The 57,671-nt window shown below is 74.0% G+C and carries 44 protein-coding genes and 3 pseudogenes; 26 read left to right on the forward strand and 21 right to left on the reverse strand.

All coding sequences use genetic code 11. The annotated features are described in order from the left end of the window. Positions 1–56: 56 nt before the first annotated feature. The 6 genes from IF43_RS0121990 to IF43_RS0122015 all read right to left on the reverse strand — a co-directional run bounded on the left by IF43_RS0121990 (position 57) and on the right by IF43_RS0122015 (position 7,874). A complete protein-coding gene (locus IF43_RS0121990) occupies positions 57–2,027 on the reverse strand; it encodes a DUF5107 domain-containing protein (protein WP_030203343.1) in 1,971 nt (656 codons plus the stop codon). 162 nt (positions 2,028–2,189) lie between these two features. Beyond that, a complete protein-coding gene (locus IF43_RS0121995; RefSeq protein WP_030203345.1) occupies positions 2,190–2,753 on the reverse strand; it encodes a GNAT family N-acetyltransferase in 564 nt (187 codons plus the stop codon). Positions 2,754–2,780: 27 nt separating this feature from the next. Continuing rightward, on the reverse strand, positions 2,781–4,937 hold the full coding sequence (locus IF43_RS0122000) for a prolyl oligopeptidase family serine peptidase (RefSeq protein ID WP_030203348.1): 2,157 nt from the start codon (positions 4,935–4,937) through the stop codon (positions 2,781–2,783). 71 nt (positions 4,938–5,008) lie between these two features. Beyond that, positions 5,009–6,400 (reverse strand): M20/M25/M40 family metallo-hydrolase, encoded by a 1,392-nt coding sequence (locus IF43_RS0122005; protein WP_078910353.1) that lies wholly within the window; start codon positions 6,398–6,400, stop codon positions 5,009–5,011. Position 6,401: 1 nt separating this feature from the next. After that, positions 6,402–7,235: a M55 family metallopeptidase gene (locus IF43_RS0122010; RefSeq protein WP_030203355.1), complete on the reverse strand. Its 834-nt coding sequence runs from the start codon at positions 7,233–7,235 to the stop codon at positions 6,402–6,404. A 195-nt stretch (positions 7,236–7,430) separates the two neighbouring features. Further along, positions 7,431–7,874 carry an SRPBCC family protein gene (locus IF43_RS0122015; RefSeq protein WP_030203358.1) on the reverse strand — a complete coding sequence of 148 codons (444 nt, stop codon included), beginning with the start codon at positions 7,872–7,874 and terminating at the stop codon, positions 7,431–7,433. Positions 7,875–8,120: 246 nt separating this feature from the next. Between IF43_RS0122015 and IF43_RS0122020 the strand changes: the two genes are divergently transcribed. The 4 genes from IF43_RS0122020 (at position 8,121) to IF43_RS40950 (ending at position 13,722) form a co-directional block, all read left to right on the forward strand. Further along, the gene (locus IF43_RS0122020; protein ID WP_078910354.1) at positions 8,121–9,260 is read left to right on the forward strand and encodes an Rv2578c family radical SAM protein; all 1,140 of its coding nucleotides are present in this window, start codon (positions 8,121–8,123) and stop codon (positions 9,258–9,260) included. Between the two features lie 118 nt (positions 9,261–9,378). Continuing rightward, positions 9,379–11,034 (forward strand): alpha/beta hydrolase, encoded by a 1,656-nt coding sequence (locus IF43_RS0122025; RefSeq protein WP_030203363.1) that lies wholly within the window; start codon positions 9,379–9,381, stop codon positions 11,032–11,034. Positions 11,035–11,174: 140 nt separating this feature from the next. Beyond that, positions 11,175–11,600 (forward strand): RidA family protein, encoded by a 426-nt coding sequence (locus IF43_RS0122030; RefSeq protein ID WP_030203367.1) that lies wholly within the window; start codon positions 11,175–11,177, stop codon positions 11,598–11,600. Positions 11,601–11,730: 130 nt separating this feature from the next. After that, entirely contained in the window at positions 11,731–13,722 is a 1,992-nt protein-coding gene (locus tag IF43_RS40950; protein WP_051795816.1) for a hypothetical protein, read from the forward strand. Between the two features lie 78 nt (positions 13,723–13,800). Here the strand turns inward: IF43_RS40950 and IF43_RS0122040 are convergent, their stop codons facing one another. Continuing rightward, entirely contained in the window at positions 13,801–14,367 is a 567-nt protein-coding gene (locus tag IF43_RS0122040) for a HEAT repeat domain-containing protein (RefSeq protein WP_030203374.1), read from the reverse strand. Between the two features lie 553 nt (positions 14,368–14,920). Between IF43_RS0122040 and IF43_RS0122045 the strand changes: the two genes are divergently transcribed. The 9 genes from IF43_RS0122045 (at position 14,921) to pssA (ending at position 25,694) form a co-directional block, all read left to right on the forward strand. Then, entirely contained in the window at positions 14,921–16,732 is a 1,812-nt protein-coding gene (locus tag IF43_RS0122045) for a 3-hydroxyacyl-CoA dehydrogenase family protein (protein WP_051795818.1), read from the forward strand. 121 nt (positions 16,733–16,853) lie between these two features. Next, positions 16,854–17,669 carry a TetR family transcriptional regulator gene (locus IF43_RS0122050; RefSeq protein WP_030203381.1) on the forward strand — a complete coding sequence of 272 codons (816 nt, stop codon included), beginning with the start codon at positions 16,854–16,856 and terminating at the stop codon, positions 17,667–17,669. A gap of 402 nt (positions 17,670–18,071) precedes the next feature. Then, positions 18,072–19,190, forward strand: coding sequence for a crotonyl-CoA carboxylase/reductase (gene ccrA, locus IF43_RS0122055; protein ID WP_030203383.1), 1,119 nt, complete (start codon positions 18,072–18,074; stop codon positions 19,188–19,190). A 53-nt stretch (positions 19,191–19,243) separates the two neighbouring features. Further along, positions 19,244–21,304, forward strand: a complete 2,061-nt coding sequence (locus IF43_RS0122060) for a protein meaA (RefSeq protein ID WP_030203385.1) — start codon at positions 19,244–19,246, stop codon at positions 21,302–21,304. Further along, a complete protein-coding gene (locus IF43_RS0122065; RefSeq protein WP_030203388.1) occupies positions 21,301–22,275 on the forward strand; it encodes a CoA ester lyase in 975 nt (324 codons plus the stop codon). Before IF43_RS0122060 ends, IF43_RS0122065 begins: the two co-directional genes overlap by 4 nt. 5 nt (positions 22,276–22,280) lie before the next feature. Beyond that, on the forward strand, positions 22,281–22,793 hold the full coding sequence (locus tag IF43_RS0122070; protein WP_030203391.1) for a MaoC family dehydratase: 513 nt from the start codon (positions 22,281–22,283) through the stop codon (positions 22,791–22,793). Positions 22,794–22,795: 2 nt separating this feature from the next. After that, a complete protein-coding gene (locus IF43_RS0122075) occupies positions 22,796–24,001 on the forward strand; it encodes an acyl-CoA dehydrogenase family protein (RefSeq protein ID WP_030203393.1) in 1,206 nt (401 codons plus the stop codon). A gap of 174 nt (positions 24,002–24,175) precedes the next feature. Beyond that, a complete protein-coding gene (locus IF43_RS0122080) occupies positions 24,176–24,835 on the forward strand; it encodes a phosphatidylserine decarboxylase (protein WP_030203395.1) in 660 nt (219 codons plus the stop codon). Then, a complete protein-coding gene (pssA, locus tag IF43_RS0122085; RefSeq protein WP_030203398.1) occupies positions 24,828–25,694 on the forward strand; it encodes a CDP-diacylglycerol--serine O-phosphatidyltransferase in 867 nt (288 codons plus the stop codon). The genes IF43_RS0122080 and pssA overlap by 8 nt, the downstream gene beginning before the upstream one ends. A gap of 93 nt (positions 25,695–25,787) precedes the next feature. Here the strand turns inward: pssA and IF43_RS41765 are convergent, their stop codons facing one another. Together IF43_RS41765 and IF43_RS43555 are read right to left on the reverse strand one after the other, a co-directional pair. Continuing rightward, on the reverse strand, positions 25,788–25,943 hold the full coding sequence (locus IF43_RS41765) for a hypothetical protein (protein WP_158939451.1): 156 nt from the start codon (positions 25,941–25,943) through the stop codon (positions 25,788–25,790). A gap of 174 nt (positions 25,944–26,117) precedes the next feature. Then, on the reverse strand, positions 26,118–27,722 hold the full coding sequence (locus tag IF43_RS43555) for a hypothetical protein (protein WP_158939453.1): 1,605 nt from the start codon (positions 27,720–27,722) through the stop codon (positions 26,118–26,120). 128 nt (positions 27,723–27,850) lie between these two features. On the opposite strand from IF43_RS43555, the gene IF43_RS0122100 reads away from it, so the two are divergent. Continuing rightward, positions 27,851–28,072, forward strand: coding sequence for a hypothetical protein (locus IF43_RS0122100; protein WP_158939455.1), 222 nt, complete (start codon positions 27,851–27,853; stop codon positions 28,070–28,072). Between the two features lie 76 nt (positions 28,073–28,148). Here IF43_RS0122100 and IF43_RS0122105 read toward each other — a convergent pair whose 3' ends face one another. Beyond that, complete coding sequence (locus tag IF43_RS0122105) at positions 28,149–29,297, reverse strand: glycerate kinase (RefSeq protein ID WP_030203404.1); 1,149 nt, start codon at positions 29,295–29,297, stop codon at positions 28,149–28,151. 411 nt (positions 29,298–29,708) lie between these two features. Here IF43_RS0122105 and IF43_RS0122110 point away from each other — a divergent pair, with 411 nt between their 5' ends. Beyond that, the gene (locus IF43_RS0122110) at positions 29,709–30,719 is read left to right on the forward strand and encodes an ADP-ribosylglycohydrolase family protein (RefSeq protein ID WP_234332439.1); all 1,011 of its coding nucleotides are present in this window, start codon (positions 29,709–29,711) and stop codon (positions 30,717–30,719) included. 54 nt (positions 30,720–30,773) lie between these two features. After that, entirely contained in the window at positions 30,774–31,274 is a 501-nt protein-coding gene (locus IF43_RS0122115; protein ID WP_030203408.1) for an NUDIX hydrolase, read from the forward strand. 105 nt (positions 31,275–31,379) lie between these two features. Here the strand turns inward: IF43_RS0122115 and IF43_RS0122120 are convergent, their stop codons facing one another. From IF43_RS0122120 to IF43_RS0122130, 3 genes are all read right to left on the reverse strand, one after another. Beyond that, positions 31,380–31,946, reverse strand: a complete 567-nt coding sequence (locus IF43_RS0122120; protein WP_030203411.1) for a methylated-DNA--[protein]-cysteine S-methyltransferase — start codon at positions 31,944–31,946, stop codon at positions 31,380–31,382. A 66-nt stretch (positions 31,947–32,012) separates the two neighbouring features. After that, on the reverse strand, positions 32,013–33,581 hold the full coding sequence (locus IF43_RS0122125) for an AlkA N-terminal domain-containing protein (RefSeq protein WP_030203414.1): 1,569 nt from the start codon (positions 33,579–33,581) through the stop codon (positions 32,013–32,015). Positions 33,582–33,704: 123 nt separating this feature from the next. Further along, positions 33,705–35,093, reverse strand: a complete 1,389-nt coding sequence (locus IF43_RS0122130) for an MFS transporter (protein ID WP_037889540.1) — start codon at positions 35,091–35,093, stop codon at positions 33,705–33,707. 277 nt (positions 35,094–35,370) lie between these two features. On the opposite strand from IF43_RS0122130, the gene IF43_RS0122135 reads away from it, so the two are divergent. Beyond that, positions 35,371–36,309, forward strand: coding sequence for a LysR family transcriptional regulator (locus IF43_RS0122135; protein WP_030203419.1), 939 nt, complete (start codon positions 35,371–35,373; stop codon positions 36,307–36,309). Between the two features lie 134 nt (positions 36,310–36,443). Here IF43_RS0122135 and IF43_RS0122140 read toward each other — a convergent pair whose 3' ends face one another. Then, complete coding sequence (locus IF43_RS0122140) at positions 36,444–39,188, reverse strand: SpoIIE family protein phosphatase/ATP-binding protein (protein WP_051795846.1); 2,745 nt, start codon at positions 39,186–39,188, stop codon at positions 36,444–36,446. A gap of 92 nt (positions 39,189–39,280) precedes the next feature. Beyond that, a complete protein-coding gene (locus IF43_RS0122145; protein WP_234332444.1) occupies positions 39,281–41,323 on the reverse strand; it encodes a SpoIIE family protein phosphatase in 2,043 nt (680 codons plus the stop codon). A 442-nt stretch (positions 41,324–41,765) separates the two neighbouring features. On the opposite strand from IF43_RS0122145, the gene IF43_RS0122150 reads away from it, so the two are divergent. Then, complete coding sequence (locus tag IF43_RS0122150) at positions 41,766–44,435, forward strand: SpoIIE family protein phosphatase/ATP-binding protein (RefSeq protein WP_234332430.1); 2,670 nt, start codon at positions 41,766–41,768, stop codon at positions 44,433–44,435. An 88-nt stretch (positions 44,436–44,523) separates the two neighbouring features. Here IF43_RS0122150 and IF43_RS0122155 read toward each other — a convergent pair whose 3' ends face one another. Continuing rightward, positions 44,524–44,985 (reverse strand): Lrp/AsnC family transcriptional regulator, encoded by a 462-nt coding sequence (locus IF43_RS0122155; RefSeq protein WP_030203431.1) that lies wholly within the window; start codon positions 44,983–44,985, stop codon positions 44,524–44,526. Positions 44,986–45,146: 161 nt separating this feature from the next. Here IF43_RS0122155 and IF43_RS0122160 point away from each other — a divergent pair, with 161 nt between their 5' ends. Together IF43_RS0122160 and IF43_RS0122165 are read left to right on the forward strand one after the other, a co-directional pair. Beyond that, a complete protein-coding gene (locus IF43_RS0122160; RefSeq protein WP_234332431.1) occupies positions 45,147–46,256 on the forward strand; it encodes a DMT family transporter in 1,110 nt (369 codons plus the stop codon). 85 nt (positions 46,257–46,341) lie between these two features. Beyond that, the gene (locus tag IF43_RS0122165) at positions 46,342–47,523 is read left to right on the forward strand and encodes an aromatic amino acid transaminase (RefSeq protein ID WP_030203436.1); all 1,182 of its coding nucleotides are present in this window, start codon (positions 46,342–46,344) and stop codon (positions 47,521–47,523) included. 28 nt (positions 47,524–47,551) lie between these two features. Here IF43_RS0122165 and IF43_RS0122170 read toward each other — a convergent pair whose 3' ends face one another. Further along, positions 47,552–47,953 carry a DUF1992 domain-containing protein gene (locus IF43_RS0122170; protein WP_030203438.1) on the reverse strand — a complete coding sequence of 134 codons (402 nt, stop codon included), beginning with the start codon at positions 47,951–47,953 and terminating at the stop codon, positions 47,552–47,554. 95 nt (positions 47,954–48,048) lie between these two features. Between IF43_RS0122170 and IF43_RS0122175 the strand changes: the two genes are divergently transcribed. The 6 genes and pseudogenes from IF43_RS0122175 (at position 48,049) to IF43_RS0122200 (ending at position 54,676) form a co-directional block, all read left to right on the forward strand. Next, positions 48,049–48,582 (forward strand): GNAT family N-acetyltransferase, encoded by a 534-nt coding sequence (locus tag IF43_RS0122175; protein WP_030203439.1) that lies wholly within the window; start codon positions 48,049–48,051, stop codon positions 48,580–48,582. A gap of 274 nt (positions 48,583–48,856) precedes the next feature. Next, positions 48,857–50,605 (forward strand): diaminopimelate decarboxylase, encoded by a 1,749-nt coding sequence (locus IF43_RS0122180; protein ID WP_037889499.1) that lies wholly within the window; start codon positions 48,857–48,859, stop codon positions 50,603–50,605. A 5-nt stretch (positions 50,606–50,610) separates the two neighbouring features. Next, a pseudogene (locus IF43_RS36755) lies at positions 50,611–51,929 on the forward strand (pyridoxal-phosphate dependent enzyme). After that, positions 51,929–53,194: an aminotransferase class V-fold PLP-dependent enzyme gene (locus tag IF43_RS0122190; RefSeq protein ID WP_078910358.1), complete on the forward strand. Its 1,266-nt coding sequence runs from the start codon at positions 51,929–51,931 to the stop codon at positions 53,192–53,194. The pseudogene IF43_RS36755 and the gene IF43_RS0122190 overlap by 1 nt, the downstream one beginning before the upstream one ends. Before the next feature lie 8 nt (positions 53,195–53,202). Beyond that, positions 53,203–53,958, forward strand: coding sequence for a trans-aconitate 2-methyltransferase (locus tag IF43_RS0122195; RefSeq protein ID WP_030203443.1), 756 nt, complete (start codon positions 53,203–53,205; stop codon positions 53,956–53,958). A 175-nt stretch (positions 53,959–54,133) separates the two neighbouring features. Next, entirely contained in the window at positions 54,134–54,676 is a 543-nt protein-coding gene (locus IF43_RS0122200; protein ID WP_051795820.1) for a GNAT family N-acetyltransferase, read from the forward strand. Between the two features lie 46 nt (positions 54,677–54,722). Here IF43_RS0122200 and IF43_RS0122205 read toward each other — a convergent pair whose 3' ends face one another. The 4 genes and pseudogenes from IF43_RS0122205 to IF43_RS36760 all read right to left on the reverse strand — a co-directional run bounded on the left by IF43_RS0122205 (position 54,723) and on the right by IF43_RS36760 (position 57,291). Continuing rightward, positions 54,723–55,943, reverse strand: coding sequence for a hypothetical protein (locus IF43_RS0122205; protein ID WP_234332447.1), 1,221 nt, complete (start codon positions 55,941–55,943; stop codon positions 54,723–54,725). 109 nt (positions 55,944–56,052) lie between these two features. After that, positions 56,053–56,196, reverse strand: a pseudogene (locus IF43_RS42930) (hypothetical protein); the annotation flags it as partial. Further along, positions 56,181–56,594 (reverse strand): annotated as a pseudogene (locus tag IF43_RS43740) (putative T7SS-secreted protein); the annotation flags it as partial. The pseudogenes IF43_RS42930 and IF43_RS43740, both read right to left, overlap by 16 nt. 154 nt (positions 56,595–56,748) lie before the next feature. Beyond that, a complete protein-coding gene (locus IF43_RS36760; protein WP_158939457.1) occupies positions 56,749–57,291 on the reverse strand; it encodes a hypothetical protein in 543 nt (180 codons plus the stop codon). Positions 57,292–57,671: the final 380 nt, after the last annotated feature.

Genomic DNA, 57,671 nt, shown 5'->3' on the forward strand with positions numbered 1-57,671 from the left:
GCGCCGGGTGCGGGGGTACGACGGGCGCCCCCGTCGCCTCACGCCCCCCTGCCGCCTCACGGCCGCATGCGGAAGTCGTACTCCGGTGGCACCGGGTCGGCGGACAGCAGGGCCCACTGGTCGGAGAGGCACTCGTCGCCCTCCCGCAGGTCGGCCACCTCGAACCCCTCGTCGAACACGGCGCGGGCCGCGTCGATCCGGCCCTCCGCCAGCAGCAGCCGCGATTCCAGCAGCCGGAACCGGCCGCGCGCCCGGACCTCTGCCGGCAGTCGCGACCACACGGCCCGGGCCGGAACCGGGCGGCCCGCCGCGAGCTGGGCCGCGAGGGCCTCGCGGCCCAGGGCGGCCAGGGCGGCGACCCACGCCGGGCCGCCCCGGCTCTCCTCGCACAGGTCCGCGAAGGCCTCCTCGTACCGCTCCGCCGCCCTCTCCGCCTGCCCGGCCAGCTCGTCCGCGACCGCGAGGCAGCGCAGCAACGGCCAGCGCGAGGGCGCCAGTTCGAGCCCGCGCTCCCAGCTGCGCACCGCCTGAGCCACGTCGCCCGCGTGCCACTGCGCCACGCCCAGGTGGTACTCGGTCAGGGGGTCGGCCGGAGCGGTCTCCAGCATGTCCCGCCAGTGCGGGGCCACCAGGCTGGGTCCCGGCGGCACCACTCGGCGCGGTACCGGGAAGACCCCGGTACGCAGCAACTCCAGCCAGGGCGACTGCTGGTCGTCCAGCCCCGCCTCCTCGAAGGGGGTGCCGGGCAGCTTCAGCCCGGCGCGCAGCACCTCCAGCGCGCCCCAGCCGGACCCCACCACGAGACGCTCCTCCGGCTCCCGGTCGGCGTACGGGCGCCAGGCCGCGTACGCGGCGTCGACGTCGGCCCGCGGCAAGGCGGCCGCGAGCCGTCCGGCCACCTCCGCGCGGGCCGCCCCCCAGTCCGCGCCGTGCACCGCCGCCGGGTCGGCCGCCAGCGGCCCGTACGCCTCCAGCCAGCTGAACTCCCCGCCCGCCTCCAGCCGGACGTGTTCGAGCTGGGTACGCGCGAGGCCGGCCTGGATCTCGGCGTAGCCGGGGGTCCCCGGCTCGGTGAGCCACTCCTGCCAGCGCCGGCCGCCGCTCCCGGAGCCCCAGACGAACAGCTTGCGGCCGCGCAGCGCCCCGGTGGAGGTCTGCACGAGCCCGTGCCCGGCACCGTCGAGCGAGGCGATCCACGGCCGGTCCCCGCGCGGCAGCTCGTAGAAGTAGTCGGCGGGGTACGCGCCGCGCAGCGGGTACGTCCGGTCGGCGCCCTCCCACTCGGGCACCGGGACCCGGCGCAGGGTGCGCTCGTAGCCGAAGTGCCAGGCCTCGTCGGCGGGGGCGAGGACACGGGTCCCGGCGTCCTCGGGGACGGCGATGTTGGACCACCAGTAGACGGGGGCGGGCCGCTCGTGCGGGTTGCGGATCCGTACGCCGACGTAGAGGAAGGCGGAATCCTCCGGCAGCCACAGGTCCACCTGGAAGGGCAGGTCGCGCAGCCGCTCCCACTCCCACAGCCGCAGCATCACCCCGCCGTCCGGCGCGGGCACGAGGGCGGTGTGCAGCGTGGCGCAGGACAGGGTGGTGTGGCCGGTGGCGCCGATGTTCCACTCGATGCCACCGGAGAACCAGGCGCCGTTGAGGGCGAAGGCGGCGGGCTGGAACACCGGGTTCCGGTACAGCAGTTCGCGCTCGGAACCGTCCGCGGCCTTGGCGACCAGCGAGTGGACCCGGCCGCCGAGCTCCGGCAGCACGGTTGCGCGCAGCCGCCCGTTCTCGAGGACCACCGCCTCGAACTCCCGCTCCGACCGCCGCCGTTCGTACCCGTCCCGGATCCGCACCGGGAGCACCCCGCGCAGCGGCTCGTACCCGATCTGGCGCGCCATGTCGCGCGGCAGACCGGACCGCGCGCGCTCGTCGAGCACGTGCACCTCGTCGAGGCCGCGCAGGGCGGGCAGCGGGTTCTCCGGGCCGAGCGGGGCGGCGGGCAGGACGAGTACGGCACGTCGGACGGTCGTGGCCAAGGCAACCTCACCTTCGTGGGTGCGGGCCGCCGTGCGCTCCGGCGCGCCCCACGGTCATGGAACACGCCCTGACGGGTCCTCACCAGGGTCTCAGCGCCCCACGATTGGGCAAAACCGTCGCCGGTGTGAGCCGGTGGTCCGGACGCCCCTCCCCCGCCTCCCTCAAGCGCGTCGCGTCGCGCGCATCTCCTGCGTGAGCGCCCACCGCTCGTGGTCGCGCCAGGCGCCGTCGATGCGCAGGAAGTCCGGTGAGAAGCCCTCCCGCCGGAAGCCGCGGCCGCGCACGAGGGCGAGGGAGGCGGCGTTGTCGGGCTGGATGTTGGCCTCGAGGCGGTGCAGGCCGAGCGGCCCGAACGCATGGTCGACGACCAGCTCCATGGCCTCGGCGAAGAGCCCCCGGCCGGCCGCGTGCGCGAAGGCGCCGTAGCCGAGCGCCCCGCTCTGGAACCCGCCCCGCACGATGTTGTTGATGTTGATGAAGCCGGCGACGGGCCCGAGGGCCGAGCCGTCCGCCGCCGCCTCGCACACCAGGAACCCGGCCCGCGTGTCGTCGGCGATCATCCGCTTCGCGTACTCCTCGTACGCCTCGGCCGTATCCGGCGGGAACAGCCACGGACGGTGCAGCTCACGGCTCTCGCGGACCCGCGCGGTGAACTCGGCGCCGTCCTCCAGCCGGTAGCGGCGCAGCACCGCCCGCGTGCCCCGGGCGATCAAGAGATCGGACATGGGGCCAGGCTAACCGGCCCGCAGCGGTCACTTCCGCAACCGCAGCACCGGGATGTCGTCCCGCTCGAACCCGAACACCTGCGCGTACAGGGACAGTTCCGCCTCCAGCGCCCGGACCATGGTCTCGGCCCGCCGGAACCCGTGCCCCTCGCCCTCGAAGGCCAGGTACGCGTGCGGCGGCACCTGCCGCTCCTCGCGGCCCTCCGGGCCCTCCAGGCCCTCGACCCTCGCCAGGAACCTCTCGGCCTGCGACGGCGGGCAGACGGCGTCGTCAAGACCCTGGAGCAGCAGGAACGGGACCGAGATCCGGTACGCCCGTCCCAGCGGCGAGCGCTGGCGGCAGCGCGCCGCCAGGGTCTGCGGCGGCCCGGCGAGGCCGGTCAGGTACTGGGACTCCAGGTCGTGGGTCTCCTCCCCGATGCCGACCAGGTCCAGCACCGGGTACTTGATCGTCCCGCAGGCGTAGACGTCGGTGCCTGCCAGGGAGGCGGCCGTGGTCCAGCCCCCGGCGCTCCCGCCGCGGACCGCGAGCCGGTCCGGGTCGGCCGTGCCCTCGGCGGCCAGGGCCCGCGCCACCGCGGCGCAGTCCTCCACGTCGACGACGCCCCACTGCTCGCGCAGCCGCTCGCGGTAGGCCCGCCCGTACCCGGTGGAGCCGCCGTAGTTGACCTCGGCCACGCCGATGCCCCGGGAGGTGAAGTACGCGATGTGCAGGTCCAGCACCGGTTCCACGTGGGCCGTGGGGCCGCCGTGCGCCCACACCACGTACGGCGGCAGCTCGTCGGCCGGCGCGGCGCGCACCGGGTTGTGCGGCGGATAGACGTGGGCGTGGATCTCGCGGTTGTCCGGGCCGTAGAACGTTCGGCTCTGCGGCTCGGGGTAATAGGCCGGGTCGACGGGGTCGGTGGCAGCGGCACCGATCACCCGGGCCCGCCCGGTGACGGTGTCGAGCTCGACCACCTCGTACCCGCTGCGCGGGCTGGCGGCCACCCCGACGACCCGGGAGCCGTGCACGGCGAGGGTCGGGGCCCAGTTGGTCCAGGGCCCGGCCGCGTCGACGAGGTCGCCGGTCTCCGGGTCGAGGACGCCCAGCACCGAGGAGCCCTGCCCGTGCAGGACGGCGACCAGTCCGCCGGCCAGCGGCGCCAGCCAGCGCAGCCCGGTCTTCCACAGCGGCCCGCCGAACTCCTCCTCCCGGGGGCACAGGTTGACCGCCTTGCCGCCGCTGCCCGCCGGGACGCCGGGCCCGGTGCCGGTGGCGGGCTCGAGCCGGTACGGGTTCCACCAGCCGCCCCGGTCGCTGACCGCGAGCAGGCTGCCGTCGGCCGCCCACTCGACCTGCGCCACCGACTCCTCGGGCCCTCCCAGCACGGTGTGCGGCCGGCCGAACTCCCCCTCGGGGGTGATGTCGGCGACCTTGAGCTCGGTGCCGTCCCAGGGCATCCGCGGGTGGTCCCACACCAGCCAGGCCGCCCGTCTTCCGTCCGGCGACAGCCGCGGGCCGGTGGTGAACCGGTGCCGGTCGTCGGTCAGCTCGCGGATCGCCGAGCGGTCCTCGGCCGCCGATCCGTCCAGCGGTACGGCCGCCAGCACGCGCCGCACGTCGGTGGGGCCGGGCCCGGTGAACTCCTCCAGTACGCACCACACCTCGCCGCGCTCCGGGCACAGGACCGGATCGGCCCAGCGCAGCCCGCCGCCGACCGGGGAGAGCGGGGTCAGCGGGCGGGGCCCGGCACCCCGGGGGCTGCCGGGGCTGCCGGAGGTGCCGGGAGTGCCGGAGGTGCCCGCCGCCGAGGCGCCGGGGGCGTCGGGGGCGTCGGGGGCGTCGGGGGCGCCAGGGGCATCGGGCTCGTACGCGTACAGTCGCTGGTCGGCGAACTCGGTGAAGACGAGCAGCGGTCCGCCGGCCGGGCGGGGGACGGCGGCCCACGGCGTGCCGCCGTACTCGACGACCCGGCTGCGGACGTTCCACGGCTGCGGGAGCACCGACTCCTCCCGCGCCGCGCCGAAGGCGTCTGCGCGCCGCCGCACCAGGGTGCGGCGGCCGCCCTCGGACGGCCGCGGAGCGGTCCACCAGACCTCCTCGCCGACCGTTCCGACGTACTCGGGGCGGCCGTCGAGGGAGGCGGCGAGGGCGGCGTCGATCGGCGAGGGCCAGCTGCCGTACGGCCCGGTGGGCACCATGTCTGTCGTCTCTCTTCCGGTCTGCGCCGACGGGCGTGGGGGGCGGACGGCGGGGCGCGGCGGTGGCGGCGCTACAGCGCGCGCAGCGCGTGGTCGAGGACCCGGACGCCGAAGTGCAGGGCGTCCACGGGCACGCGTTCGTCCACGCCGTGGAAGAGCGACCAGTAGTCGAAGCCGGGCGGCAGACGCAGCGGGGAGAACCCGTAGCCGGTGATGCCCAGTCGGGAGAACTGCTTGGCGTCGGTGCCGCCCGCCATGCAGAAGGGCACGACGTGCCCGTCCGGGTCGAAGTGCTCGACGGCCGCGCGCAGGACGGCGTACGTCGACGAGTCGACCGGGGCTTCGAGGGCCACCTCGCGGTGGTGGAAGTCCCAGTCCACGTCGGGTCCGGTGAGCCGGTCGAGGGTGGCGCGGAACTCGTCCTCGCCGCCGGGCACCATGCGCCCGTCGACGTACGCGGTCGCGTGGCCCGGGATGACGTTCAGCTTGTACCCGGCCTCCAGCATGGTCGGGTTGGCGCTGTTGCGCACGGTCGCGCCGACCAGCAGGGCGGCCTCCGGCGGCAGCTTGCCGATGAGCCGGTCGACGTCCTCGGCGCCGAAGCCGGGGGCGTTCGGGTCGGCGTCGATGCCGTACACGGCGGCGAGCTCGGCCAGGGCGGCGCGGACGGTGGCGGTGAGGCGCACCGGCCACTGGTGCTCGCCGATCCGGGAGACGGCTCCGGCCAGGCGGCTGACGGCGTTGGCCCGGTTGGGCTTGGAGCCGTGGCCGGCGGTGCCGTGGGCGGTCAGCTTGAGCCAGCCGGTGCCGCGTTCGCCGGCGGCGATCGGATAGAGGGCCGTGCCGGGTCCGGCGTGCACGGTGAAGGCGCCGGACTCGCTCAGGCCCTCCGTACATCCCTCGAAGAGGCCGGGGTGGTGGTCGGCGAGGAAGCCGGAGCCGTCGACGGCGCTGTCCTCCTCGTCCGCGGTGTACGCGATCACGATGTCGCGCCGGGGCCGGATCCCGGCCCGCGACCAGGCCCGTACGACCGCCAGCACCATCGCGTCCATGTTCTTCATGTCGACGGCGCCGCGGCCCCACACCACCCCGTCGCGGACCTCGCCGGAGAACGGGTGCACGCGCCAGTCCGCGGCCTCGGCGGGCACCACGTCGAGGTGGCCGTGGACCAGCAGCGCGGGGGCGCTCGGGTCGGTGCCCTCGATGCGCGCCACGACGTTGGTGCGGCCCGGGGTGCGCTCCAGCAGGACGGGCTCCAGGCCGGTGTCGGCGAGGCGTTCGGCCACGTACTCGGCGGCCGGGCGCTCGCGGCAGTCGCCGCCGCCCCGGTTGGTGGTGTCGAGGCGGATCAGGTCGGAGGTGTACTCGACCACTTCGTCCAGCGCCCGGCCGTCCACCGGGGAGGCGGGGTCGGGGCCGGCGGCGGGCGCGGAGCGGGCGGCGGACCGTTGTGCAGCGTTCATGTCACCCATATTGCTCCTCCACGGCGGCCGAGACGATCGTCGTGACCGCCTTGAACGTGCGGATCGCCTCGAACATCGTGGCGCTCGCATAGCGCACGCGCCGCTCGCCGGCGGACTCGACGCCCGGCACCACGGTCGCGGCGGCCGACAGGTGCGCCGCGTCGAACTCGACCTCGACGGCGAACGGGCCGCGGGCGACGGGCTCGTGGCGCACGGCGAGGGCCGCGGCCTCCTTGGCCGCGGCCCGGATGTCGGCAGCGGTCCGGGCCGGCGGCCGGCACACGGCGGCGTACCGGGAGACGTGGTCCTTGACGGCGACGGTACGGGCGCCGGGCGCGTAGCCGAGGGCGTCGGCGCAGGTGAGGTCGTCGCCCGTGACGAGGACGACCGGGACGCCGTACTCGGCGACGACGTGCGCGTTCAGGTGGCCCTCGCTGGCCGGGGTGCCGTTCAGCCAGACTCCGGTGATGGAGTTGGCGAGGTAGGTGTGGGCGAGGACGCCCTCGGCGCCCGCGCCGGTGTGGTAGCCGACGAAGGCGATGCCGTCGACGTCGCCGTGCTGGACGCCCTCCACCATGGAGAGCGACTTGTGGCGCCCGGTGAGCATCTCGACCCGCTCGTCGAGCCGTTCCAGGAGCAGGTTGCGCATGGTCCAGTGCGCCTCGTTGACCAGCACCTCGTCCGCGCCGCCGTCGAAGAAGCCCAGGGCGGCCGCGTTCACGTCGGAGGTGAACAGGGCCCGGCAGCGCTCCCACTGGGGGGTGCCGGGCAGTACGTCGGCGGGCCAGGTGACCCCCGTGGCGCCTTCCATGTCGGCGGAGATGAGGATCTTCATCGGGCCCCCGGGTGCGGTCGGTACGGCTGCCGGTACGCGCCGCCGACGCGCGGCGGCCTACCGCTCGCGCACGGCGGAGGTCCAGCCTATCCAGGGGATATGCCGCCGCACAGGGCACGGCGCGCGGCGGCCCGCACCGGAGTGCGGACCGCCCTCACCCGATCCGGTGACCGGCCGCCGCGTCAACGTGGCGGCTCAGGACTCCACTTCGGTGGCGAGGCGGTCGAGGACGGAGTCGTAGATGCGGGACAGGCCCTTGGGGGCGAAGGTGCGCTCGAAGAAGCCGCCGATGCCGCCGGCGCCGTTCCAGGTGGTGGTCACCACGGCGCGGGACTTGCCCTCGCCGGCCGGGGTGACGGTCCAGGTGGTGACCATCGAGGAGTTGCGGTCCTTCTCGACCAGCTGGCCGTCGGTCGGCTCGGTCACCTCCAGCAGGCAGTCGCGCACGCGCTTGCTGGTGGCCTGGAGCTTCCAGTGGACCAGGGTGCCCTCGCCGTCGCCGCCCTCGCGCACCTCGTACTCGCTGAAGTGCTCGGGGAGCAGCTTGGCGCGGGTGCCGGTGTAGTCGGCCAGCGCGTCGAAGACGGTCTCCGCGTCGGCCCCGATGATCCGCTCCGTGGTCGCCTCGACCTGCGCCATACCTGTTCCTCCAGCAACTGTTGTGAACGTTCCAATCGGCCGGCCAAGCCAACCACCTCCAGGGGGGCCGGCCAAATCGGCCCCGACCCGCCTCCGGCCGGCGGTCGCCCGGGCGCCGCCGGTGGAGCCGGGCGGGTGCCGGGGAGTAGCAGGCCGCGGGCCCCGACCCGACCCGGCGGGGGCCACCCCGCACGATCATGGGAACAGATGTTCTATTCTCGGCCGCGAGCTACCGAGGGAGGCGTCATGCGCTGGGACCATCTCGCGGACGGGAACGACGAGGTCGGCGGGCCCGCGGGCACGGGCGGTACGAGCACGGGCGGTACGGCCACGGGCGGGGCCGGGGCGGGCGGGACCGGCACGGGCGGGACCGGCACGGGCCCCGGCCGCCCCGGAGCGCTGTTCGGGATCCCCGACGTGGTCACGCGGACGTTCGACACGCCCGAGTTCCGCGGCATCACGTTCCACGAGGTCCGGGCCCGCAGCATCCTCAACCGCGTCCCCGGCGCCTCCCGCATGCCGTTCGAGTGGACCGTCAACCCGTACCGGGGCTGCAGCCACGCGTGCGTGTACTGCTTCGCCCGCAAGACGCACGGCTACCTCGACCTCGACACCGGCATCGGCTTCGACTCGCAGATCGTCGTCAAGACCAACGCGCCCGAGCTGCTGCGCCGTGAGCTCGGCTCGGCGCGCTGGACCGGCGCCCACGTGGCCATGGGCACGAACGTCGACTGCTACCAGAGGGCCGAGGGCCGCTACCGGCTGATGCCCGGCATCATCGAGGCCCTGCGCGACCGCGCGAACCCCTTCTCGATCCTCACCAAGGGCACCCTGATCCTGCGCGACCTGCCCCTCCTGCGCGAGGCCGCCGCCGTCACCGACGTCGGCGTCTCGGTCTCCGTCGGGTTCACCGACCGGGCCCTGTGGCGGACCGTGGAGCCCGGCACCCCGTCGCCGCAGAGCCGGCTGGACGCCGTACGGACCCTGACGGACCACGGCATCGGGGTCGGTGTGCTGATGGCGCCGGTGATCCCGTTCCTCGGCGACTCCCCCGAGCAGCTGCGCCGCACCGTGCGGGCGATCGCCGGATCGGGGGCGGAGTCGGTGACACCGCTCGTACTCCATCTGCGGCCGGGGGCCCGCGAGTGGTTCATGTCCTGGCTGGCCGCCCACCATCCGGAGCTGGTCCGCCGGTACGAACAGCTGTACGCGGCCGGGGCCTACGCGCCCACCTGGTACCAGCGCCGCATCACCCGCCAAGTCCACGAGCTGGCAGCCGAATTCGGGATCGGGCCGGCCCGGCGGGGCGCCGCGCGCCGGATCGTGCCCGCCGCGCCGCCGTCGGCCGCCCCCGAGCCCGCGGCGACCCAGCTGACGCTCCTGTGATCTCCATACGCATGTCCTGGGGCCTCATCACATCGGGCCAATAGTCCGCACAATCACGCCTTCCCATCGGATTTTCCGGGACGATTCCGCCCAGAGTCACTGGCTGGGAGGCCCTTGGATGAAGAAGCGCGCAGCAGTCCTGTTGGCGGTCGCCACCGCCCTGACGGCAACGGCGACGGTGGCCGTCCCGGCCACGTCCGCCGCGACGGCCCCGTCGGTCGCCCGTACGGCGGGTGCGGCGGACACGGACACGGCGGGTACGGCGGGCACGGGCACCGGCCGCGGGGCCCGGGCGACCGCGCTGACGTGGAAGGGCTGCGCCACCGCACGCTATCCCGGACTCCAGTGCGCCTCCCTCGCCGTCCCGCTCGACCACGCGCACCCCGAGGGCCGCACGATCACCCTCGCCCTGACCCGGGTCCCGCACACCGCCCGCACCTCGCAGGGCCCGCTGCTCGTCAACCCGGGCGGCCCGGGCGGCAGCGGCCGCGGCCTGGCCGGTTTCGTGGCCGCGGCGCTGCCGAAGGAGGTGGCGGCGCAGTACGACGTGATCGGATTCGACCCGCGCGGCGTGGGCAAGAGCGAGCCCGCCCTCAACTGCGGCCGGGGCCACTTCGATCCCGTCCGTCCCGACCCGGTGCCGCTGACCGAGGCCGTCGAGCGGGCCAACCTCGACCGGGTCGCGGCCTTCGCGCGCGAGTGCCAGGCCGCGTACGCGGACGTGCTCCCGTACATCGGAACCCTGAGCGCGGCCGAGGACATGGACCTGGTGCGCCGGGCGCTGGGCGCGGAGCGGATCTCGTACTTCGGCTACTCGTACGGCACGTACCTGGGCGCGGTGTACGCCAAGCTGCACCCGGACCGGGTCCGGCGGCTGGTGCTCGACTCGGTCGTGAACCCGGGCGGGGTCTGGTACGAGGACAACATCGACCAGGACGTCGCGTTCGACGCCCGGCACAAGGCGTTCCTGGCGTGGGTGGCCAAGTACGACGACCGGTACGGGCTGGGCTCCGACCCGGGGGCGGTGGAGACGGCCTGGTACCGGATGCGCCGGGAGGTGCGGGACGCGCCGGCCGGCGGCAAGGTGGGCCCGGCGGAGCTGGAGGACACGTTCCTGCCCGGCGGGTACTTCAACGGCTACTGGCCGGCGCTGGCCGAGGCCTTCGCCGCGTACGTCCGGGACCGGGACGAGAAGCCGCTGGTGACGGCGTACGAGAAGTTCGGCGCGGTGGACCCGGCGGCGGGCAACAGCTACAGCGTCTACAGCGCGGTGCAGTGCCGGGACTCGGCCTGGCCGCGGGACTGGAACCGGTGGCGCGGGGACATGTGGCGCACCCACGCCAAGGCGCCGTTCATGACGTGGAACAACGCCTGGTACAACGCGCCGTGCGCGTTCTGGGGCACGCCCTCGCTGGAACTGCCCGACGTCACGAACACCGCCCTTCCCCCGGCCCTGCTCTTCCAGGCCACGGAGGACGCGGCGACGCCGTACGCGGGGGCGGTGGAGATGCGGGCCCGGCTGGCGGGCGCCGCCCTGGTGGTCGAGGAGGGCGGTGGCAACCACGGCATCTCGCTGAGCGGCAACGCGTGCCTCGACGCCCACCTGGTGGCGTACCTGAAGGACGGCACGCTCCCGCGGACCGCGCGCCGCTCCCGGTTCGCCCCGGACGCGGCCTGCGCCGCCCAGCCGGAGCCGAAGCCGGCCGCCACCCGCGCCCTCCCCCCGTCCTCCGGCGGCGCGGCCCTGCACGGTCTCCTGGGCTTCCGGGGCTGACCCGCCCGGGGCCGGCACCCCCGTCCCCCCGATGCCCCGATCCCCGATGCCCCGATCCCCGATGCCCCGGGCCGGCACCCCGCCCCGGGGCATCCGGATTCCTCCCCCCGGACGATCGCCGGTGTGATGGGATGACGATCATGAGCACCCCTCACACGGCACCGCACATCACCCGCGTCCCCGCCCCGGACGGCATGGCGGCCAGCCCGGCCTACAGCCACGTCGTCTGGGGCACGGGCCGGTTCGTGGCGGTCTCCGGGCAGTGCGCGTTCGACGAGCAGGGCGCGGTCGTCGGCGCCGGCGACGCGCTCGCCCAGGCCCGCCAGGTCTTCGCGAACCTCCGCCGCTGCCTGGCCGCCGCCGGCGCCGACTTCTCCGACGTCGTCAAACTCACCTACTACGTCACGGACGTCGCCCACCTCGCCGCCGCCCGCACCGCCCGCGCCGAGGCCCTCCCGCCCGAGGCCCTCCCCGCCTCCTCCGCCGTCCAGGTAACAGCCCTGGTCCACCCCGACCTCCTCCTGGAGATCGAGGCCTTCGCGATCGTCGGGGACGCGAAAGCCTGACGGAAGACCAGGCGGGACCCTCAGGAAGGACCCCTCGGCCCCGTGTGCGATTCTGCGTCGCACACACCGCCCGCGCCGCACGCAGCCCGTGCGCGCGGGCGGTTCCCATGACCGATCCGGGGGGATCCTCGTGCCGCACCCCGCGCGCGCCCGCGCGCTCAGCACACCACCGGCCGCACTCGTGCTGGCCCTGTCCGTCCTGCTGGCCCTGCTGCTGCCGACGGGGCGGGCGTGGTCGGCCGCGGTCCCCGACGACTGCCTGCCCGTCACCCTCGGCGTGCACGAGGGAACCTTCACCGAGGCGGACCGCCAGGACTGTCTGGTCCTGCCCCTCCCGACGGGTGCCCGGCTGGCCGTTCTCCTGCCCTTCCGCCAACCCGCACCCGGCGCGGAGGTCGTGGTCGTCAACGCGGCCGGCGGCGAACTCTGCGACGCGTACACGCTCTCCAACGGAATCTGCCGGCTGGCGGGCAGCGCCCCCTTCCGCGCGCTCGTCAGGCCCAGGACCCAGGACGCCACAGGGGCCTACCGCCTCGCCGTCCACCGCGCGGACGAAGGGGACTGCCCCGTGCTCCCCGCCGGTGACTTCACCTCCCGGAGTCCGGCGGCCCGCTTCGCCACCGGAGCCGGCATCTTCAGCCACTGCTTCAGCATCCCGGCCGACGACCACACCCGTACGGAACACATCCAGCTGCGGGGGCTGTCCGGCAACGAGAACGCCGAGTTCGACGTCCTGGGCCCGGACGACCGCGTGACGTGCACGGCGGGCGGCAACCTGCCCTCGGGGACCGGCTGCTACCTGAAGCCGGGGGCCCGCCACACCGTCCTCGTCCGCGGAAGCGACGCCGCGGCGTCGTACAGCCTCACCCGCCGCGACGTGACGGCCACCGCCAAGGGCTGCACGTCGACGCCGGCCACCTCGGTGGGCGGCCCGTCCCGGGGCGGGACGCTCGCGCAGCCGGGGCTCTACAAGTGCCGCCAGGTCAGCACGACGGACGCGCGGGACGTCGTGCACCTCAACGTCCGCGACCCGCTCGGTACGGCCGGCATGTTCGTGGTCGGCGCGGACGGCACGTACCTGTCGTGCCCTCGGACGGCCGCCTGCGCGGTGACGGGCTCCACCCGCTACCAGGTACTGGTCTTCGTGCCGTACTGGCTGGCCGGGGCGAAGACCTACCGCTTCGACGCCCAGCGCCTGGCCACGGCGGCGGGACCGGCGCCCGAATGCCGCGAGGTGAACGTCGCCTACGGCTACGGGCCCCTCTCCGGCACGCTGGACGAGCAGCACACGAGCGTGTGCCGGGCCATGCCCACGCGGAGCGCCGACGGCTTCGACCTGGACGTCAGCGAAGACGCCCAGGGCATCCGGACGGCGGCTCCCTCCCTCTACGGCCAGGACCTGAAGGACCGCTGCGTGCACGCGGGCGACGGCCCGTTCCACTGCTACGCCGGAAACGGGTTCCCGGACGAGCCGGGGACGAGCTTCCTCGTGCTCGGCCTGCCGGACGGGGCCTCGTCGTCCGCGTTCCGGGCGGAGCTCACGTGCCGCCCGCTCGCGCCCTGCGGCCCGGACGAGTTCGGCATCACCGACATCCTGTCCGACCGCGGCGTGACCGGCACCAAGGCCGTCGTCACCGTCAAGGGCTCCGCCCTGCACGAGGACGACACGGTCCGCCTCTCCCGCAACGGCAGGGAGATCCGCTCCACCACGGTCTCCGTCTCCGCCGACCGGAAGACGCTCACGGCGGTGCTGGACCTCCGCGGCCTCGGCACCGGGGTGTGGGGCAGGAGCTACGAGCACCGCGGCACGGAATACCTGATGGGCGTGTACACCGTCGCCCCCTCCCCGCTGAAGAACACCGTGCAGCCCGTGATCAGCGGGACCCCGAAGGTCGGTGCCGTGCTCAAGGCGTCGCACGGGACGTGGACGCCGCGGCCGGACGCGTACGCGTACCAGTGGAAGGCGGACGGGGTGGCGGTCGCCGGGGCGACCTCGGCGAGCTTCACCGTGCCGGCCTCGCTGGCGGGCAGGAGGTTGACCGTCACCGTGCGGGCGTCCAGCGCGAAGTACGGAAGCCGGTCGGCCACCTCCGACGCGGTCGGGCCGGTCCGCCGGAACTAGGCGGGGCCGCCGACACGGGCATCCCCACCCCGCTCCCCCGCCCCCGCCCGGCTTCCGTCCGGGCGGGGGCGGGCCGCGTCACGGGAGGGAGCGCAGGGCGGTGGTGGCGGCGGTGGCCAGGCGGGGGTGGGCCTGGGCGGCGGTGAGGGAGGGGCGGGCGCGGGGGTCGGCGAGGGTGCCGAGGCCCTCCACGCAGGCGAGGGCCACCCGCCAGTACGGGTCGTTCGGGGCGAGCAGCCGGTCCAGGGTGGCGATCAGGGCCGGGGCCGACTCCGGGGCGCGCAGCCGGGCCAGCAGCCGGACCGCGGCCGCCGCGTAGGCGGTGCGCAGCGGGTTGGTGGCCAGCGCGGCCGCGGCCCGGGCGGTGCGGGGGTCGCCGAGCCGGTCCAGGGCGTGGGCGGCCGAGACGCAGCGCGCGGCGTCGCGGTGGTTGAGCAGCAGCACGAGCGTCTCGAACGCCCGTCGGTCCCCCGCGCAGCCGAGCCGGAACGCGGCCACCTCACGCGCCCACAGGGGCCGTTCGTGCGCGGTGAGGACCTCGGCCAGTTCGTCCGGGGGTGCGGTGAGCAGGGGTTCGCACGCCGGTCCCGCCTCGGCCCGTATGCGGTCCGTGAGCGCCTGTAGCTCTTCGTCCACCGTGTCCATGGGAGCAGGGTAGGGCCCGGGGTCACGCCCCGCGGCGCAGATCACAAGGGCCGCCCTATTGGCACGCGAGCTACTCGCGAGTTAACGTCTCTTCAAGCACCCCGAACGGGGTGCGCCCACTCGAGGCGGCCTGGTGACGCAGCCGCCCTGGGTGTGATCGGTTCGGCCGGTCCGGGGTCCGCCCCGCGACCGCCGGTTTCGTACGGCAGGGCTCCGGGACAGAGCCGCTGCCGTCCCCCCGCGCCGAGACGGCACGGGCTTCCTCCCGCACGTCAGGTCTCGTACCTGACACGGGTTCACACCCGGCGTGCCCCTCGTGCCGCCGGACGCACCGCAGCTCCACCTCCGCAACTCCGCTACGCCGCACCGACGTGCGTGCCGTGCGCCGTACCCGCCGTACGGACGCCCGCAGCCCGTCACCGACGTACCCGCGGCCGCGCCCCGCGCGCCCCGGGCAGCAGCACGGCTCCGCAGCGGGGCCCCGCAAGCCGGCGTCCCGCCGTCCGCGCATCCGTCCCCCAGTCGTCACTTCCTCTCCCACTGGAGTCCCGCGATGGACCGTCAGTCCACTCCGCCCAGTCAGCCCTCCTCCGCCCCGCAGACCATCGCCGTCGTCGGCCTCGGCACGATGGGCACCGGCATCGCCGAGGTGCTCACCCGCGCCGGCCGCGAGGTCATCGGCATCGACATCAGCGACGCGGCCGCCCGCGCCGCCGTCACCGCGCTGGAGGCGTCCACGGCCCGCGCGGTGTCCCGCGAGCGCCTGACCGAGCAGGAGCGGGCCGACGTGCTCGCCCGCTTCCGCACCTTCGGTGACCTGCAGGCCGCCGCCCACGCGGACCTGGTGATCGAGGTCGTGCCCGAGGACTACGAGCTCAAGCGGCAGGTCTTCGCCGCCCTCGACGCGATCGTGCGCCCCGACACCATCCTGGCCACCGGCACCAACGCGCTGTCCGTGACCCGGCTGGCCGCCGAGTCGCTGCGCCCCGAGCGGGTCCTGGGCCTGCACTTCTTCAACCCCGCGCCGGCCATGAAGCTGGTCGAGGTCGCCTCCTCCGTGCTGACCGCCCCGCCGGTCGTCGAGGCGGTCACCGCGCTGGCTCGGGAGCTGGGCAAGGAGCCGGTCTCGGTCGGCGACCGCCCGGGCTTCGTCGCCGACGGGCTGCTGTTCGGCTACCTGAACCAGGCCGCCGCCATGTACGAGTCGAAGTACGCCTCCCGCGAGGACATCGACGCGGCCATGCGGCTGGGCTGCGGCCTGCCGATGGGCCCGCTCGCGCTGCTCGACCTGATCGGCATCGACACCGCCCGCACCGTCCTGGAGGCCATGTACGCCGCCTCCGGCGACCGGCTGCACGCCCCGGCCCCGGTCCTGGGCCACCTCACCGAGGCGGGGCTGACCGGCCGCAAGGCGGGCCGCGGCTTCTACTCGTACGAGGCCCCGGGCAGCGCCACCGTGGTCCGCGACGCCCAGACCCCGCTGGACGACGCCCGGCTGGGCGAGGGCCGCCCGGTGTCCTCGGTCGGCGTGGCCGGCTCGGGCACCATGGCCAGCGGCATCGCCCAGGTCTTCGCGCAGGCCGGCTTCGACGTCGTCCTCGCCGCCCGAAGCCAGGAGAAGGCGGACGCGGCCAAGGCCGCGATCGGCAAGTCCCTGGACCGCATGGTGACCCGCGGCCGGATGTCCGCCGAGGTCCGCGAGGGGACGCTGGCCCGGATCACCCCGGCCGACTCGCTGGAGGCGTTCGCCGAGGTCGACCTGGCCGTCGAGGCGGTGGCCGAGGACCTCGCGGTCAAGCAGCAGCTGTTCGCGTCGCTGGACAAGATCTGCAAGCCGGGCGCGGTGCTGGCCACCACCACCTCCTCGCTGCCGGTGATCGCCTGCGCCCGCGCCACCTCGCGCCCGCAGGACGTGATCGGCATGCACTTCTTCAACCCGGCGCCGGCGATGAAGCTCGTCGAGGTGGTCCGCACGGTCCTGACGGCCGACGACGTGCACGCCACCGTCCGCGAGGTGTGCGCGCGGATCCGCAAGCACGCCGTGGACTGCGGGGACCGGGCCGGGTTCATCGTGAACGCGCTGCTGTTCCCGTACCTGAACAACGCGATCAAGATGGTCGAGGAGCACTACGCCACCCTCGACGACATCGACGCCGCCATGAAGCTCGGCGGCGGCTACCCGATGGGCCCGTTCGAGCTGCTCGACGTGGTCGGCCTGGACGTCTCGCTCGCCATCGAGAAGGTCCTGCACAAGGAGTTCCGCGACCCCGGCCTGGCTCCCTCGCCGCTGCTGGAGCACCTCGTGGCGGCGGGCTGCCTGGGCCGCAAGACCGGCCGCGGCTTCCGTGAGTACGCCCGGAAGTAGCGGGCCGGACGCGTGGGGAGGACTCCTCGGGCCCTCAGGGCGGGCCGTACCCTCCGGGAGTCCTCCCCCGCTTCCACCCCCTCGGGCGCCCTCCCGGGCGCGCATGCAGTACGTTCGCCTTATGTCCCAGCCCGCCAAGACCTCACGAAACGCCGCCGCCGAGCCCGCGGAGACCACCGCAGGCGCGCGCGCGGCCGCCCAGCGCCTGAAGATGCGCCGCGAGCTCGCCGCCGCCGCCATGGAGCTGTTCGCGTCGAAGGGGTACGAGGCGACGACGGTCGACGAGATCGCCGCGACCGCGGGAGTGGCCCGCCGGACCTTCTTCCGGCACTTCCGTTCCAAGGAAGAGGCGATCTTCCCCGACCACGACGACACCCTGATCCGCGCCGAGGCGGTGCTGAACGCGGCGCCGGCGCACGAGCACCCGCTGGACACCGTGTGCCGGGGGATCAAGGAAGTCATGAAGATGTACGCCGCCTCCCCGGCGGTGTCGGTGGAGCGCTACCGGCTCACCCGCGAGGTACCCACCCTGCGGGAGCGCGAGATCGCGTCGGTGGCCCGCTACGAGCGGCTCTTCACCCGCTACCTGCTCGCGCACTTCGACGAGCACGACCACCACGACGGGAACGACGACCCGCTGTTGGCGGAGGTCGCCGCCTCGGCCGTCGTGACGGCCCACAACCACGTGCTGCGGCGCTGGCTGCGGGCCGGCGGGGAGGGGGACGTGGAGGCGCAGCTGGACCACGCCTTCGCGATCGTACGGAAGACCTTCGGCACCGGCATCGGGGCCGGCCGGACCCTGGACGGGGGCGCGGTCTCCGTCGCGCCGGCCGCCTCGGCCACCGCCCAGGGCGAGGTGCTGGTGACCGTGGCGCGCACGGACGCGCCGCTGGACGAGGTCATGCGCACCATCGAGGAAGCGCTGAAGAACAAGTGAAGACCGCTTAGGGCGCGTCCGCAGGACGCTCCTGCGGCGCACGGATGTGACGGCCGTCTCCCGGGTCCCGGGGGGCGGCCGTTTCGTATGTCCAGGTTGCCCCTACTCGCGGGTAACTCTGATCGATCATCGCTCATCTGCGCAGGTCAATCGGCAATTGAGAGAAATTTTTGGCACGCAGTGCCTTGCCGAGTGACACGGGGTGCCATACGTTGAAGTCATCCGGACGTCCCCGCGGCACGGCGAACACCATCGCCCCGGCCGCGCCCCGGATGCCTGCGTCACCAGGCTCTCCGCGCCCACCACGGCGCCCCCGCTCCACCGCACCGCCGAACCGACGGCACACCTCCACCGGACCACCCTCAGCGTTTCCCTCGACGCATCCTCGCCGGAGGCACCACCGTGAAGGACATCCTGGACGCGATCCAGTCGCAGGCCGCGACGGCCGAGGACATCGCAGCCCTTCCGCTCCCCGACTCGTACCGCGCGATCACCGTGCACAAGGACGAGGCGGACATGTTCGACGGGCTCACGACCCGCGAGAAGGACCCGCGCAAGTCCCTGCACCTCGACGACGTCCCGCTCCCCGAGCTGGGCCCGGGCGAGGCCCTGGTGGCCGTCATGGCCTCCTCGGTCAACTACAACTCCGTGTGGACCTCGATCTTCGAGCCGGTGTCCACGTTCAACTTCCTGGAGCGCTACGGCCGCCTGTCGGAGCTCACCAAGCGCCACGACCTGCCGTACCACATCATCGGTTCCGACCTCGCGGGCGTCGTCCTGCGCACCGGCCCGGGCGTCAACTCCTGGAAGCCCGGTGACGAGGTCGTCGCGCACTGCCTCTCCGTCGAGCTGGAGTCCTCGGACGGCCACAACGACACGATGCTCGACCCCGAGCAGCGGATCTGGGGCTTCGAGACGAACTTCGGCGGCCTGGCGGAGATCGCACTGGTCAAGTCCAACCAGCTCATGCCCAAGCCGAACCACCTGAGCTGGGAGGAGGCCGCCGCCCCCGGTCTGGTCAACTCCACCGCCTACCGCCAGCTGGTCTCCCGCAACGGCGCCGGCATGAAGCAGGGCGACAACGTCCTGATCTGGGGCGCCAGCGGCGGCCTGGGCTCCTACGCCACCCAGTTCGCGCTGGCCGGCGGCGCCAACCCGATCTGCGTCGTCTCCTCCCCGGAGAAGGCCGAGATCTGCCACAGGATGGGCGCGGAGGCGGTCATCGACCGCAACGCCGAGGGCTACAAGTTCTGGAAGGACGAGCAGACCCAGGACCCGCGCGAGTGGAAGCGCTTCGGCTGGGAGGCCAACCGCCTCATCGCCAAGGGCAAGATCCACCCGACCCTCTCGAAGACCTACTCCCTCGAGGAGACCGGTCAGGCGGCGCACGACGTCCACCGCAACGTCCACCAGGGCAAGGTCGGCGTCCTGTGCCTCGCCCCCGAGGAGGGCCTGGGCGTGCGCGACCACGAGATGCGCGCCGAGCACCTCGACGCGATCAACCGCTTCCGCAACATCTGACCGCCCCCTGCTGAGACCCCAGCAGCCCACAACGGCCTTGAGGATCGCCTGAGATGACTGAGCGCCAGAAGGACCGGCCGTGGCTCATGCGGACGTACGCCGGCCACTCCACGGCCGAGGCGTCCAACGAGCTGTACCGCCGCAACCTCGCCAAGGGGCAGACCGGTCTGTCGGTCGCGTTCGACCTGCCGACCCAGACCGGCTACGACCCCGACCACATCCTCGCCCGCGGCGAGGTCGGCCGGGTCGGCGTACCGGTCTCCCACCTCGGTGACATGCGACGGCTGTTCCAGGACATCCCCCTGGAGCAGATGAACACCTCGATGACCATCAACGCCACCGCCATGTGGCTGCTGGCGCTCTACCAGGTGGTCGCCGAGGAGCAGGGCGCGGACATCGCCCAGCTCCAGGGCACCACGCAGAACGACATCGTCAAGGAGTACCTCTCCCGCGGGACGCACGTCTTCCCGCCGGGACCGAGCCTGCGCCTGACGACCGACATGATCGCGTACACGGTCAACAACATCCCGAAGTGGAACCCGATCAACATCTGCAGCTACCACCTGCAGGAGGCGGGGGCCACTCCGGTCCAGGAGATCAGCTACGCGATGTGCACCGCCATCGCGGTGCTGGACTCCGTGCGCGACTCGGGCCAGGTCCCCGACGAGCGCTTCGGCGAAGTGGTCGCCCGCATCTCGTTCTTCGTGAACGCGGGCGTCCGCTTCATCGAGGAGATGTGCAAGATGCGCGCCTTCGGCCGCATCTGGGACAAGATCACCCAGGAGCGGTACGGGATCGAGAACCCCAAGCAGCGCCGCTTCCGGTACGGCGTCCAGGTCAACTCCCTGGGCCTGACCGAGGCGCAGCCGGAGAACAACGTCCAGCGCATCGTCCTGGAGATGCTGGCCGTCACCCTCTCCAAGGACGCCCGGGCCCGCGCGGTGCAGCTGCCCGCCTGGAACGAGGCCCTGGGCCTGCCGCGCCCCTGGGACCAGCAGTGGTCCCTGCGCATCCAGCAGGTCCTGGCCCACGAGAGCGACCTGCTGGAGTACGAGGACATCTTCGCGGGCTCGCACGTGATCGAGGCCAAGGTCGAGTCCCTCGTGGCGGAGTGCCTGGCCGAGATCGACCGGATCCAGGAGATGGGCGGCGCGATGGCCGCCGTCGAGTCCGGCTACCTCAAGTCGCAGCTCGTCTCCTCGCACGCGGAGCGCCGCGCCCGGATCGAGGCCGGCGACGAGAAGATCGTCGGCGTGAACATCTTCGAGACGACCGAGCCGAACCCGCTCACCGCCGACCTGGACACCGCGATCATGACGGTGGACGGCCGGGTGGAGGACAAGGTCGTCGAGGACATCGCCCGCTGGCGCAACGAGCGCCAGGAGTCCTCGGAGCGGCAGGGCGGCGGCGACCCCTTCGTCTTCCCCACCACCCAGCAGGCCCTGGAGCGCCTGAAGGAGGCGGCGGCGGGCGACGAGAACCTGATGGAAGCCACCCTCGAGTGCGCCCGGGCGGGCGTCACCACCGGCGAGTGGGCGGGCGCGCTGCGCGAGGTCTTCGGCGAGTTCCGGGCCCCGACCGGTGTGTCCTCCGCCCCCGTGGCGGTGGCCGCGGAGCCGGGCACCCCGCTCGCGGAGGTCCGCGAGAAGGTCGCCCGTACGGCCGACGAGCTGGGCTCGGGCCGACTGCGCCTGCTGGTCGGCAAGCCGGGCCTGGACGGTCACTCCAACGGTGCCGAGCAGATCGCCGTGCGGGCCCGCGACGCCGGGTTCGAGGTGGTCTACCAGGGCATCCGGCTCACGCCCGAGCAGATCGTGACCGCGGCGCTGGCCGAGGACGTGCACTGCGTGGGCCTGTCGATCCTGTCCGGATCGCACGGGAAGCTGGTGCCGGACGTCCTGGAGCGGCTGCGCACGGCGGGGGCGCCGGACATCCCCGTCGTCGTCGGAGGCATCATTCCGAATGCCGACGCGGAGGAACTCCGCGCGGCCGGCGTGGCCGCCGTCTTCACCCCGAAGGACTTCGGTATCACGGAGATCATCGGCCGTATCGTCGACGAGATCCGCACAGCGAACAAGCTCAGCCCCCTCGAAATCTCGGAGGTCCCCGCATGACCACGCCCCTGCACCCGGTGAACCGGCTGCGCCCGCGCCGCTCCTGCCTCGCCGTGCCCGGGTCCAACCCGCGCTTCCTGGAGAAGGCCCAGGGGCTGCCGGCCGACCAGGTCTTCCTGGACCTCGAGGACGCGTGCGCTCCGCTGGCCAAGCCCGAGGCGCGGCACACCATCGTGAAGTTCCTCAACGAGGGCGACTGGACCGGCAAGACCCGGGTCGTGCGGGTGAACGACTGGACGACGCACTGGACGTACCGGGACGTGGTCACGGTCGTCGAGGGCGCGGGCCAGAACCTGGACTGCATCATGCTGCCGAAGGTGCAGAACGCGGAGCAGATCGTCGCGCTGGACCTGCTGCTGACGCAGATCGAGAAGACGATGGGCTTCGAGCTCGGCAAGATCGGCATCGAGGCGCAGATCGAGAACGCCCAGGGCCTCAACAACGTCAACGCGATCGCCCAGGCGTCCCCGCGCGTCGAGACGATCATCTTCGGCCCGGCCGACTTCATGGCCTCGATCAACATGAAGTCGCTGGTCGTGGGCGAGCAGCCGCCCGGCTACCCGGCGGACGCGTACCACTACATCCTGATGAGCATCCTGATGGCCGCCCGCGCGAACAACCTGCAGGCGATCGACGGCCCCTACCTGCAGATCAAGAACGTCGACGGCTACCGCGAGGTCGCCGGCCGCGCCGCCGCCCTCGGCTTCGACGGCAAGTGGGTGCTGCACCCGGGCCAGGTCGACGCGGCCAACGAGGTCTTCTCGCCCTCCCAGGAGGACTACGACCACGCCGAGCTGATCCTGGACGCGTACGACTACTACACGTCCGAGGCGGGCGGCAAGAAGGGCTCCGCGATGCTCGGCGACGAGATGATCGACGAGGCCAGCCGCAAGATGGCCCTGGTCATCTCCGGCAAGGGCCGGGCGGCCGGCATGCAGCGCACCAGCAAGTTCGAGATCCCGGAGGCCTGAGCGCCATGCAGTTCGGACGCACCTACGAAGAGTTCGAGGTCGGGGCGGTCTACAAGCACTGGCCCGGGAAGACGGTCACGGAGTACGACGACCACCTCTTCTGCCTGCTGACGATGAACCACCACCCGCTCCACATGGACGTGAACTACGCCGAGAACACCACGGACTTCGGCAAGAACGTGGTGGTGGGCAACTACATCTACTCGCTGCTGCTGGGCATGTCCGTGCCGGACGTCTCGGGCAAGGCCATCGCCAACCTGGAGATCGAGTCGCTGCGGCACGTGGCGCCGACCTTCCACGGCGACACCATCTACGGCGAGACCACGGTCCTCGACAAGACCCCGTCGAAGTCGAAGAGCGACCGCGGGATCGTCTACGTCGAGACCAAGGGCTACAAGCAGGACGGCACCCTCGTCTGCGTCTTCCGGCGCAAGGTGATGGTCCCGACCGAGACGTACATCAAGGAGCGCGGCGGCGAGCAGCCCGGCCGGCCCGAGCTGAAGGAACAGGGGAAGTAGCCATGGCACGACTCGCCCAGACCGCCGGGCTCACGGACGTCCAGCAGGAGATCCTCAAGACCGTCCGCGAGTTCGTCGACAAGGAGATCATCCCGGTCGCGACCGAGCTGGAGCACCGCGACGAGTACCCGCAGCAGATCGTGGACGGGCTCAAGGAGCTCGGCCTGTTCGGTCTGATGATCCCCGAGGAGTACGGCGGTCTCGGTGAGTCGCTGCTCACCTACGCGCTGTGCGTGGAGGAGATAGCCCGCGGCTGGATGTCCGTCTCGGGCATCATCAACACCCACTTCATCGTGGCGTACATGCTCAAGCAGCACGGCACGCAGGAGCAGAAGGACCACTTCCTGCCGCGGATGGCGCTGGGCGAGGTGCGCGGCGCGTTCTCGATGTCGGAGCCGGCCCTCGGCTCGGACGTGTCGGCGATCTCGTCGAAGGCGGTGCAGGACGGCGACGAGTACGTCCTGAACGGCCAGAAGATGTGGCTGACGAACGGCGGCACCTCGACCCTGGTCGCCGTGCTGTGCCGGAGTGACGAAGGACACCCCGAGGGCACGGCCCCCCACAAGTCGATGACGACCTTCCTCGTCGAGAAGGAGCCGGGCTTCGGAGAGGTCCGGCCGGGCCTGACGATCCCGGGCAAGATCGACAAGATGGGCTACAAGGGCGTCGACACGACCGAGCTCATCATGGACGGACTGCGCATTCCGGCCAATCGGGTCCTCGGCGGGGTCACCGGCCGAGGGTTTTACCAAATGATGGACGGCGTGGAGGTCGGCCGCGTCAACGTGGCGGCACGTGGCTGCGGTGTCGCTCAGCGTGCGTTCGAGCTGGGTGTCTCGTACGCCCAGCAGCGTCACACTTTCGGCAAGCCGATCGCCCAGCACCAGGCCATCCAGTTCAAGCTGGCCGAGATGGCTACCAAGGTCGAGGCCGCTCATGCCATGATGGTCAACGCAGCACGCAAAAAGGACTCCGGGGAACGAAACGACCTCGAAGCAGGGATGGCGAAGTACCTCGCCTCCGAATACTGCAAGGAGGTGGTGGAGGACGCCTTCCGCATCCACGGCGGATACGGCTTCTCCAAGGAGTACGAGATCGAGCGGCTCTACCGCGAGGCGCCGATGCTGCTCATCGGTGAAGGTACCGCCGAGATCCAGAAAATGATCATTGGGCGACGCCTGCTCGAGGAGTACCGACTCCAGGGCTGAATGTCCCTTTCGTTGCGGATGGTCCGCGAAAAGGGTCACACCCTGTCACCGGCTTCCGGCCATCGACTCGGCTTCTGGCTTGCCCAGTTGTTGCGCGCAACCGATAGCATTCCAGTAAAGCCGCCGTCCCGTCCCCCGTTTGCGGCGCGGCATCATCCGCTACGAAGGTCATCCATGCCCCACAGCCAAACCTCTGCACCTCGCGACAACAGCCGACTCGGCGTACGTATCGCTCGCGGAGCATCGCCGTGGCTCCTGCCGACCGTTGCCACCGCGGCCCTCAGCCTCTCCCGGGCCCGCAAGTCCGGACGCTGGGCCGCGGTGGCCGTGCCCACCACCGCGCTCGCGGCGGGCATGCTGTGGTTCTTCCGCGACCCCGAGCGCGAGATCGCCGAGGGCCGTGTCATCTCGCCCGCCGACGGCGTGGTGCAGAGCATCATGCCGTGGAAGGACGGCCGGACCCGGGTCGCGATCTTCATGAGCCCGCTGAACGTCCACGTCAACCGCGCGCCGCTGGCGGGCACGGTGACGTCCGTCGAGCACGTCCCCGGCGGTTTCGTCCCGGCGTTCAACAAGGAGAGCGAGAACAACGAGCGCGTCGTCTGGCACTTCGACACCGAGCTCGGCGACATCGAGATGGTGCAGATCGCCGGCGCCGTCGCCCGTCGCATCGTTCCGTACATCCCGCAGGGCACCAAGGTCGAGCAGGGCGAGCGCATCGGCCTGATCCGCTTCGGCTCGCGCGTCGACATCTACCTCCCCGAGGGCGTCGAGGTCGGGGTCGAGGTCGGGCAGGCCACTACGGCAGGGGTGACTCGAATTGACCGTGACTGATCCGGAGACCCCGGCGACCGGCTGGGTCCCCGAGGCCGCCGAGGAGGAGGCCGCCGAGGAGGAGATGCCGCTCTCGCTGCGCCTCTCGATAGCGGACACCCTCACCCTCGGCAACGCCACCTGCGGCTTCATGGCGGTGTACTTCACCACCACCGGCATCCTGATCCCGCACCTCACCGGCAGTGACGAGTCCGGCATGGCCCGTCACAGCGCGGCGACCGCGGTGATACTGATGCTGCTGGCCGCGATCTTCGACCTCTGCGACGGGCTCGTGGCGCGCAAGCTGCGCAGCTCGCCGATGGGTGCGGAGCTGGACAACCTCTCCGACCTGATCAGCTTCGGCCTGGCCCCCGCGTACTTCGTGCTCGTCTACGGCATGGTCGCCGACGACGCGCACCAGCGGGTGTCGGCCCTCGCGGCGATCGTGGTCCTCCTGGCGGTCGTGCTGCGACTGGCCAGATTCAGCTGCGTGACGATGAAGGACGGCATGTTCCAGGGCATGCCGAGCCCCTTCGGCGCGCTGACGGTCGTCTCGATCGTGCTGCTGGAGCTGCCGTTCGTGCCGACCCTGCTGGCGATCGTGGGCGTGGCCTGGCTGATGGTGAGCCGGGTCGAGTACCCCAAGCCGCGGGGCGTCCTCGCGGTGGCGATGCTCAGCTGGATCGTCGGCGCCATGGGCCTGCTGGCGGCGTGGGCCTTCGACGCCCCGGGCGGCCAGCTGCTGCTGCAGACCGGCTGCGCGCTCCAGATCGTGCTGGCCGCGACGATCCCGCTCTTCGCGACCACCCGCCGGGTCAACACCTTCCGGCACAACCGCCGCGAGAACCGCGAGGCCCGCGCCGCCCAGCCGACGCAGTAGCCTCCGCTCCGACACGGGAAGGGCCCCGGACACCGATCAGGTGTCCGGGGCCCTTCGCGTTGTGGGGGCCCGATCCGCCGGCGGCGGACCGGGTCAGTGGCGGATGCGGGTCCGGGTGCGGGTACCGGTACGGGGGCCGATACGGGTGCGCTTGTGGCGGGTGCGGCCGTAGGCGTACCCGCCGGCCACGAGCAGCGACAGCAGGCACCAGGCGGCGGCGACGATGCCGATCCACAACAGAGCGGTCATGGGCGGCTCCCGGGAGTGAGCGGCTGTACGCTAGTCGTACCCGCCCGGCCCACCGCGAAAGCCGCCCCGAGCGCTCCGCGCCGCCGAGTACGTCAGGATCTGACGCGCTGATCCTTTCAGGCGGCGCCACAGACCATGACGTCTCGCGCGGGTTCCGTCACATCGGGTGAATTCCTACAATTCGCTGCGCACGTACGTCAGCAGCAGCAGTTCCCGCAGCTCCGAGGCGGTCTCCGGCTCGTTCGGCGGGTACGCCTCCCGGGCCTCGGCCAGCAGAGCGGGCAGCGCCCCTTCGGCATCCCTCACCCGGGCGAGGAGCTCGTCGGCCACGCGCTCGCCGTTCCGTAGGCCGTAGAGCGCATCGAGCAGCAGGAGCATCCGCGGCGGGGTGGCGACGGCCACGATCCGGTCCCCCAGGTCCGCGCGCCGCGAGGGCACCAGCGCGCCGAACGCCTGCACGAACGCGGCGGCGCCGCCCGGCTCGCTCTTCGTCAGGTCGACGAGCGCGGTCAGGACCGCCGCGGCCAGGGCTTCGTGTCCCTGCTCGGACAGGCGCCGGGCGAGCCCGAACAGCCGGCGCGGCTGGAAGTCGCGGCGGGAGGCCTTGTGGACGGCGTGCACGGTCGCCCCCGCGTCGTCGACCAGGGCCAGGAGGGCAGCCAGGTCGGCGCCCTTCGCCGTCCGCACGGCCTCGGTGAGCAGTCCGGCGCCCCTGTGGCCGTCCTGGGCCGTGCTCCAGGCGGCGTGCAGCCGCGCCAGATCCTGCGGCGTCCCGGTCCGCATCAGGTGCGAGAGCAGCTCGCGGTCCAGCGCGGCCTCACGCCCGAGCGCGGGCAGGCGGCTCCCCAGCTCCGCCACCACGTCCAGGGAGCGGTACTCGCACACGAGGCCCACCATCCACTCCGCGCGGTGCCTGGCTCCCATCTCGACGAGCCATGCGAGGATCCGGACCAGTTCGTCCGCGGGCCGCTCCCATGCGGCCGCGTCCAGCGCCCGCGTCACCTCCCGCAGCTCACCGGCGACCAGGTGGGCGGACACGCGGTCCAGCATCACGGCGACGGGCAGGCCGGGCTCCTCTTCCGGACCGCCGCGTCCGGCGCGCAGGGCACCCAGCTCCTCCTCCAGTCCCAGGACCCGGTCTTCGAGGGCCCTGCACCGGGACTCCGCGTCCGCTCTCAGGGCGGTCAGGTCCGCGAGGTGGGCCCGCAGCCGGGCGAGCTCCGCTTCGAGGGCCTCGCGCGCACCGCGGTCCCGCTCGGCCGCGGCCCGCAGCTCCAGCTCACGGCGTCGGGCGGCCGTCTGGTCCCTCGCCCAGTCGGTGCGCTGCTGCTCCAGCTCGGTGTTCGCCGCCGCCAGCTCGGCCTCCAGCCGGTCCATCCGGTCGTGCAGGGCGTCCTGCTCCCGGCCGAGGCGGGCCACGGTCCTGCGGGCATGGGCGGCCTCCTGGCGGACCGTTTCGAGCTCGTGCAGGGCCGGGTCGGTGGCGCGCAGGGCCGCCAGGCGCTGGTCCCTGACGCGCGCCCTGGCCGCCTCCTGGAGGGGGGTGCCGAGCCTGGCCTCCACCTCGCGGATCAGGCGGTCGACGAAGTCCTCCGTGGCCACGCGCTGGCCGCGCAGGTAGCGGGAGACGACCGACGGGTCGAGGGTGACCCGTACCGCGTAGGCGCGCTGGGAGACGCCCAGGGTGTTGAAGAGGCCCGTCAACGTGTTGCCGAGCTCCGCAACCTCCGGGACCTCGCCCCGCTCCACGGCGGAGGAGTTCGCTGGTGGGCGGTCCACGTCCGGCATTCCTCGTCCCCCCGTGCCGTGCCACCGGAGTGGCAACCGTTGCGCGCTGTCGCACCGTATCCGGCCTTCCCCACTCTGGCGGTGTCAATCGGCCGATGGCGGAAGGGAACAGAGGGACCGTGAACTCTCCTTGGATGTCGGTGCTCTCCGGGGCCCGGTGGGCGGGCCGGGTGCTCGTCGTGGGACTCGTGCTCGTGCCCGTGGTGATCGTGACGGTGGCGTCGGTGCCGGCGCTGGTGGTGCTGCCGTTCTCGCGGCGGCGCAGTGCGCAGGCCGCCGGGATCGTACGGCAGCTCGTGGCCTGGACGCGGGCGCTGCTGGACGGGAGCCGCGAGCGGTAGGGCGTACGGCCCCGGGTACGGCGAAGGCCCCCTCCCTTTCCGGACGGGGGCCTTCGCCGTGCGTGCGTACGGCCGACTACAGGACGTCCGCGGCGATGTTGGCCGCGACCCGCTCCAGCAGCGGGCCCGCGTTGGCGATGCACTTCGCGGTGTCGGGCTCGATCTCCGTCAGCGGGTAGGCGCGGCGGATGCCGGCCGTCTGCAGGGCCTCCTGCGGCAGGGCGAGGCGGCCGCAGACCGCCACGACCGGCTTGCCGGCGGCCCGGGCGGCCGCGGCCACGCCGGCCGGGGCCTTGCCGTGCAGGGTCTGCTCGTCGAGGGAGCCCTCACCGGTGATGACCAGCGTGGCCCGCTCCAGGGCCGGGGCGAAGCCGAGCACCTCCAGCATCAGCTCGATGCCGGGCCGGAAGCTCGCACCGAGCAGCAGGGCGCCGTAGCCGATGCCGCCCGCACCGCCCGCGCCGGGGGACGCGGCGAGCTCGGCCGCCTGGGGGCCGAGGGCCTTCTCCAGCACCTGGGCGTAGTGGGCGAGGGCCGCGTCGAGGGCGGCCACGTCCTCCGGGGAGGCGCCCTTCTGGGGTCCGTACACCGCGGCGCAGCCCTTCGGGCCGGTGAGCGGGTTGTCCACGTCGCTGGCGAGGACGAAGTCCACCTCGGCGAAGCGGGCGTCCACGCCCGACAGGTCGGCCGAGGCGAGGTCCGCCAGGGCGCCGCCGCCCGGACCGACCGGTTCGCCGTCGGCGTCCAGGAACACCGCGCCGAGGGCGGCCAGCATGCCGGCGCCGCCGTCGGTGGTGGCGCTGCCGCCCACGCCGAAGACGATCGTGCGGGCGCCCGCGTCGAGCGCGGCCTTCAGCACCTCGCCCGAGCCGTACGTGGTGGCGGTCAGCGGGGCGAAGACGCCCGCCGGGAGCAGCTGGAGGCCCGAGGCCTCGGCCATCTCCACCACCGCGGTGCCGTCGCGCAGGGCGAAGGCAGCCGTGACCGGCTCGCCGAGGGGGCCGGTGACCCGTACCTCCCGGCGTTCGAAACCGGCCGCCACGGCGGCCGCGACCGTACCGTCGCCGCCGTCCGCGACGGGGAGGGTCTCGACCTCCACGCCGGGTACGGCCGTGCGAAGGCCGGCCGTGACCCGCTCGGCGACCTGAACGGCCGTGAGCGAGCCCTTGAATTTGTCCGCGGCGATGAGAACGCGCGCGGCCACAGTTACTGCCCCGTCCGTCACCTTGCTATCCCTTGCTATCGAACGTGCAGTCGCGCCACCCCGAGCCTATCCGGAGGATCCTCCTATGCCCATGGGTGGCCTGGGCCACACCCGGCGCGACACGCCCAAAAATGGTGATATCAACCCGCATAGCAGGGCGGAATGAGGGTGGAATCACTGCGCCGGACCCCCTCGGAGACGCCTCGCGGAGACCAAGGGGCGGACAGCCGCGACCGAACCGTGGTCGCGTCGGGGTGGCCGCGGTGCCGGAGGCGGCCCCCCGGGGCGGCCCGGGCGAAGGGGTCCCGGCAACGCGCGGCGGTCGTGCACCAGGAGTACACCTGAGGTGTGACGGACCTCGTGGAGCGGCCGGTGGCGGCAGGGGTGGCGGACCGCGTGCTGGGCGGCTGGCTCGGCCGGATCGCCGGCAACATGCTCGGCAAGCCCGTGGAGCGCGGGGACCACTGGACCCGGGCCCGGATCGACCGCTACCTGCGGCGGGCCGGCGCGCTGCCGCTGACGGACTACCTGCCACCGCCCTCAGCGCTCGACCCGCCGCCCGCCCCCGGCGAGTTCGAGCTGCGCCCGGAGTGGCCCGGCTGCGTCCGCGGGCGGATCCGGGGCAGCTGCCGCGACGACGACGTGGACTACGCCCTGCTCGGCCTGGACCTGCTGGAGCGGTACGGCGGGACGTTCACGACCGAGCAGGTCGGCGAGCTGTGGCTGCTGAGCCTGCCGTACCTGCGGACGTTCACCGCGGAGCGGGCGGCGTACCGCAACCTGGCGAACGGGCTGCGCCCGCCGCTCACCGCCACGTACGACAACCCGTACCAGGAGTGGATCGGCGCCCTGATCCGGGCGGACGTGTACGGGTGGACCTGCCCCGGCGATCCGCGCCGCGCCGCCTCGCTGGCCCGCCGGGACGCCGTGCTCTCGCACTCCGGGAACGGGGTGTACGGGGCCATGTGGGCGGCCGCGGTGATCGCGGCCGCGTTCACGGCGGACGGACCGGGCGAGGCGCTGGACGCGGGCCTCGCCCGGATCCCGGCGGGCAGCCGGCTGGCCCGCGTCGTGCGGCGGGTGGTAGCGCTGCACGCAGCCGGGCTGAGCTGGGAGGACACCCTGGCGGAAGCCGAGACGGAGACCGCCGGACTGGGCTGGATCCACGTCGTGCCGAACGCCGCCGTCCTGACGGCGGGCCTGCTCTACGGGGCGGGGGACTTCACCCGCACCATCGCCCTCACCGTGCGCGGGGGCCTGGACACCGACTCCAACGGCGCCACCGCGGGCTCGGTCGCCGGGGTGCTGTGCGGGGCGGCGGGGATCCCGGGCCAGTGGACGGACCCGCTCCAGGACACCGTCCGCAGCTCGGTCCAGGGCTTCGACGGGGCGTCGATCCGCGATCTGGCGGACCGGACGCTGCGGCTCGCGGGTGCGGTGTAGGACCCCAGGCCGGCCCGCCTCCCGCGGCGCGCCGGAGCGCCTAGGCTTTGCGGGGTGACCACGACTGACTACGCCGCGTACATCGCCTCCCTGCCCCGGGTGCTCGCCGGGGCCGCCGCGCTGTTCCGGGACGCCGAGGGCCGGGTGCTGCTCGTCGAGCCCAACTACCGCGAGGGCTGGGCGCTGCCCGGCGGCACCATCGAGTCCGACCGGGGCGAGTCGCCCCGGCAGGCCGCGCGCCGTGAGACCGCCGAGGAGATCGGGCTGGACCTGCCGCTCGGGCGGCTGCTGGCCGTGGACTGGGTGCTGGGGACGGCGCGGCCGCCGCTGGTGGCGTACGTGTTCGACGGCGGGGTGCTGGACCGCGATCAGCTGGCCGCGATCGAGCTCCAGGAGGAGGAGCTGATCTCGTGGCGGCTGGTGCCGCCGACGGAGCTGACCGCCTACCTGCCGGGCACGCTCGGGCTGCGCATCGAGGCGGCGTACGAGGTGGTGGAGAAGGGCGGCGGGACGGTGGAGCTGGAGGACGGCCGCCGACCGGGCGAAGGGGTCTGAGGGACTGGGGTCGGCCGGGACTGGCGGGCCGGAGTCGCCGGGACCGGCGGGCTGGGGTCGGCCGGGACTGGCGGGCCGGAGTCCGCCGGGCCGGGCGCCGGCGCGTCAGAAGAGGGTGTCGGAGTCGGCCGCCGTGCGGGGGTCGGCACCGGCCGCCGCGCCGCGCTCGAACGCGAGCAGCCGCTGCTTGCGGTCGAGGCCGCCGCCGTAGCCGGTCAAGCCCCCCGATGACCCGATCACCCGGTGGCAGGGCACGATGATGGTCACCGGGTTCTTGCCGTTGGCCAGGCCCACCGCGCGGGAGGCGCCCGGCTTGCCGAGGCGGGCGGCCAGGTCCCCGTACGACCGGGTCTGCCCGTAGGGGATCCGGGTGAGCTGCTCCCACACGCTGCGCTGGAAGTCCGTGCCCTCCAGGCGGAGCGGCAGGTCGAAGACGGTGCGCTCGCCCGCGAAGTACTCGTCCAGCTGGCGCGCGGCCTCGGCGAACGGCTCCTCCTCGGGCGCCACGCGGACGCCGAAGGTCTCCTCCGCCGGGCGGTGCCGCTGATCGCTCATGTACATGGCACTGAGGGTGCGGTCGGTCGCGACCATGGTGAGCGGGCCGTACGGGCTGTCGACGACGGTGTGCGTGCGGCCGGCTGGGGTGTTGGTGGTGGTGTCTGTGCGGCTCATGGTCCTCTGCTGGTCCTCTGCTCCAGGGTGTCACGGGGGCGCGGCGGGTGGCGGGGGTTCGGCACTTCAGGCCGGGAGACGGTTGACCGGGTGGTCGTCGGTGGCCCAGAGGTACTGGACCGCGTACGCACGCCACGGCCGCCAGCGCGCTGCCCGGGCGGTCAGCGCGGCCGGTGTGTGCGGCAACCCGAGGCCCCGGGCGGCCCGCCGCATGCCCAGGTCGGAGGGGAGGAAGGCGTCCGGGTCGCCGAGTGCGCGCATGGCGATCACCTCCACCGTCCAGGGCCCGAACCCGGGCAGCGCCGCCAGCTGCGCCCGGGCCCGCCCCCAGTCGCTGTCGACGCCGAGCGCCAGGGAACCGTCGGCGAGGGCGGAGACGAGCGTGGTGAGGGTGGTGCGGCGGCTGCGGGGCAGCGCGAGCCGCTCGGGGTCGAGGGCGGCGAGCGCGGCCGGGGCCGGGAAGAGGTGGGTGAGGCCGCCCTCCGGGTCCTCGACGGGCTCGCCGTGCGCCGCGACCAGGCGGGCCGCGTGGGTGCGGGCAGCGGCGGTGGACACCTGCTGTCCCAGGACGGCCCGGACCGCGAACTCGGCCGCGTCCACGGTGCGCGGCACCCGGCGCCCGGGCGCCTTGGCGACGAGGGGCGCGAGCAGCGGGTCGGCGGCCAGCAGCTCGTCGACCGCCTCGGGGTCGGCGTCCAGGTCCAGCAGCCAGCGGCAGCGGCTGATGGCGATGGTGAGGTCGCGCAGGTCGGTGAGGGTCAGCCGGCAGGCGATGTGGTCGGCGCGCGGGGAGAGGGAGGCGATCCCGGTGCCGAACGGCAGCCCGAGCGTGCGGCGGTACGCGCCGTCGCGCCACTCCTCGACGCCGGGCACGGCGGTGGCGGCGAGGTGCCCGAAGAGGTTGTCGGGGTTGAGCGGGGCGCGGTAGGGCAGCCGGAGCGCGATGGTGCCGGGGGCGGCCGAGGGGGTGGTGGGAGTGCCGGGCGGGCCGGGGGTGCTCGGGGTGCCGGCCGCGGCGAGGTGGGCGGTGCCGTCGAAGGCCGCGCCGGCGCGCCCCGGGCGGGCGGCCGTGCGGGCCGCGCGTTCGCGGAGCTCGCTCGGCGCGAGGGCGAACACCTCGCGGACCGTGCCGTTGAAGGTGCGGACCGAGGCGAAGCCGGCCGCGAAGGCCACGTCCGCCAAGGGCAGTGCGGTGGTCTCGATCAGCAGCCGGGCCGTCTGGGCCCGTTGCGCCCGGGCGAGCGCGAGCGGACCGGCGCCCAGCTCGGCGTTCAGCTGCCGCTCGATCTGGCGGGTGGAGTAGCCCAGGCGGCGGGCGAGACCGGGTACGCCCTCGCGGTCCACCACCCCGTCGCGGATCAGGCGCATGGCGCGGGCCACCGCGTCGGCGCGGGCGTTCCACTCCGGCGAGCCGGGGCTGGTGTCGGGTCGGCACCGCTTGCAGGCCCGGAAGCCGGCCTGCTGGCATGCCGCGGCACTCGGCAGGAAGGTCATGTTCTCGACCTTCGGCGGCACCCCCGGGCAGCTGGGCCGGCAGTAGATCCGGGTGGTCAGGACGGCGGTGAAGAACCAGCCGTCGAACCTCGGGTCCTTCGACTGCACGGCGCGCACGCAGCGCTCGGTGTCGGTGTGCATGCCGTCCAGCTTGCGGTACCGGGGGCCGCAGGGGCTGGCGGTTTTCCGACATGGAGGTCGGGGTCGGTACCGGTGCCCGCGGGTGCCGGCGCCCGGCGGTGCCGACGCCTGTCGCCTGCTGGGTCAGGTGTCGGACGGCCCGTCGGGGCGGGAGCGGTAGCCGGTCGTGACGGCGAGGGTGGCCAGGAGGAGGAGGCCCGCCGCCACGCGGAGGGCGAGGGCCATCGCGGAGTTGAACTCGGCCGGGTGGGAAGGGGCCTGGAGGGTTCCGTGGACGCGGGAGGCGAGCACCGTGCCCACCACCGCGACGCCCAGGGCGGCCCCGATCTCGCGGGCGGCCGTGTTCAGGCCCGAGCCGAGCCCGGCCTGGTGCGCCGGGAGTGCCGTGACCACCGACACAGTCAACGCGGGCGCGCAGAGGCCCGTCCCGATCGACAGGACCAGCAGGTAGCAGGCGTACACCGGGTACGGCGTGCCCGCGTCCGCGGTGGAGACCAGGAGCAGGCCGCCGGCGATGAGGAGGAGGCCGGCGGTCACGGGCGGGCGGGGACCGAACCGGTCCTGGAGCCGGGCGCCGAAGCGCGGGACGAGGGCCATGCCGATGGTCAGGGGGACGATCGCCAGGCCGGTGCGGGCGGGCGGGAAGCCCTTCACGTACTGCAGGTACTGCGCGTTCACGAAGAAGAGCGAGAAGAGGCCGAAGAACGCCGCCCCGATGCCGAGGGCGCCGGAGCGCAGCCGGGCCGAGCGGAACACCCGCGGGTCGAACAGCGGGTTCGCCGCGCGCAGCGCGTGGGCCGTGAACACACCGAGGAGCGCCGCGCCGGCGCCGAACGCGCCGAGCACCTGGAAGGAGGCCCAACCGGCGGTGGGCCCCTCGATGATGCCGTGGACGACCGCGACCAGCGCCGCGGTGAGCAGCGCGGCGCCCAGCGGGTCGACCGAGGCCTCGGGACGCCGGGGTACGGCCGGGATCAGCCGGGCGGTGGCGAGGGCGAGCGCGGCCGCGAGCGGGACGACCGCCCAGAACAGCGCCCGCCAGCTGAGGTACTCGGCGGCCAGCCCGCCGCCGACGTTGCCCGCGAGACCACCGAGGCCGGCGGAGAGCGTCCAGGTGGCGAGCGCCTGGCTGCGGCGCTCGGGCGGGGTGAGGTGGACCAGGACCGACATGGTGGCCGGCATGATCAGGGCCGCTCCGGCGCCGCACACGCCACGGCCCGCGATGAGCACGGCGGAGGTGCCGGCGACGGCACTCACCGCGGCCCCGGCGCCGAGCAGGGCCAGGCCCGCCAGCAGGGCGCCCTTGCGGCCGTACCGGTCGCCGAGGGCGCCGGCGGGGATGAGCAGCGCGGCGAAGACGATCACGTAGGCGTCGACGGCCCACAGCAGTTCCGTCGCGGTCGGATGCAGGGTGGAAGCGGAGAGCTGCGGGATGAGCAGGTTGACGGCGGCCACCATGCCCTGCGCGACGAGGACGCAGGCGCAGAGCGCGAGCAGGGCGGGCCGGGACAGGCCGCCGGCCGCCGGACCGGACGCCGGACCGGCCGGGGCGGTGTCCGCGGCGCGCGCGGAGCTGGTGGGGGCAGGACTGGGCACGGTTCTCCCTCGGGGGAACGGACATCGGGAAGGGGCGCGGGCGGCGGCGGGATTGCGTGCGCCGCGGGGCGGCACGCGCAAGTCGTTGCGCGCGCCGGGCCGTTGCGCCGGGATTTCGGGTGGGGCCGGCCCCCGCGAACCACCGTAGGCTCACCCCTGTCCTGCTTTCCAGTGCAACCTTTGCAAGGGAGACATGCGCGTGACGCATTCCAGGCTCGACCTGAACCTCCTCGTCGCCCTCGACGTGCTGCTGGAGGAGTCCAGCGTGTCCGGCGCGGCCGAGCGGCTGCACCTGTCCGAGCCCGCGATGAGCCGCACCCTGGGCCGGATCCGCAAGGCGCTGGGTGATCCGGTACTGGTCCGGGCGGGCCGCAGCATGGTGCCCACCCCGCGCGCCCTCGCCCTGCACGCGGAGGTCCGCGAGGTGGTGGAGCGGGCCCGGGCGGTGTTCGTGTCCGGCGGCGAGGTGGACCTGCGCGGGCTGGAGCGCACGTTCACCGTGCTCGGCCACGACGCACTGGCGGCCTCGTTCGGGGCGCGGCTCTTCGCGCGCACCCGGCGCGAGGCGCCGGGGGTACGGCTGCGCTTCCTCTCGGAGACGCACGTCGACGTGCCCGCGCTGCGCGAGGGCACCGCGGACCTCGAACTCGGCGTCATCGACGCCCGGTCGCCCGAGGTGCGGTCCGAAGCACTGCGCGAGGAGCGGATGCTGGGCGTGGTACGGGCCGGACACCCCCTGCTGCGCGGCCGGTTGACCCCGCGCCGACTGGCGGCGGCCGATCACCTCAACGTCTCCCGGCGGGGCCGCCTGACCGGACCGATGGACCGGGCGCTGGCCGAACTGGGTCTGTCCCGGCGGGTGGTGGGGACGGTGGGCTCGTTCCCGGCGTCACTGTTCGTGCTGCGCGACACCGATCTGGTCGGGCTGCTCACCGGGAGCGCCACGCCGCTCGCCGAGGCCCTGGGGCTCGTCGTGTTCGACGTACCGCTGGAACTGCCCCCCATGTACTTCGGGCTGGCCTGGCACCCCCGGCACGACGCCGACCCGGCGCACCGCTGGCTGCGCGGCTGTGCGCGGGAGCTGCTGACGGACGGGGGCCGGGGTGAGGGGGTGAAGGGGGGTGAGGGGTGAGGGGGGAGCGGCGGCTGCTCGGGCAGGGAGGGCGGGGCGGGAGCGGGCGCGCGGGCGGGGGTGGGGGGTGGCTTCGCGGGCCCGCCCCGACGCCGTCACGCCCCCGAGGCCCCGGACCACCACCAGAGCAGCCCTCAGTCGAACTCCTCCAACCCGTCCACCCCGTCCAACCCCTCCAGATCCACCATCGGCACAGCTGCCGGCAGCTCCGCCGCCGTCAACGGCAGCTCCGCCCAGATGACCTTCCCCCGCTCCGTGTAACGCGTGCCCCAGCGCTCCGCGAACTGGGCCACCAGGAACAACCCGCGCCCGCCCTCGTCCGTGGTGGCCGCGTACCGCAGGTGCGGGGAGGTGCTGCTGCTGTCGGACACCTCGCAGATCAGGGTGCGGTCGCGCAGGAGGCGGACCCGGACGGGCTGGCCGCCGTACCGGATGGCGTTGGTGACGAGCTCGCTGAGGATCAGCTCGGTGGTGAAGGCGATCTCGTCCAGGTCCCACGCGGAGAGCCGGGCCGCGGCCCGGGTACGCACCCGGGCCACCTCGGCCGGCTCGGGCAGCACGTCCCACTCGGCGACCCGGTCCGCCTCCAGCAGCCGGGTACGGGCGACCAACAGCGCGATGTCGTCGTCGCCCGGCTCCGGTGCGAGCAGGGCGTCCAGGACGTCGCCGCAGGTCTCCTCCGGCGTGCGGCTGGTCCGGGAGAGGGCGCCGCGCAGCAGGTCCAGGCCGGCGTCGAGGTCGCGGGTGCGGTTCTCCAGCAGGCCGTCGGTGAAGAGCACCAGCCGGCTGCCCTCGGGCAGGTGCAGCTCACCGGCCTCGAACGGCATGCCGCCCAGCCCCAGCGGCAGCCCGGCGGGCAGGTCGGGGAAGTCCACGGAGCCGTCGGGGTGCACCACGGCGGGGCCGGGGTGGCCGGCCCGGGCGAGCACGCACCGGCCGGAGGCCGGATCGTAGACGGCGTACAGGCAGGTGGCGCCGGTGATGGCCAGCGCACCGGGGGCGGGCGTCCCGGGTTCCGCCCCGTCCGGGTCGTCCTCGGCCCGCGCCCCGGCGCTCTCGTACTGGTCGATCCGGCCGACCAGGTCGTCCAGGTGCCCGAGCAGTTCCTCGGGCGGCAGGTCGAGGGTCGAGAAGTTGTGCACGGCCGTGCGCAGCCGGCCCATGGTCGCGGCCGCGTGCAGGCCGTGCCCGACCACGTCGCCCACCACCAGCGCCACCCGCGCCCCCGGCAGCGGGATGACGTCGAACCAGTCGCCGCCCACCCCCGCGAGGGCCGGCAGGTACCGGTACGCCACCTCCACCGCGGTCTGCTCGGGCAGGCCCCGGGGCAGCAGGCTGCGCTGCAGGGTGAGGGCCATGGTGTGCTCGCGGGTGTAGCGGCGGGCGTTGTCCACGGCGACGGCCGCCCGCGCGGCCAGCTCCTCGGCGAAGGACTGGTCCTCCTCCTCGAAGGGGCCGGAATCGCCGGCCCGCCAGAAGTTGGCCATGCCCAGGACCACGCCGCGGGCCTGCAGCGGCACCGAGATCAGGGAGTGGATGCCGTAGGCGAGGGTCTCCCGCGCCCCCGGCGGGTCCTGGAGCCGCCAGCCGTGGGCGGTGGTGAGGTCCGCCTCCAGCACCGCGCGGCCGCTCTCCAGGGCGGCGGCCATGGGCGTGGTCGGGACCACGAACCGGATCAGGTCGCCGACGGGCTGCAGCGGCTGGTCGTCGCGGACCCCGCCCATCGCGGCGCGCCGCATCTCGGTGTGGACCCCGGTGGGCTCCTCGCCGTGCAGCACCGGGTCGAGCAGTTCGACGGTGACGAAGTCGGCGAACCTCGGTACGGCCACCTCGGTGAGCTCCTCGGCCGTCCTGACGACGTCGAGGGTGGTGCCGATCCGCACCCCGGCCTCGTACAGCAGCTGGAGCCGGCCGCGGGCCACCTCGGCCCGGCCGGAGAGGGCCGCCAGCTCGGTGGTGTCGCGCAGGGTCATGACGGTGCCGGTGTGGCGGCCGTGGCTGCCGTCGGTGGTCGGCCGGACGTTGACCGCGAGCAGCCGGTCGCCGGCCAGGTGCACCTCGTCGGTGGCGGTGCGCCCGGAGGCGAGCAGCTCGGCGATGCCGGGGTCGAGGCCCATCTCGGTGACGTGCCGCTGCTCGGCGTCCTTGGGCACGTTCAGCAGCCGCCGGGCCTCGTCGTTGGCGAGCAGCAGCCGGCGGTCGGCGTCGACGATGAGGACGCCCTCGCGGACGGCGTGCAGGACGGCCTCGTGGTGCTCGTTCATACGGGTCATCTCGACCGGGCCGAGGCCGTGGGTCTGCCGGCGCAGCCGCCGGCTGACGAGCGCGGAGCCGACGATGGCCAGGCCCAGGGCGCCGGCCGCCGCGCCGAGCAGGACGGGCAGCTGGTCGCCGACCGCGTCGGAGACGTTGCGCACCTCGATGCCGGTGCCGACCAGTGCGATGACCTGGCCGCCCGTGTCCCGTACGGGAACCACGGCCCGGACGGCGTCGCTGGGCTTGCCCTCGAAGAGCTCGGTGAAGGGCTCCCCGTTCACCGCCCGGGACAGGTCGCCCTTGGCCCGCTGGCCGATCAGGTCGGGCTCGGAGTCGGTGTAGCGGACGCCGTCCTTGGTCATGACCGCGATGAAGTCGACGCCGGCTGCCTTCCGGGCCGCCTCGGCGCGGCCCTGGAGGACGGCGGTGGGGTCCCGGGACTCGAGGGCCGACTCGAGGCCGGGGGCGTTGGCGAAGGCCTCGGCGGCGGCCAGCGACCGGTGCCGGGCGTCGCGGAGGCCGTCGTAGCGGGCCTGGAGGACCAGGGCGAGCACGGCGGCGGCGATGAGCACCAGCGCGATCAGCGCCTCGAGCGCGAAGACCTGCCCGGAGACGCTGCCCAGCGTGCTGCGGGCCCGGGAGCCCTCGCCGGGCGCCGGACGGGGGCGCCGGTGCGGGGTGTGGCGGCCGGTCGGTCGACGGTCCGCGGGGCCGGTCACCGCTCGCCCCTCCCCGGGCCGGGGGACCCGGTCGGCAGGTGGCGGGCCCGGACGATGAGGAGGGCCACGTCGTCGGGGTCGCCGGGGCTGCGCAGGTCGCGCAGCAGCCGGTCGCAGGTGGCCTCGAGCGGGCGGTCCGGGTCGTCCAGCAGGTCGACCAGCGCCTGGAGCCGCTCGTCGATGGGGTCGTGCCGGGTCTCGACGAGGCCGTCGGTGTAGAGGACGAGCTGGTCACCGGTGCGGAAGGACACGGTGGTGGTCTCGAACGGGATGCCGCCGACGCCGAGCGGGGCTCCGGTGGGCAGTTCGATCAGCTCGGCGGGGCCTTCGGCGTGCACGAGTGCGGGTGGCATGTGGCCCGCGTTGGCGATCCGGCACAGCCCGCGGACGGGGTCGTGGACGACGTACAGGCAGGTGGCCAGGTAGTGCTCCAGGCCCTCGGTGATGCGGTCGAGGTGGCGCAGGACGTCGGCGGGTTCGAGGTCGAGGTCGGCGAAGGCCCGGGTGGCGGTGCGCAGCCGGCCCATGGTGGCCGCCGCGTCGAGGCCGCTGCCCATGACGTCGCCCACCACCAGGGCGGTCTTGTCGCCGGCCAGCGGGATGACGTCGTACCAGTCGCCGCCGACCTCGTTGGAGGCCTGGGCGGGCTGGTAGCGGGAGGCCAGTTCGAGCGCGGCCGGGTGCGAGGGGGCGGCCGGCAGCAGGCTGCGCTGGAGGGTGACGGCGGAGTTGCGCACGCTCTGGTACCAGCGGGCGTTGTCGATGCTGACGGCGGCCCGGGCGGCCAGCTCCCCGGCGAGCACGACGTCGTCGTCGTCGAAGGGCAGCGGGTTGCGGGCCCGGATGAGGCCGAGGGTGCCGAGCACCTCGCCGCGGGCGATCAGCGGGACCGCGAGGTACGAGTGGACGCCCGCCCGCGCCAGCAGGTCGGCGGCCTCGGCGTTGCGGGCGATCCGGGCCAGGTCGGCGGCCCCGGCGTGGGCGACGAGGACCGGGCGGCCGGTGTGCACGCAGCGGGTGACGATGCGGTCGGCCCCGTACATGGCGAGCTCGCCCTCGCGGTCGGGGGCGAACTCGGCCTCGGTGGGGTACGCCGCCTTGACCGCGAGGGCGCGGAACAGCTCGGGCCCGCTGTCCGGGCCGCCCAGGCGGCGCAGGGACAGCACGGAGTCCAGGACGTCGACGGTGGTGATGTCGGCGAGCTCGGGGACGGTGACGTCGGCGAGCTCGTGGGCGGTCCGGTCGACCTCCAGGGTGGTGCCGACCCGGGCGGAGGCGTCGGCGATCAGGGCCAGCCGCCGGCGGGCCCGGTCGGCCTCGAGGGCGGCACGGTGCCGTTCGGTGACGTCGACGACCGAGATCGCCACGCCCAGCACCCGCTCCTGGCGGCCCTCCAACCGGTAGAAGGACACCGACCAGGCGTGCTCGCTGCCCGGGTCGGCGGGGGTGCGGCCGACGGCGTACTGGTCGAGCAGCGGGCGGCCGGTCTCGAGGACCTGGCGCAGGGCGGCCTCGATGGTCTCGACGTCGAGGAAGGGCAGGGTCTCGCGGACGTGCCGGCCGAGGTGGTCGGCGGCCGGGATGCCGTTGATGCGCTCCAGGGCCGGGTTGACCAGGACGTACCGCAGCTCGGTGTCCATGAGGGCGAGGCCGATGGGCGACTGCGAGACGAGCTGCTCGGACAGGGCGAGGTCGGTCTCGACGCGGCGTACGGTCTGGTGGTCGGCCGCGATGCCGAGCGCGTAGACGTCGCCCATGCCGTCGAGCAGACGCATGTTGCGGAATTCGACCAGACGGGTGGTGCCGTCCTTGTGGCGGACGGGGAACGCGCCGGCCCAGCTGTCGCCCTGCTCCAGCACGGTGGCGAAGAGGCGCAGGACGAACGGGAAGTTCTCCTCGTGGACCAGCAGGCGGGCCGCGAACCGGCCGAGGGCCTCGCCGGGGGTGTAGCCGAAGAGGTCCTCGGCCTGCGGGCTCCAGAAGACGATGCGGCCGTCGGAGTCGAGGACCACGGCGGCGATGCCGAGGATGTCCAGCAGGCCGCTGGGGTGCTTCGCCTCGGTGCTGGGCCGCCGGTCGCCGCCGGGGCCGCCCTCGTCGGCCGCGGGTGCCCTGCCGGCCCGTGCGGAAACGCCGTCGGCCCGCACGGCACCGCTGTCGTCCGGCGCGGGACCGCCGGCTTCCGGCGCAGGACCGCTCGCGGCCTGCGCGGGACCGCTGTCCCGTGCGGTACCGCCGTCGGTCGGTACGCGGTCGTCCCGGCCGGCCGCTCCGCGGGAGGCTTCGCCCGTCACGAAATCACACTATCCGGGTCGTCCGCGCGCGGCGCTCCGCGAGCGTTCACAGGGAGCGGTGCTACAAAGGGTGGGTGACCGATTGGGTGACCGATCCCTTCCGCCTGTGCCGGGTCCTTCGGTGCGGTCACTGAGCGCGCGCCGCCGGTCGCGGGACGGTTCCCCCAGGGCGGCTCGCCAGCGCAGCGTGGCCGGACAGGTGTTCGTCCTGCAGGTGGCGGTCGTGGCCCTGCTCGCCGCGGGCGCCGTGCTGGCGCTCGTGCTCCAGGCGCGCCACGACAGCGACCGGGAGGCCCGCACCCGTTCGGTGGCGGTGGCCCAGACCTTCGCCCACTCCCTGGGGCTGCGCCCGGCGCTGCGCACCTCCGATCCGTCCAAGATCCTCCAGCCGCTGACCGAGGCCACCCGCAAGGTCGCCGGGGTGGACTTCATCGTGATCATGGACACCCACGGCATCCGCTACACCCATCCGCACCCCGACCTGATCGGCAAACGGTTCGTCGGCACCATCGAGCCGTCGCTGGACGGCAAGGTGTACACCGAGAGCGTCCAGGGGCCGCTGGGCCGGGAGATCCAGGCGACGGTGCCGGTCAAGGACGTGGACGGCAAGGTGGTGGCGCTGGTCTCCTCGGGCCTGACCGTCAAGAACGTCACCGGCGTCGCCGGCCGCCAGCTCCCCGTCATCCTCGGCGCTGCCGCGGCGGGCATGGGGCTGGCGACCGTCGGCACCGCCCTGATCAGCCGCCGGCTGAGCCGCCAGACGCACGGTCTGGGTCCCCTCGAGATGACGAAGATGTACGAGCACCACGACGCGGTGCTGCACTCCGTCCGCGAGGGCGTGCTGATCACCGACGGCGAGGGCACGCTGCTGCTGGCCAACGACGAGGCGAAGCGGCTCCTCGGGCTGCCGCCGGACCCCGAGGGGCGGCCCGTCGCCGAGCTCCCGGGCCTGTACGGGCCGCTGGCCGGACTGCTGCTGTCCGGCCGGGAGGCCACCGACGAGATGTACGAGGCGGGCGACCGGCTCCTCGTGATCAACCAGCGGGCCACCGTACGCGGCCCGGGCGGCCGGACCGACGGGGTGGCGGTCACGATCCGCGACTCGACCGAGATGCGGGTGCTGAGCACCCGCGCCGAGGCGGCCCGCCGCCGGCTGAAGCTCCTGTACGACGTGGGGCTCGGCGTCGGCACCACCCTGGACGTGGCGCAGACGGCCCAGGAGCTGGCCGACGTGGCCGTACCCCGCTTCTCGGACTTCGTGACCGTGGACCTCGCCGAGGCGGTGCTGCGCGGCGACGAGCCCGCCGCCACGATGCCGGAGATGCGCCGTACCGCCGTGGCCGGCATCCGCGACGACGCCCCGCTCTACGAGCGGGGGCGGCTGATCGGCTTCCTGCCCTCGACCCCGCAGGCGCGCGGGTTCAGCAGCGGACGGGCCGAGCTGATGCCGGACCTGGCGCAGGCCCCCGGCTGGTTCGCCCAGGACCCGCCGCGGGCCCAGGCGATCATCGACTACGGCATCCACTCCCTGATCACCGCGCCGCTCAAGGCCCGCGGGGCGGTGCTGGGCATCGTGAACTTCTGGCGTTCGGAGAAGCCCGAGCCCTTCGACGACGACGACCTGTCGCTGGCGGAGGAGCTGGTCGCCCGCGCCGGGGTGACCATCGACAACGCCCGCCGCTACACCCGCGAGCACGCCCTGGCCGTCACCCTCCAGCGCAGCCTGCTGCCCAGGGACCTGCCCGAGACGAGCGCCGTGGAGGTGGCGCACCACTACCTGCCGGCCCAGTCCGGGGTCGGCGGTGACTGGTTCGACGTGATCCCGCTGCCCGGCAGCCGGGTGGCGCTGGTCGTCGGTGACGTGGTCGGCCACGGCCTGCACGCGGCCGCGACCATGGGCCGGCTGCGCACGGCGGTGCACAACTTCTCGGCCCTGGACCTGCCCCCGGACGAGCTGCTGGCCCGGCTGGACGACCTGGTCCAGCGCATCGACCAGGTGGAGGAGCCCGGCGAGGGGGCCACCGATCCGGCCGCCGGACTCGACAGCCCGACCCGGGGCCTGGCCGGCGGCCTGACCGGGGCGACGTGCCTGTACGCCGTCTACGACCCGGTGTCGCGGCGGTGCGTGCTGTCCCGGGCGGGCCACCTGCCACCGGTGCTGGTGTACCCCGACGGCTCCGCGCACCTGCCGGACCTGCCGGCCGGCGCCCCGCTGGGGCTGGGCGGGTTCCCGTTCGAGACGGCGGAACTGGAGCTCCCCGAGGGCAGCCGGCTGGTGCTGTACACCGACGGCCTGGTCGAGGACCGGGCCCGCGACATCGACGAGGGGCTGGCGATGCTGTCGGCGGCCGCGGCGCACTCCGGTACGAGCCCGGACGAGACGTGCACGGCCGTGCTGGACGCGCTGCTGCCGGCCCGGCCGCGGGACGACGTGGCGGTCCTGGTGGCCCGCACCCGCACGCTGGGGGCGGACCGGGTCGCGGAGTGGGACGTGCCGCACGAGCCGAGCTCGGTGGGCGACATCCGGGCCAAGGCCGCGGCGAAGCTCGCGGAGTGGGGGCTGTCGGCCCTGGAGTTCGGCACCGAGCTGGTGCTGAGCGAACTCGTCACGAACGCGATCCGGCACGGCTCGGCGCCGGTCCGGGTCCGACTGCTCCGCGACCGGGTCCTGACCTGCGAGGTCTTCGACGGCAGCGGCACGTCCCCGCACCTGCGGTACGCGGCGTCGATGGACGAGGGCGGCCGCGGGCTGTTCCTCGTGGCGCAGCTGAGCCTGCGGTGGGGCGTCCGCTACACCGCCGACGGCAAGATCATCTGGTCGGAGCAGGCCCTTCCGGAGCCGGACGGCGAGGGGTGACGGCGGCACCGGGCCGAGGCCCCCGGCTCCGAGGAGTCGCGGGCCTCATGCACCGGGGACCCGGTCTCGGGGGTCCGGCGTCGGGGCCTCAGGCGTGGGGGGCGGGGTAGATGCGCGACTGCTTGACGCTGCCGAAGGCGAAGCTGGACTCGATCGAGGCGATGCCGGGAATGGCGTGGATGCGGTGCCGGACCAGGGCCTCGTACGCCTCCAGGCTCTCGATCACGACGCGCAGCAGGTAGTCGCTGCTGCCGGCCATCAGGTAGCAGTCCTGGATGTGCTCGATGCGGGCGACGTGCTCCTCGAAGACGCGGACCGTGTCCCCCGTATGCCTTTCCAGCCGTATCCGGACGAAGACCGTGATGGGCAGGCCGAAGGCGGACTGGTCGACCATGGCCGTGTAGCCACGTATCAGGCCCGCCTCCTCCAGCCGCCGGACGCGGCGCAGGCAGGGCGACGGGGAGAGCCGGACCCGGTCGGCCAGCTCCTGGTTGGAGAGCCGGCCGTCGGCCTGCAGCTCGCGGATGATCTGCAGATCGATGGCGTCCATGACCACTCCTGAGCGCTTCGCACCGTTCTCCGGGCATTCCTTGGCAGATTCTGCCCTCAAGCTACGTCTGGGAGGCAGAACTGGCAATCGGCTGCTCCGATGATCGGTCTAGCGTTGCGGTGTGGCCGGATCCGGCCCCTTGAGGCGGGAGGAGCCACCCCTTGGTCAGCGTCAGCAGCGTGGCGGGCGCGTCGCGTGACGGCGCCGGTCCGGCGGTCGTCGACGGTCCGGCGGTCACCGACGGCCCGGCGGTCACCGACGGCCCGGTGGTCACCGACGGCCCGGCGACGGCGGTGGTGGACGGTCCGGCGGCGGTCGCGGGCGGTCCGGCGGTACCGGACGCCGACCCGGCGGGGGTCGCCCCCGCCGGGCGTCGCGGTCGCCTCTCCCCCCAGGCTCAGGGCGTCGCCGCGCTGGCCCTGACCGTGCTGATCTGGGCCGCCTTCGCGCTCAGCGCCCGGGCCCTGAGCACCTCGTCCCTGAAGCCGGCCGACGCGGCGCTGCTGCGCTTCGGCGTCCCGCTCGTCGTCCTGGCCCATGCCCTGTGGCGGCGGCGCCGGCAGTTCGCCGCGGTCCGCCCGGCGGCCGCCGCCAAGATCGTGTGCGGCGCCGGCGTGCCCTTCTTCCTGGCCGCGATGTACGGCGGCTCCCTGACCTCGGCGGCCTTCGTCGGCGCCATCGTGCCCGGCATGGTCCCGCTGTTCGTGTCCGCGCTGATGGTCGCCGCCGGCCGGGGCCTGCCCCGGGGCGGCCAGGCGGTCGGCCTGGGCCTGATCGCGCTCGGCGTGGTCGCCCTGGTGTGGCGGTACGTCCTCCCCCTGAACGGCCACGTGCTGGCCGGCTCCGGCATCCTGCTGGTGGCCAGCGGCCTGTGGGCCCTGTACACGGTGGGGCTCAAGGAGGTCACCCTCGACCCCGTCGGGTCGATCGGGCTGCTGTGCCTGCCCTCGCTCGCCGTGATGGCGCTGCTGGTGCTGACGGGCGTGCTGCCCACGGGCCTGGCGACCGCCGCCGGCTCCGACATCGCGCTGTTCCTGGTGGTCCAGGGGCTCGGGGTGGGCCTGTGCGCGGGCCTGCTGTACGCCTTCGCCATCCGGCGCCTGGGCGCGGAGCGCAGCTCCGTCGGCGGCAGTCTCAGCCCGGTGCTGGTGGTACTGCTCGCCGTGCCGCTGCTGGGCGAGTCGCCGACCGCCGCCGTGCTGGCCGGTGTACCGATGATCGCCGCGGGGGTGGCCCTGGCCAACCGCCGCCCCCGCCCCGCCACCGCCTGACCGCCGGCAACCCGCCCCGCGACCCCCAGGCGGCGGCCCCCGCCCCGCTCCCGTTCCCGTCCCCGCTCCCCCGAGGTTGCCGCAGATGCTCGAGCTTCTCCTCCCGCCGCCCGTCGACCCGCTGTGGGACCTGACCGAGGCCTACGGCCTCGACCCGCGGCCCGAGCGGCTCAACCTGGTGCTCGGCGTGTACCGCGACCAGACGGGCGACACCCCGGTCATGGCGGCCGTGCGGGAGGCCGAGCTGCGCCTGGCGGAGCGGTCCGCCTCGAAGGAGTACCGCGGGCTCTCCGGGAACCTCGCCTTCAACCGCGCGATGCTCTCGCTGGTCCTGGGCTCCGGCCCGGCGGCCGAGCGCGCGGTGGCCGTCCAGACCGTGGCCGGCAGCGGCGCCCTGCGGCTGCTGGCGGACCTGGTCTGCCGGACCCGCCCGGGCACCACGGTGTGGATCAGCGACCCGGCGTACGTCAACCACCGGCCGATCCTCGAGGCCGCCGGGCTCACCGTGCGCACGTACGGCTGGGTGGACGCGCGGGGCCGGGCCGACACCGCCGCGATGCTGCGGGACCTGGCCCGGGCGCGCCGCGACGACGTCGTCCTGCTCCAGGGCTGCTGCCACAACCCCACCGGCGCGGACCCGTCCGCGGAGGCCTGGGCCGCGCTGGCCGAGCTGGCGGGCCGCAACGGCTGGGTGCCGTTCGTCGACCTCGCGTACCACGGGCTCGGCGACGGGCTGGAGGCGGACCTGGCGGCGACCAGGCTGCTGGCGGACCGGGTGCCGGAGCTGCTCATCGCGATCAGCTGCTCCAAGAACTTCGGCCTCTACAACGACCGCACCGGCTGCGCGATCGTCGTCGGCGGCTCCCGGCAGTCGGCCCGGCACGCCGAGGCCGCGCTGCAGAACGCGGCGCGCACCCTGTACTCGATGCCGCCCGAGCACGGCGCGGCCGTCGTGACGGCCGTCCTGGAGGACCCGGGTCTGCGCGCGCTCTGGCTGGCCGAACTGGACGGCATGCGGGGGCGGATCGAGTCCAACCGGACCGAACTGGCGGCCCGGCTCACGGCGTTGGGTCACACCGAGGAGGCCGCGACCCTGGCGCAGCAGAAGGGCATGTTCTCGATGCTGCCCCTCACGCCCCGCCAGATGGTGCGGCTGCGCGACGAGTTCGCCATCTACGGCACGACCACGGGGCGCATCAACATCGCCGGCCTGCCGACGGACCGGGTCGACTGCGTGGCCCGGGGCATAGCGGGCGTCCTGACCTGAGGCGCCCGGGCACGGTGGTCGACCGCGTTCAGCCGTCGCGGGCGGCCCGCCAGGCCCGTACCTCCGCCTCCACGTCGAACTCGGTCAGGCGCAGGGGCGGGCCCGGCGGCGGCCGGCGAAGGGCCGCGCGGATCTTCTCGTTGACCTCCGCCAGGACCTCCCGCACCCGCCGCTCGGTCCGGGCCGCGCGCGCCGCCTCGCGCGCGTCCTCCGCCTCCTTGCGCAGGGCCAGCGCGGGCGGGAGCACGCCGAAGCCCTCGCGGTGCATCTTCTCCCTGATCCACCACATCTCGTCGTACGGGGCCTCCAGCGAGGCGAGCGGCTTGCCGTATCCCGGGAGGTCCTCGAAGGCGCCCTTCTCGGCCGCCTCGCGGATCTGCCGCTCCACCCAGGTCTCGAAGCCGACGCCCGGCGGCTTGCGCTCGGTCACGGTGCCTCCTCGCTCCGTCCCACGGATCCAACGTACCTCGCCGCCGGCCGGTGCCGCGGAGCCCGGGCGGGCGGGCGTTCTGGGACGCTGGGGCCATGCACGCGCAGCAGTTCACCAGCGCCGGCTCCGTCCCGGCCGCCGTCCCGAGGGAGCTGGCCGCCTGTTGGGCGGACGTCCTCAACGCCGGGGGCGCCGTGGTCGCCCACAGCCTGCCGATGCCTCCCGTCACCGCCGCCCAGGTGGCCCCCACCGTGGCGGAGCTGGTCGCGGGGCTGGGCCCCGAGCGGTGTCGGCTGCTGGTGGCGCGCCGTGCCGGGGAGCTCGCGGGCTGGCTGGTCGTACGCCGGGATCCGCACCCGCTGGTGGCCCACTGCGGGGTGGTCAACCACGTCCAGACCCATCCGCGGTTCCGCGGCCTGGGTGTCGGCGCAGGCCTCATGACGCGCGCCGCCGAGCTGGCCCGTACCGAGATGGGGCTCGAACGGCTCCAGCTGAGCGCACGGTCCGGGTGCGGGTTGGAGGGGTTCTACCGCCGGCTGGGCTGGGTGGAGGTCGGGCGCTGGCCGGGGGCGCTGCGGGTGGCACCCGGGGACGACCGCGACGACGTCCTGATGAGCCTGGTCCTCTGACCCGTCCCGGCCCGCTTCCCACCCCCCCTCCCACCCCCGTACGCGCGAACGGCCCCACCCGCCACGCGGGTTACGGCGGCCCGCGCCCGTCCGCCCCCCGTGCACCCGTGCCCCCTGGAGGTACCGCACGAAGCGAGCGATGATGGCCGGAGCCGTACGGATGATCGCGGATCACGGGGCCGCTGCCCGGGGTCCGCACCGGTGGCCCGCACCCGCGGTCCGCGCCCGCCGTCGGCCCGCATCGTCGGTACTCCGTCGAGAGGGGACGGCCTGCATGAGCGACGCCCCGCTGTACCTGGAGCCCCGGCTCACCCCGGTCCCGGCGGCCCTGCTGCGCTCCGGGGCGTTCCTGCACTCCCTCGTCGAGGCCCTGGGGTCACCGCTCAACGTCGTGCTGCCGGGGGAGATCGGGCGGAACGCCGCCGCCTTCGGCGCCGTGCTGCGCCGCCACCGGCTGACGGGCCGGATCTTCCTCGCCCACAAGACCACCGGCTCCAGCAGCCTGCTGCGCCACCTCGCGGCGACGGAGAGCGCACCGGACGCCGGACCGGACACCGACCCCGCCCCCGGACCAGGAACGGGACCGGGACCGGGACCGGGACCGGCACCGGGGCCCGGCTCCCCGCCCGGGTCCCGCCGCGGCGCCGGCCCGGCGACCGCCGCCACCGGTCTGGACGCCGCCTCGCTGGAGGAGCTGCAGCACGCCCTCGGCGCCGGCTTCACCCCCGACCGGATCGTGGCGACCGGCCCGAAGGACCCCGCGTTCCTCTGGCTCGCCGCCCGCTCCGGCGTGACGCTGGGCGCCGACGGGCCCGGTGAGCTGGAGCGCGCGGCCCGCCTGGTGCGCAGGTACGGACTCCCCCGCCTGCGCGTCCTGGTGCGGCTCTCGGAGTTCGAGACGACGGGGCCCCGCACCCTGTCCCGGCGCAGCCGCTTCGGCACCTCGGTCAAGGCGCTCGGGTCCCTGCTGGACCTGCTGGACAGGGAGCGGGACGCCCTGGACCCGGTCGGCGTCGGCTACCACCTCGACACCACGAGCCAGGACGAGAAGGCGGTGGCGCTGGAGGGCTGCCTGCGGGCCCTGGAGGAGCTGCGGTTACGGGACTTCCGGCCCCGCGCCGTGGACGTGGGCGGCGGCTTCGGCATCAGCTACCTGGCCCACGCCGCCCAGTGGGAGCGCTACACCACCGCCCTGACCGACGCCGCCCTGGGCCGCCGGCCGCCGCTCACCTGGGGCGGGCACGGCTACGGGCTGCGCGCGGAGAACGGCACCCTCAAGGGGGCGCTCGCGCTGTACCCCGCGCACCGCTCCGCCGCCGGAGCGTCCTACCTCGACGAGTTGCTGTCCCACCCGGCGCCCTCCCTGGGTCGTCCGCTGGGCACGCTGTTGCTGGAGAGCCTGTGCGACCTGTACGCCGAGCCCGGCCGGGCCCTGGCCGACCAGTGCGGGTTCACCCTCGGCCGGGTGCTGGAGGTGCGTACCGACGGCGCGGGTCCGCCGTGGGTACGCCTGGCGCTGAACGCGGGGGACGTCGGTCTGGAGGACCACGGCGTCCTGGTCGACCCGGTTCTGGTCCCGCGCGGACGGACCCCGTCCGCCCCGGTGGCCCCGTCCGGCCCGGCGGACCGGGCCGACCGGGCCGACCGGACCGCCCCGGCAGGACCGCCCGTGGGCGTCCACCTCATGGGCAACCTCTGCCTGGAGGCCGACCTGATCACCCGCCGGACCGTCTTCCTGCCCCGGCTGCCGCGCCCCGGCGACCTCCTCGCCTTCCCCAACACCGCCGCCTACTGCATGGACTTCACCGCCACCCGGGCCCAACGGCAGCCCGTGGCGCGCAAGGTCGCGGTCACACCCGCCCGGGGCCACGGGGGAACGGACGACTGGGGTACCGGCGACAGGGGAACGGACAGCGGAGGAACGGACGACGGAGGAGCGGACGACCGGGGCGGGAAGGAGGGCGGAGCCTGGCGCTGGTGCCTCGACGAGCAGTACTGGCCGACCACGGAGACGGGGGTTTGAAGGGCGTGAGGTACGACAGCATCACCGAGGCCATCGGCAACACCCCGCTGGTGCGCATCGATCCGCGGGTGCACGGACTGAGGAACATCGACCTCTACGCCAAGCTGGAGATGCTCAACCCCTTCGGCTCGCTCAAGGACCGCGCCGCCTGGAACATGGTGCGGGACCGGCTCGCCGGCGCCGCGGACCGCGGCGAGACGGTGGTCGAGCTGTCGAGCGGCAACACCGCCAAGGCCCTCGCGCTGATCGCCGGCCTGCACGGGCTGCCGTTCAAGAGCGTGACGAACCGCATGCGGGTGCCCGAGATCAAGGACCTGCTGCTCCTGCTCGGCGCCGAGATCGAGGAGCTGCCCGGGCAGAGCGAGTGCCTCGACCCGACCGACACGGCCGATCCGCTGACCGTGTTCCACCAGCGGCTCGGCGAACCCGGCAGCGTCCACCTGCACACCGACCAGTACTTCAACCCGCTCAACGCCGACGCCCACGCGGCGGGTACCGGGCCGGAGATCATCGCGGACCTGGACGGCCGGGCCCCCGACTACCTCGTCGCCTGCGTGGGCACCGCCGGATCCTCGTCGGGGGTGGCCCGCGCGCTGCGCGCCCACGACCCTGGGGTGCGTGTGATCGGCCTGGTCGGCGGGAAGGCGGACTTCATCCCGGGTATCCGCACCACGGACGAGGTGCGGGAGGTGGGCCTGTTCGACCCGTCGGTGTACGACGCGATCGAGTCGGTGGGTTCGGACGAGGCGCTGGACGGCATGCTGGTGCTGCTGCGCCGGTGCGGACTGCTGTCCGGGCCGACCGGCGGAGCCCCTACTTCGGCGCGGTGCGGCATCTCCGCGCGGTGGACGCGGAGTTGACCGAACGCCGGACGGCCGTGTTCGTGGTGTGCGACCGGACGGAGAGCTACCTGAGCTACGTACGGGCGCGCCGGCCCGAGCTGCTCGGGCGGCCGGCCGTCCGGAACTCCGTGGCCACCGTCACCGCGGCCGAGCTGGCCGCCGCGAGGACGATGGAGGTCGACGAGGCGCGCAAGTGGACCGAGTCGGGGCAGCCGCTGGTGGTCGACCTGCGCGGTCCGTTCGCGTACGGGGCGCTGCACATCGACGGCTCGCTGAACATCGTCGACGAGCTGTTCGCCGAACTCGTGCGGGGCGGCCTGCCGTTCAGCTCCAGCCGACCGGTGCTGCTGGCCTGTCCCGTCGGGGAGCAGTCGTTGCGGTACGCCGCCCTCCTCACCCGCATGGGCCATCCGGACGTGCGCAGCCTCGCGGGCGGCATCGTCGCCTGGCGGGACGCCGGCGCGCCGCTGGTGCGCGACTGATGGCCGACCCGACGACCGGGCCGACGATCGCCCCCGTACCCGGTCCACGCGCCGAACTGGCCGCTCTGGCCGCGTGGCAGCGGCCGTTGCGCGCCCAGTTCCCGATCGTGGCGGCGGCCGACGGGGAAGCGGGGCCCCCGACCGGGATGCCGGGCCCCGCCTACCTGGACAGCGCCGCGACCGCGCAGAAGCCGCGGGCCGTGCTGGACGCCGTACACGCGTACCTGACCACCTCCAACGCGAACTCCGGCCGCGGCTCCTACCCGTGGGCGAACGCCACGACCGCTCTGGTGGCTGCCACTCGCGACCGCGTCAAGCGGTTCCTCGGCGACCCCGATCCGGAGCGTTCCACCGTGCACTTCACCAGCGGCACCTCGGAGGGCCTGCGCACCGTGGCCCGGGACTGGCTGCCGGACCTGCTCGCGGACGGCGACGAGATCGTCGTCCCGTACGGCGACCACCAGGCGAACCTGGTGCCGTGGTGGGAGGCCCGCGACCTGCTGGCCCGGCAGGGGGTGCGGATCACCGTGCACGAGCTGCCCTGCCAGGCGGGGTCCGGCGACTACGACCCGGTGGCGCTCGGCCGGATCGTCGGGCCCCGCACCCGGTTCGTGGCCGCCACGCACGTGCACCACGTCTACGGCGCCGACATGAACGTGCACCGCATCCGCGAGGTGGTCGGCCCGGACGTGGTGATCTGCCTGGACGCGGCGCAGAGCGTGGGCCACCAGCCGGTGTCCCTGGCCGCTCTGGACGTGGACTTCCTGGTGTTCTCCGGACACAAGGCCCTCGCCCTGCCGGGGACGGGGGCGGTGTGGGCGCGGGGCCGGCGCGGACCCGCGTTCCGTCCCGGCGGCTGGCCCGGCACGCCCAACACCGCGGGCATCGCGAGCCTGGCGGCCGCCCTGGACTGGCTGGCGGACGCCGACGTCGGGCGGATCGCCCGCTGGACGACCGCGCTGACGGCCGTGCTGACCGACGGCCTGAGCCGGCTGCCGGCGTACGAGGTGCTCGGCTGCACGACCAGTCTGGCGGCGGACTCGCCCGTGCAGCGGCGGGGCAGCATCGTCACGTTCCGGCACCACGGGATCGGCTCGCAGGACCTGGGGTTCGTGCTGTTCAGCGACGGCTTCATGGTGCGCTCCGACGACCACTGCCAGGCCGGGCGGAGTGTACGGGAGGGGTCGGTGCGCGTCAGCCTCCACGTGTACAACACACTCGAAGAGGTGGAGAAGTTGCTGGAGTCCCTCGCCAAGCTGCAATGATTTTCACTATGCAGGTGAGTGCGGTGACGGCCGGGCACTGGGTGGAGCGCTGGGAGTGCCAGCAGCAGCGGTACGCGGTCGACCGGGAGGAGCGGTTCACGGTCATCGCGGACGTCGTGGAGCGCATCGCGCTGGACCGCCCCGCTCCGCTCGTGCTCGACCTCGGCAGCGGACCGGGGGCCCTGGCCGCGCGCCTGGCCGACCGGCTGCCCGGGGCCGAGGTGCTGGCGGTGGACGCCGATCCCCTGCTGCTGGAACTGGGCCGGGCCCACTACGGCGACCGCGTACGGTACGTACGGGCGCTGATCGGCGCGCCCGGCTGGCTGGCCGAACTCGAGCTGGACCGCCCGGTGGACGCGGTGGTGTCCGCCACGGCGCTGCACTACCTGAGCGAGTCCGCGCTGCGCGGGGTGTACCGGGAGCTGGCCGGGCGGCTGAGGCCCGGCGGGGTCCTCGTCAACGGCGACCACATCGGGCCGGACTCCGCGTTCCTGCGCGAGCTGGCCCTGGACATCGGCCGCCGCCACGCCGAGCGCAACCTGTCCTTCACCCACGAGGACTGGCAGTCCTGGTGGTCCGGCGCGGCCGCGGACCCGGAGCTGGCGCCGTTCCTGAGCCGCGACACCGACTCCGCACACCCGCCGTGCGAGGGCAACGACCTGTCCGTCTCGGCCCACGTCGCCCTGCTCCGCGAGGCCGGCTTCCGGCACGTCGGGACGGTCTGGCAGTACGGCAACAGCCGCGTCCTGACCGCCTTCCGCTGAGCCGCGTCCGGCCCGCCGGTCCCCCCGCACCCGCCCTCGTCGCGGTCGGGGGCGGGACGGGAACGGGACGGGGGTGGGGGCGGGGGCGGGCACAACGGCGGGAGGCCGGGAGGCATTCCGGCGGGAAGCGGACAGCCACTTGCCCGGGGGCCGCGTGGCGGACGATGCTCGCGGTATGGATCTCCCTGCACAGCAGCCGCCGCACGTCATCACGGTCGACGACACGCTCGTCCTCCGCCGTTTCGAAGGCGAGGCGGACCTCCCGGAGCTGCACCGGGTCATCGACGAGTCCCTCGACCACCTGCGGCCGTGGCTGGACTGGGCCGCGGACCACAGCCCGGCGCGCACCGCCGAGTTCCTCGCGGCGCGGGACGAACGCTGGGAGGCGGGCGAGGAGTTCGCGTACGCCGTCGTGCTCGACGGCGCGCTCGTCGGGGCCTGCGGGCTGTACCGGCACGAGGACACGCCCGCCGACGCGTTCGAGATCGGCTACTGGCTCCACCCCGCCGCCACGGGCCGGGGCGTGGCCGTCCGGGCCGCGCGCGCCCTGACCGGGGTCGGCTTCCGGCTGCCCGGCGTCGAGCAGCTCCTCGTCGTCCACGAGCCCGGCAACCACGCCAGCGCCGCGATCCCGCCGCGCCTGGGCTTCACCGAGCGTGCCCCGCTGCACGACGGGGGCACGGAGTTCCGCGTCTGGGGACTGGACCGCACGCCGTAGGCCCCGCCGGTGGCGTCACCCGGGCGCCGGGATCCTGCGGCCGGCGTCAGACCCCGCCCTGCAGACGGACGGCGGGGGCGGCGAACGCGAGGGTGGCGGCGGTGAACGCCAGCGACCGGTGGGGGCCGACGACCGATACCGCGAGCCGGCCGTCCGGGAGCGGCTCGAGGGAGACCTCGCGCCGCTCGTCGGCGAGCAGCCCGCGCACGCGCAGTCCCGCCACGCCGCCGAACACCAGCGAGAAGACAAACGTGTTGTACGGAACGTCCACGTGCTGACGGCGCCGGACGGCGTGGTGCGGGAGGCGACCCGGCCGGACGGGGAGTCCGGCGCGGTCGGTACGGATGCGGGTGGTCCCGCCGAGCGCGTCGGTGACGGAGGTGAGGTGGCCGTGCTCGTCGTAGGTGCAGCAGGTGGTCGCGCCCGCGGGGTTGGTGAGGGTCAGGCGGTTGCCGCGTTCGTCGTACGTGTGGCGCCAGGTGGTGCGGTCGGCCCTGGTCTGCAGCTCCGGCCGACCCTGGTCGTCGTACCGGGTGGTGAGTTCGGAGCCGTCGGGCCGGACCACGCCTGTCAGCCGGCCGTACTCGTCCCGGTGGAACCGGGTGGTGCGCCCGAGCGGGTCGGTGCGGGAGGCGAGCCGGTCCCGGTGGTCGTACGCGGAGCGGGTGACCGCCCCCGTCGCGCCGGTCTCGGACACGATCCGGCAGCGCCCGTCGACGGCGTAGCGGCGGACCTGGCCGGCGGCCGTGGTGGTGGTCGTGACGCGGTGGCCCGTGGCCGGGTCGGTGGGGCCGTAGGAGATGGTCAGGGCGTAGTGACCGGCCGCGCCGCCTTCCGCCGTGCACCGGTCCTCGTCGTCGTAGGCGTAGTCGTAGCGGCTGCCGTTGGTGTCGGTCCAGGAGGTGATCCGGGCCCGGTCGTCGTACTCGAAACGCAGGGGCAGGCCGGAGGAGTTCACCACCTCGGTGAGGTGACCGTCGGTGTAGCCGTAGTCGAGGAGGCGACCGCCGCCGGCCAGGGAGAGGGCGGTGACCCGGCCCTCGGAGGTCTCCAGCAGCAGGTGGTAGCCGCCGCTGTGGCGGACGCCGGTGGGGGTGCCCGCGTGGTCGTACTCGAACTGTGCGAAGTTGCCGTTGCGGTCGGTGATCTGCTCGATCCGTCCGTCCGCGTCGAAGTGCCGGACCTGTCCCGTCTCCGGGTCGGTGAGGGTGTAGTCGCCGTCGGGGGTCCGGGCCAGGGGTCGGCGCGGGCCCCTGGCCGCGTACACCGGGAGGCCGGGGGCCGGGTGGGGGTAGGGGAGGATCAGTCCGTCCTCGGTGGACGAGGACGACCCCTTCGGCGTCGATCTCCAGGTGCTGGTCGACGGTGCTGGCCCAGGTGGGGCCGAACCAGCGGCCGGCGCGGTAGCCGGACTCCGCGCGCCGGGTGAAGACCAGCGGCAGGGTGCCGGGCAGACGGTGTCCGCGAACGACGTCAGGGCGCCGGCCGCCTTCTCGAATGCGTCGGCGGCCTTGAACCACTTCGGCGGCTGCTTCGCGGACGCCTCCCCGAACGCCCGCGCCGACTCGCCCTTGATGGCGGAGGGGTCCAGGCCCTTGAGCCCGCTGCCCACCTGGTCGAAGTGCGTCTGGAGGCCGGACAGGCTCTTCGCCGCGCCCCGGATCGCCGACACGCTGCCGTAGACCAGCTTCTTCGGGTCGTCGGTCTCGTCGAGCTCCAACTCGGCGACGTCCGCGCCCATCTGGTTGGCCAGCGAACGGCTCTTCTCGCGCAGCCAGTCGGCCCCGCTGTCCCAACCCGCCTTCTCCACCAGGTCCGCGGACTTGTCGCCCAGCCACTCGGCGCCGTCGCCGAGGCCCTCGACCAGGTCCTCGCCCGCGTCCTCCACCACGTCGGGCACGAAATCGCGCCACCCCATCGGCAGCCGGCCCCTTCGTACCCGTCGCCGTCCAGCGGATCTTCACCGTATCCCGCTGCTCGCACAACCCGGCCACAGGGGTGCGCGGCTCATGCGCCCGGCGCCGGATCCGTCAGGGGTGGGGCCGCGGGGACGCCGCCCCACCCCTGGGGGGTCAGCTCATCAGCGGGGAGCCGTTGAGGTTCCAGGTGACGGGGCCCTTGTTGTCGCCGGCGACGTCGTACACGGCGGTGGCGTCGCCCGACCACTGCTTGCCGTGGTCGAGTGCGGTGGCCGGCGTCACGCAGCCGACCTCCGCGTTCGGGTTGCTCTCGAGGGCCTTGTTGATGTCCTCGGCGAAGTCACAGGTCTTGCTGGTGACCACGGTGTCGGCGCCGCCCGGGAAGCGGCTCTCCAGACGCACGGTCACCTTGAAGGAGGTGAACCGCTTGCTGGTGAGGTCGGACTGGCCGTCGTTGGGGCCGACCTTCCAGCGGAAGCGGAAGGAACCGCGGACCTTGTCGCCGGGGAGGGCCTCGACGCAGGTGGGGATGCCCACCCACGTCTCGGGGATGGCACCGGACATCGCGATGATCCTGCTGTTGTCCTTCGTGGTGCACGTCTCCGCGGCAGCGGCGGGCTGCGCGGTGGCCAGGATCCCGCAGAAGGAAACGGCGGTCGCGGCGAGCGCGGTGGCGCGCATGCTTGTCTGATTCATGATCATCTCCAGATTGGTGGTGGTCGACCGGAGTCGAAGAGGTGGAAGGGCGGAGCAGCGGGCGACGGCCGCAGCCTTCGGCCACCGGGCCGCCGGGTCGTTCGGCTGCCGGGCCGCCGGGCTGATCTCGCTCGGGAGGACTGGGCGCATCCGCGCCGGGAGTCCGGGACGGGCCCGACCGGTGCGGGTCCGACCCGTGCGGGTCCGTCGCCGATGAGTGGGGCCGCTCGCCCCTACGTTCACAACAGCCGGCGGGCGACGCGGAGAACGGGTCTCCGGGCCATGACGGCATGTCACGCCTCGGGCTCGACCCTCCCGGATTTCCGGGAAGGGGGAATGGTCACGACACCCCCGAGCGAAGCCGTCTGCAAAAGACCATA

The organism is Streptomyces sp. NRRL S-87, from assembly GCF_000719335.1.
GTDB lineage: Bacteria > Actinomycetota > Actinomycetes > Streptomycetales > Streptomycetaceae > Streptomyces.

Bases quoted from the DNA above. Each gene is read 5' to 3' on its own strand.
- IF43_RS0122075 (WP_030203393.1), top strand. From the start codon at position 22,796: ATGGCACGACTCGCCCAGACCGCCGGGCTCACGGACGTCCAGCAGGAG.
- IF43_RS0122155 (WP_030203431.1), bottom strand. From the start codon at position 44,985: ATGGACGCCATCGATCTGCAGATCATCCGCGAGCTGCAGGCCGACGGC.
- IF43_RS0122110 (WP_234332439.1), top strand. From the start codon at position 29,709: ATGCTCGGCAAGCCCGTGGAGCGCGGGGACCACTGGACCCGGGCCCGG.
- IF43_RS0122025 (WP_030203363.1), top strand. From the start codon at position 9,379: ATGAAGAAGCGCGCAGCAGTCCTGTTGGCGGTCGCCACCGCCCTGACG.
- IF43_RS0122000 (WP_030203348.1), bottom strand. From the start codon at position 4,937: ATGGTGCCCACCGGGCCGTACGGCAGCTGGCCCTCGCCGATCGACGCC.
- IF43_RS0122165 (WP_030203436.1), top strand. From the start codon at position 46,342: ATGCTCGAGCTTCTCCTCCCGCCGCCCGTCGACCCGCTGTGGGACCTG.
- IF43_RS0122050 (WP_030203381.1), top strand. From the start codon at position 16,854: ATGTCCCAGCCCGCCAAGACCTCACGAAACGCCGCCGCCGAGCCCGCG.
- IF43_RS0122065 (WP_030203388.1), top strand. From the start codon at position 21,301: ATGACCACGCCCCTGCACCCGGTGAACCGGCTGCGCCCGCGCCGCTCC.
- IF43_RS0122005 (WP_078910353.1), bottom strand. From the start codon at position 6,400: ATGAACGCTGCACAACGGTCCGCCGCCCGCTCCGCGCCCGCCGCCGGC.
- IF43_RS0122135 (WP_030203419.1), top strand. From the start codon at position 35,371: ATGCGCGTGACGCATTCCAGGCTCGACCTGAACCTCCTCGTCGCCCTC.
- IF43_RS0122060 (WP_030203385.1), top strand. From the start codon at position 19,244: ATGACTGAGCGCCAGAAGGACCGGCCGTGGCTCATGCGGACGTACGCC.
- IF43_RS0122020 (WP_078910354.1), top strand. From the start codon at position 8,121: ATGCGCTGGGACCATCTCGCGGACGGGAACGACGAGGTCGGCGGGCCC.
- IF43_RS0122195 (WP_030203443.1), top strand. From the start codon at position 53,203: ATGCAGGTGAGTGCGGTGACGGCCGGGCACTGGGTGGAGCGCTGGGAG.
- IF43_RS0122180 (WP_037889499.1), top strand. From the start codon at position 48,857: ATGAGCGACGCCCCGCTGTACCTGGAGCCCCGGCTCACCCCGGTCCCG.
- IF43_RS0122190 (WP_078910358.1), top strand. From the start codon at position 51,929: ATGGCCGACCCGACGACCGGGCCGACGATCGCCCCCGTACCCGGTCCA.
- IF43_RS0122040 (WP_030203374.1), bottom strand. From the start codon at position 14,367: ATGGACACGGTGGACGAAGAGCTACAGGCGCTCACGGACCGCATACGG.
- IF43_RS0122015 (WP_030203358.1), bottom strand. From the start codon at position 7,874: ATGGCGCAGGTCGAGGCGACCACGGAGCGGATCATCGGGGCCGACGCG.
- IF43_RS0122010 (WP_030203355.1), bottom strand. From the start codon at position 7,235: ATGAAGATCCTCATCTCCGCCGACATGGAAGGCGCCACGGGGGTCACC.
- IF43_RS41765 (WP_158939451.1), bottom strand. From the start codon at position 25,943: ATGACCGCTCTGTTGTGGATCGGCATCGTCGCCGCCGCCTGGTGCCTG.
- IF43_RS0122120 (WP_030203411.1), bottom strand. From the start codon at position 31,946: ATGAGCCGCACAGACACCACCACCAACACCCCAGCCGGCCGCACGCAC.
- IF43_RS0122175 (WP_030203439.1), top strand. From the start codon at position 48,049: ATGCACGCGCAGCAGTTCACCAGCGCCGGCTCCGTCCCGGCCGCCGTC.
- IF43_RS0122030 (WP_030203367.1), top strand. From the start codon at position 11,175: ATGAGCACCCCTCACACGGCACCGCACATCACCCGCGTCCCCGCCCCG.
- IF43_RS36760 (WP_158939457.1), bottom strand. From the start codon at position 57,291: ATGAATCAGACAAGCATGCGCGCCACCGCGCTCGCCGCGACCGCCGTT.
- IF43_RS0122070 (WP_030203391.1), top strand. From the start codon at position 22,281: ATGCAGTTCGGACGCACCTACGAAGAGTTCGAGGTCGGGGCGGTCTAC.
- IF43_RS0122080 (WP_030203395.1), top strand. From the start codon at position 24,176: ATGCCCCACAGCCAAACCTCTGCACCTCGCGACAACAGCCGACTCGGC.
- IF43_RS0121995 (WP_030203345.1), bottom strand. From the start codon at position 2,753: ATGTCCGATCTCTTGATCGCCCGGGGCACGCGGGCGGTGCTGCGCCGC.
- IF43_RS0122200 (WP_051795820.1), top strand. From the start codon at position 54,134: ATGGATCTCCCTGCACAGCAGCCGCCGCACGTCATCACGGTCGACGAC.
- IF43_RS0122125 (WP_030203414.1), bottom strand. From the start codon at position 33,581: ATGCACACCGACACCGAGCGCTGCGTGCGCGCCGTGCAGTCGAAGGAC.
- IF43_RS0122045 (WP_051795818.1), top strand. From the start codon at position 14,921: ATGGACCGTCAGTCCACTCCGCCCAGTCAGCCCTCCTCCGCCCCGCAG.